Raw genomic sequence first — 48021 nt, 5'->3', positions numbered from 1 at the left:
GCCCCGCTGTGACCCCGAAGGGAGTCCTCGCCATGACGGCGACCACGCACATCCCCCCGCAGTCCGCGGGCCTTCCCCCGCAGCCGTCCCCGGTCCGCCCCACCGGGCCGGCCGGTCCCGGCGACCCGCTGGGACCACCCTGGCCGGCCTCGGCGGCGGCCGCCGAGGGGCCCGGTGAGCTGCTGGTCGGCGGGGTGCCGCTCAGCGCGCTGGCCGAGCGCTTCGGCACCCCGCTCTACGTCCTGGACGAGGACGAGGTCCGCAGGCGCTGCCGCGCCTACCGGCAGGCCCTGCCCGACGCCGAGATCCTCTACGCGGCCAAGGCCTTCCTCAGCACCTCGATGGCGGACTGGGTCGCCGAGGAAGGGCTCGGCCTGGACGTCTGCTCGGGCGGTGAACTGCACCTCGCCGTGCTGGCCGGCTTCCCCGCGGAGCGGATCCTGCTGCACGGCAACGCCAAGACGCCTGAGGAACTGGCGGCGGCGGTACGGCTGGGAGTGGGCCGGATCGTCATCGACAACCTCTCCGAGATCCCCAGGCTCGCGGCGCTCACCTCCTCCCGGGCCCCGCAGGCAGTGATGGTGCGGGTGGTGCCCGGGGTGGCCGCGGGCCACCATCCGGCCGTGCGCACCGGGGTGGACGGCCAGAAGTTCGGCTTCCCGGTCGCCGGCGGTGCCGCGGAGGAGGCCGTGCGGCGGATCCTGGACCAGCCGGGCCTGCGGCTGACCGGACTCCACTGCCACCTGGGGTCGCAGATCTCCTCGGTGGAGCCCTATCTGGAGGCCGTGGACCGGATGACCGAGCTGGCCGCCCGAATCCACGCCCGGTTCGGCGCACCGGTCGACGAACTGGACCTGGGCGGCGGCCATGCGGTGCCGTACCTGGCGGACGAGCCCGGCCTGGACCTGGCCGACTTCGCGGCCCGGGTGCCGGCCCGGCTGGCCCGGCAGTGCCGCCGGCTGGGCCTGCGTCCGCCGCGGCTGCTGCTGGAGCCGGGCCGTGCGGTGGCCGGTCCGTCCGCGGTCGCGCTGTACCGGGTGCTCAGCGTCAAGCGCTCCACCGGCGGACGGATGCATGTCGCGGTCGACGGGGGCATGGGCGACAATCCGCGCCCCTCCCTCTACGGCTCCGCGTACACCGCCCGGCTGGTCGGCCGGTCCTCCTCGGCCGCCCCCCGGCTCGTGGACGTGGTCGGCCGTCACTGCGAGGCGGGCGACATCCTGGTGCACGACGTACCCCTGCCCTCCGACATCCGGGCCGGCGATCTGCTGGCCGTCCCCACGGCGGGCGCCTACCAGCTGTCCATGGCCTCGGGCTACAACCTGGTCGGCCGGCCCGCGCTGGCCGCCGTGCGCGGCGGCCGGGCGAGGCTGCTGATGCGCCGGGAGACGGTGGAGGACTTCCGGCTGCGCGAGGTGGGCCGCTGACCCTCCGGAGCGCCTGCGGTCCCGGCCCCGTGGTGGTCAGCGCACGTCGACGTAGTCGCTGACCACGGGACTGTTGAGGTAGTGCTCGCCGGTCTGCCGGTTGAAGGCCACGGCCCAGGTGCCGTCCCGGGTGGCCTGCTCCCAGTGACTGGTGATGCGCCCGTAACGGTCGGTGGTCAGGTCGCAGACGAAGCGGTACGTGGCCGCGCCCCGGGGGCGGAAGTACAGGGCGGGCGAGCCGTACGACAGGGACTTCCAGGTGGTGCCCGACTTGTACTGCAGGGTGCCGGCCAGATGGAGATAGCCGCCCTTGCGGATCGGCTCCGGGAAGACGTTGAAGCCGATGATCCGGGTGGCGTAACGCCGGAGGTGGACGGCGGGGGTGGTGGCGGAGGCCAGGTCGGGGTTGCCGTTGAAGCGGGCGCGCCAGTAGCCGTCGCTGGGCGCACTGAAGGTGCGGGAGAAGGACTCACCGTAGTTGGGCTTGTTGTAGCGCAGCTTGAAGGGGACGGTGGAGGCGCTCTTCCAGCCGGTCCTGCCGTCCTTGGAGTACTCGATGGTGACGGTGGGGTTCTTGGGCCAGTGGGCACGGGGGTCGGAGTAGTCGACCCAGCCTCCGATGTGGAGCTTTGAGTGTTCGTCGAGACTCGCCCCCATGGTGATGTGCGTGGTCTACGCCACGTGCAGGCTCAGGGGCTGGGAGGAGATCTGCTGGAACGGCCCGTCGCCGACCATGACCTCGCCGACCACGGCGGGGGTGAGGGTGGGGACGTGCATGACGTAGTGGCCCTGGCTGTCCGTGGTGGCTTCGGCGACGCCGAAGTCTCCGTAGGAGGCCCGGCCGAAGTAGATGACGCGTGTCCGTGGCAGCGGCCGCCACCCGGCGCTGGTCTGGATCTCGGCGAGGCCGGTGACGTCGGCACTCGTGCCCTGCCGGAGGTTGAGGGCGTGGGTGCTCACCGACAGCCGGGTGGCCGCCTTCACCGTGGTCACCTGCTGCACCGCGCTGCGCAGCAGGATCGCCGAGGGGAGGGCGGCATAGGGCAGCGGTTGGACGCTGACGAACATGTTCTGCTCGGTGGGGACGACCGCCACGGTGAAGCGGCCGTCGGCCCCGGCACGGACGTTGAGGTAGCTGTGCCAGGTGTTGACGTAGGCGTCCCCGCCCACGGCGGGATCCGGGGTCTCGGGGTGGCGGGGGTCCTCGGCAAGCAGGGTGCCGGTGATGGTGACCTTCTGGTGCAGATAGTCCGGAGCCAGCGGGGTCACGCTCAGGTCGGGGACCGTGAGCACCGTTTGGTAGTACAGGAGGCTGCTGCTGGCCAGTCCCGTGGCGGTGGCCCCGGAGGCGTCCTGGAGGTCGACGGTCACCCGATAGACGCCCAGGTCCGGAAGCTGGACGGGGGCCGACCACGCCCCGTCGGGCAGCTGCCCCGCCTGCGGGGTGAAGGCATCGGTGGAGCCTGCCTCCGGTGTCCCCTCCGGGCTGTCCGAGGGGAAGAAGTGGGCGGTGATGTGGGTGATGGGGCTGCCGGAGCGGGCCTTGACGTACAGCACCCCGGGGTGCCCGGCGTCCCCGGCTGCGGACTCGAGTACCGGGGCAGCGCCGGGAGCGTCATCGGCATGGGCCTGCGCGGGGCCACCGAGTGCGTACGCGGCAAGTGCCGTCACGACCGCAGTGGACACAAAAGTGGTACGTCGCAAGGTGAAGTTCCCCCCAGGGATGCACACGGTGCACGGCGGCGCAGCCTGGCAGCTGCCCAGGACGCCACAGAAACAGGCCAACAGGGGAAAGCCTGCCGCGCCGTGGAGAACTGTAGTGGTCGTAGCTGACGGCCGGACATCCAGTTCTGTCAGGGGAATTGAGGGGCGCAACCGGCGGTGCCGGGATGTGCGCAGGGTGAGGGTCTCGCGCCGGCTGTGACCGGGTGTTGCGGCCCCCTGGGGATCAGAGCCATTCCTTCACCGGACGACCGGACGGTGAGCGAGTGCAGCCGATGCGCGGCGGAAAAACTGTCGAGCCGACAGCTGCCGTTCCGCCGGCCATGGGTGAGCTACGAGCGGCAGGTTCGCAGCCCACCGGCCGGGCCGCACGGCGGCGCCGTGGACCGGCGGATCAGGGAGCGGACAGGGAATGCGGGTCCGGCTCCGCGCCGACCGTGCTCCCCGATTGCCTGGTCGCTGCCACGGGAACGCCGCGACTGCGGGGCGTACCGCCGCACCCGGACTCGCAGAAGCGTCCCCGGTGCCCTTCCGGACCGTTCCGCACACAGCGGCGGACCTCCATGCCGAAGCGCCTCCGCCCTTTCATGTCCGCTGTGCGGTACGGGAGATGGCAACCGCAGGGCGCCGCTCACCGTCCGGTCACCAGGAAAATCCGTCCCGGCCCACCCGAGCCGCTGAGGGGCTGGCAGACTCCTCCCGCAACGGGACTCCGAACACCGCAGAGCCCGGCCGCGCAGCGCCGCACTGAGACCGGATCCCGCATACAGCCCCCGGGATCAGCGCCGCCCCCCGCACATCCGCTCACCCGCACATCCGCTCACCCGCTCACCGGCGGTGCTGAGCACCGCACTGCCCACCCGCGAGAGGACCAGATGCCAATCGCACGGCGAATAGCCGTCCTGCCAGCCGCAGCGCTCCTGGCGCTCGGCGCACCCGTGGCCACCGAGGCCGCGGCCGCGACCACGCCCACCCACACCACCACCGCCCACTGGTACCTGCACTACCAGACCAACGCGGGCGGTTATCTCCAGGCCACCGGAACCGCCACCGGCCCGGCCGGACGGACCGTGGACTTCCAGCGGTACTACTCCGGCGCATGGCACACCATCGCCGCCGGGCGCACCACCTCCACGCACACCTTCTCCGTCCGCACGACCAGCACGTATGCGGGCAAGTTGACGCTGCGCATCTACGTCCCCGCCGCGGGCAGCTACAAGTCCCGTACCGGCGTGACCGCGACCGCCACCACGCACCTCAACAGCACCTCCGCTGCTCTGCGTGTGCCCAGCGGCGTGACCTGGGGACACAGCGCCACGCTCACCTTCACCGGGACGACCTTCGACGGCAAGCGCACGGTCTATCTGCAGAAGTTGAGCGGGACGACCTGGAAGACCGTCACCTCCAAGTCCGTCACCGCCTCGGCGGCCAGGACCTGCGTCAGCGGTTCCACCGCCCGCAACCTGTGCACCACCTTCAGCTGGCCGGCGCCCTCCTGGGGTACCACCAGCCTTCGCGCCGTGGTCGGGGCGACCGCCCTGTCCGCCACCGGAATCTCCTCGTCCCACCCCGTCAAGGTGCAGCTGACCGCACCGGCGCTGTACGCCGGCGAGGCCTTCGAGACCTGCACCGCGCCGGGCACCGACGCCATGAACGCCTGGTGGGGGACCTCGCCCTACCGGACGGTCGGCATCTACATGGGCGGGGCCAACCGCGGGTGCGCACAGCCCAACCTCACGCCCGACTGGGTCAGGAGCGTCTCGCAGACCGGGTGGAAGCTGATCCCGATCTACTTCGGATCGCAGCCCTACTGCACCACGAACGCCAACAAGAAGGTCCGCTACGCCGCGACCGCCGCCACGACCCAGGGCGCAGCGGACGGCGCGGACGCCGTGACCAGTGCCACCGCCCTGGGCCTGCGCCCCGGCAGCCCGCTCTATGTGGACGTCGAGAACTACGACAACCGCGACGCCACCTGCAGCCGGGCGGTCCTCGCCTACGTCCGGGCCTGGAACCAGACCGTGCACGCGCACGGCTACTGGGCCGGGTTCTACAGCAGCGCCGGCTCCGGCGCCGCCGACATGGCGAAGGCCGCGAGCGCCACCCCGGCGACCACTGATCTGCCCGACGTGATGTGGTACGCCGAGTGGAACGGCACCGACGACACCACCACCAGCAACTACCTCTCCCCCACCCTGTGGACCGGCCACCGCCGCGGCCACCAGTACGTGGGCGGAGCCGGCCAGACCTGGAACGGGGTCAGCATGAACATCGACGAGGACGCCTGGGACGCCCCGGTCGCCGTCGTCGGCTGACCTCCGCCACCCGCCCTCCGAGCCCGCGCTCGACGCCCGTGGGGCAGCGCCGCCGCTGGGACGGCGACACGCAGACACCGCAGGGCGGCCGGCCACTCGTGGGCGGCCGCCCTGCGGCACGTCGGGCCCGGCGCGACGGTAGGGCCGTGACCAACGCATGAACCCCCGGCCGGAACCTTGCTGCGCCTCGGACCTGACCCGGCCCTGCATGCCCTCCCGCGATCGGTTCGGCTGCCGCGACTCGCGAACCACATGACCGCGACCGTCCTCGACCGCGCTGTGCACCTCCCGATGTCTGGGAGGCGCACAGCGTCGCTGCCATGTCAGGTCGGCTAGGTCGTCAGACCGGTGCGCCATCGTCGCGCGGCTTCAGGCTGGTCTTCACGCGCATGAGGAGCCGTCTCGATGAGATGCAGGAGAACCCAGCCCACACCGAAGCACTCGTCCTTGCCGAAGCAGTCGGCCAGAGCGTGAGCCTCCTCGTCGGTCACAGGGCGTGCAATGCGATCCAGGAGATCTCCGGCACGTTCGACGGCAGCTTCAAGGGCTTCGTCCGGCTCACCGTCCTCGGACGGGAGTTTGCCCAGAGCAATGAATTCAGCGACCTCCGGACGGATCACGACACTTCCCTCCTGCCATTGGGATAAAAACCGAAACGGATTCTACTACCTTCCCCATTCACCAGTCGCACCCGGAGCCGGCCGGTCGAGCAGGCCGGGATAGTTGGTCCTGTAGAAATTAAGGACACCGGTTATCTGCTCGTTGAAGTAGGAGGGATCATTGTACAACTGCTGGCCGATGGACCGGTAATTCCACAATTTGGCCGCTACCACCTGCCGGAACGTGAGTGGCGCATCAACACGCTTAGTTCGAATTCCTGCGCCCTTGAAGTCCCGCGTGAGGGCATGTTCCGCGTCCGTCAGCATCACTGATGCGTAATCACCGCGATTCGGCAAGCGGTTCGAAGCGGCCTGCGGAATGTGATCCGGAGTCAGGCCGTCGCCGACCCTGGACCGACTGTTGAGATCCTTGAAGGAACCGACCTCCCCAGGCGTGACCGCCAAACGAGTTGGCCCGTTCGTCCCGCAAAGGCAATTGTCCGCGTGATCAGGATCCCCACCACCACAGTTGTGCACCAGCACCGGGGTGCTGCCTGCCTCCACATAGTACGTGTGGAGGCCGTTGATGGTGAGGTCGTAGGTGGTCTGGGTGGCGGTGTAGATGCGGGTGCTGACGATCTCGGTGGTGCCGCCGGAGGCGTTCTGGAGCTTGTCGTGGGCCTTGAGGTTGGCGGCCTGGGTCCAGGAGTTGGTGGTGGCGTCGTAGAACTGGTGGTGCTTGGTGGTGTGGATCGTCTGCGATCCGGTCTTGGTGGCGACGGTGACGTCGACGAAGTCGTGGTCGGTCTTCGTCACGATGACGCGGTCGACGCGGTGTCGCTCCTTCTTCTTGTCGCCCGGTGCGGCGGTCAGAACCAGGTCACCGACCTTGACCTGGCTGATGGGCTTGGAGAGGCCGGCGGCAAGGAGGACGCCGGTGGTGGCGGTGAAGCTGTGCGGGCCTCCGCAGCCTGCGCCCTTCTTCAGGCCCCCCGCGGCACCGAGGACGCCTCCCGCGACGGCGCCGCTCTCAGCCCCGGATGCCACCGCGTGGACAGCGCCTCCGAGGCTGCAGTCGCCACCGGTTGCACAGCCCCCCGCGTAATCCGCCGCACCGCTGGCGGCGCCGCCGGCTGCGCCGGAGACGGCTCCGGTTACGGCGCCGCCGACCACCCGTCCAGCGGTTGCGCTCAGACCACTGACGGCCTCGCTGACCATGGGGGTGACGACCTCGCCGAGTGCCCCGCCGGCGGCAGCGCCGACCGCTCCCGAGACGGCGCCGATTGCGGCGCTGGCGAGGAGGCCTCCGGCGGTGATGTGGCCCTTGTTCGCCATGGCGTAGCCGACCGCGTTGCTTGCGGCGCCCGCGAGTGCGGCGCAGCCGACCATGCCGACGCCGAAGGTGGCGACTCCGGCTGTGGCCGCGCAGCCGGCGAAGACGGCGACTCCGGTGGCCACGGAGGCGATGGTGGCCGCGTGTTTCTTGACGAACTTGGCTGCTGCCTTGGCAGCCTTCTTCACGGTTCTGCCGATGGCCTTGGCGGCGTGCTTGACGGCCTTGACTGCTGAGTGGACGAAGTGTTTTGCCTTCTTGATGGCGTGGTGCACGTAGTGGCGCACGCGGTGGTAGACGTGTTTGACGTAGTGGACGACGTACCGCCGCGCGTCGTTGATCCTGTGGACCACCTTCTTCGCGTAGTGCTTGACCGTGTGGACGACCTTCTTGGCCACCGTTGCGGCGGCGTGGTAGGCCGACCGCATGTAGCTCATCGAGTCGTACCAGGACGACGACGCGTAGCTGCTGGTGTAGTTCCAGGCCGAGGACACCGCGCTGGTGGTCGCGTGCCATGCCGAGGAGACGGCGTGGGTGAAGCTGGACCAGCCCCAGTGGCCGGTGGGGTCGGTGACGGTGAGCGGGTTGTCGTTGGCGTAGGCGAAGCGGTCGGCGTTGACGGAGTCCGGTACGGGGTTCAGCCCGACGGTGTCGCGGCTGTTGAACTGGCCGGTGTTGGGGTTGTACCAGCGGGCGGCCATGTCGACCTGGCTGGTGTTCGGGTCGGTCCACTCGGACTGGTAGCCCAGCTGGCCGAGCATGCCGCTGGTCGCGGTGATCTTGCCGAAGGGATCGTAGGTCGTGGACCCGGTGAGCGCGCTGCCGCCGTCGGTGAACTGCCCGACGACGTCGTCGTGCAGGTCGGTCATGGCGAGCACCTTGGTGCCGCCGGCGTTGATGCCGACCAGTGCGCCGCTCGGGTCGCGGCCGTAGCTGTTCTGGCCGTCGGAGGCCAGGTCGTTACCGGTGCCCGTGTAGGCGAAGGTCTGGTTGCTGACGCCGTCCCCCGCGGTGACCACACGGTCCAGACCGTCGTAGGTGTAGGTCTGCCCGCCGGCGTTGATCACCCGGTTGAAGGCGTCGGCCGCGGTCGCGGTGTTCTTGCCGAGCTCGTCGGTGGTGGAGCGCAGGGTGCCGCGGGCGGTGTAGGCGTAGGTGCTGTGCCCGTCCGAGGTCAGTTCGTTGCGCGCGTCGTAGGTGTAGGTGTCGCCGCCGACCCGGGTCCGGTTGCCGGAGGCGTCATAGCTGTAGGCCACGGCGGTGGTGCCGTTGTTCCACGAGGTGAGGCGGTCGGCCCAGTCGTAGGTGTAGGTGTTGGCGCTTGCGCCGGCCACTCCGGTGGTGGTCTTGGAGGTCTCGTTGTCGTTCAGGTCGTAGCCGTAGGCGATGGAGGCCTCGGTGGACCCGCTGGGATTGGCCAGGACGTCGCTGGTCAGGCGGTGCAACGAGTCGTAGCCCAGCGTGCGGGTCGCCTTGCCCGCGCCGTAGCTGATCTGGGTCGGCAGCGACATGGTGTTGTAGCTGACCGTCGCGGCGGAGCCACTCGCCGCGTCGTTGATCGTCTTCAGGCGGCCCGCGGTGTCGTAGCCGTAGCTCGAGGTGCCCGCCGCGTCCGTACGCGAGGACATCTGGCCGTCCCCGGTGTAGGCGAAGGAGGAGCTGCCCGAGGGTCCGCCCGCTGACAGCAGGTTGCCGCGGTCGTCGTAGCTGAAGGTGTCGTCCGCGCCCGGTGCCGCGGCCGACGTCATACGTCCGGCGGCGTCGTACCCGAAGCTGTGGTCGGCGGTGGCGACCTCGGCCCCGGTGCCGGTCTGCTTGGTGAGGTCGCCGACCTCGTCGTAGCTGTTGGTGATCTGGACGCCGCCGGGGGAGAGCTGCTGCGCGACCTGCCCGTTCGCGTCGTAGACCGCGGTGAAGGTGCGGTCGGCCACGGCCGGGTAGGCCGGGGTGGACGGCTCGATCTGCCGTTCCGGCAGGTTCCAGGGGTTGTACGTGGTGAGGAAGTCATGGCCCGCCACCGGGGCGCCGGAGGCGTCGAACCCGCGGCCGTCGGTGAACCGGGTGCGGTTGCCCGCCATGTCGTACCCGAAGGATGTGGTGATCGACTCCGAGGCGGAGACCGGCTGGACCTCCTTGGTCACCAGGCCGGTCGGATCCACCGTGAAGGTGGTGGTGTGCCCGTTGCCGTCCGTGGCGGAGACCAGGTTCCCGGCCGCGTCGTACTGCGACGAGGTGGTGCGCCGCACCATGCCCGTGGCGTCCAGGTCCGCGGTGCCGGTCTGGTTGCCGAAGGCGTCGTAGGTGGCCGTGGACGCGGTCTGGTCCGGGTTGGTGACCTTGGTCTGGCGGCCGTCCAGGTCGTAGGTGTACGTGGTGGGGTTGCCGGCGCCGTCGACCACCGTGGTCTGCTCGCCGGCCGCGTCGTACTGGATCGAGGTGGTGACACCGGTCGGGGAGACGCTGGACGACAGCCAGCCGCCCGACGCGTCGTAGTGGTTGACCGTGGTGTACGCGGCCTGCGACGGCTTGCGCTCCACCTGTGTCGAGGTGAGCTGGTGGCCCAGGTAGTCGTAGGTCGCCTGGGTGGTCGCGCCCGTCGGGTCCGTCGCCGACAGCTGGTCCCCGTTGGTGTCGAACGTCGTGTGCGTGGTGCGGCCGCCCGGTTCCGTCACATCCACCTGGTCGCCCAGCTGGTCGTAGACGTAGGTCGTCCGGTTGTTCAACGCGTCGATCTCAGCGGTGATCTGACCGGCGCTGTTGTACTCGGTGGAGGTCACCGGGGTGATCGGCACCGACGAGCCCGGCGGCGTGTACGACGGCAGCGTCGTCGAGGTCTGCTGCCCCAGCGGGTCGTATGCGCTGGTGGTCACGTTCCCGTTCGGGTCCTTGCTCTCCGCCACCTCGCCGAAGGTGTTGTACCCGGTGTACGACACCGGGTGGGCCGCCGCCACCGACGATGTGCCCGTACTCGGGTCGACCGTCTCGGCGTTCACCGTCGGCGCGGTCACCACCGCGAGCTGGCCGGCCTCGTCGTAGCCGTACGAGGTGATGTTGCCGTTCTCGTCCGCGGACCAGGTCGCCAGACCCCGCTGGTCCAGGTGCTGGCGAGTGGTGTGCACGGTGCTGCCCGCAACCGGCTGCGTACCCGCGTACACGCTCGACACCTGCGAGGCGCTCAGCGCACTGGAGTAGACCTGGACGTCCGAGATGCCGCCGGGGAAGTAGTCCGTGTATGCACCCGCGTACAGGGCCCGGCCGATCTGCAGCGGTCCGTGCGAACCGATGGTGTAGGTGCGCGGCGTGGTGCCCTGCAGGGCGCCGTTCACATACAGCGCAATGGTGCCTGCCTGCTGGTCGAAGACCGCGGTCAGATGCGTCCACTGGTTCTGGACCGCCGTTGCGGTCGAGTACACACCCTGTGCGCTTGCCGAACCTCCGGAGTAGTCCTTGTCAGGGCTGCGGATCGCCCACTTGTTGGTCGAGTGCTCGTACCCGAGGTAGAAACCGGAGTGCCAGTTGGCGTCCTGAGCGACGGCCGTGTAGTTCTTGGCGGCTGCGCTGACCTTGACCCAGGCGGACACGGAGAAGCTGCCGGTGGTGTCGACCACCGGGCCGTCCGTGCTGACCGCCGCGTCGGTCCCGTTGAACACGGCGCTGCCGCCGTTCTCCGTGGACCAGGTGGCACCGCCCTGCAGGGCGCCGGTGCGGGTGGACCCGGAGGAGTCCGCCGCGGTGGTGCCGGAGGTCTCGTTGAGCTTCCAGCGGCCGACCGGGGCGGTGGTGGTGTCGTGGACGGTGCTGGAGGTCGGGTTGCCCAGGGCGTCATAGGTGCTCGTGGTGGTCTCCGGCGCACCGGAGGCGCCCGTCCGGGTGCTGGTCACCACGTGGTCGTCGGGGTCGTACGACACCGTGGTGGTCCGTGCGAGCCCTGCCGGGTCCAGGGTGGTGGAGGTGGTCCTCGACGCCGCGTCCACGGTGAAGTCGGTCGTGGTCGCGCCGTCGTTGGTGACCTGCTGCACCATGTTGCCGGCAGCGTCGTAGGTGTTCACCTGCTGCACGAAGGACTTCGGGTGCTGCGGATCCGTGACCGCGTCCGTGCGCGTGACCGTGGCCAGCAGGCCGTTGTCCGTGTAGGTGGAGGACGTCGTCCAGCCCATCGAGTCCGTGACCGAGGCCACACGTCCGGCAGGGTCGTACGACCGGGAGTCCAGGGTCAGCGTCCTGGCCGCGGACGGATTGTCCGGGTCGCCGGTGAAGCCCGGCTGGGTGGTCGTCAGCTGCCGGCTGTCGGCGTCGAAGGTGTAGTCGGTCTCGCCTCCGGCGGGATCGACCTCCTTGACCGTGTTCCCGTACACGTCGTAGCCGTAGGTGGTGGTCTGCAGCGTCTTGTCCGAGCCGTCGGCATTGAACGCCGCCACCTGGGACTCGGTTGCGACGCGGTTGGCCGTGTCGTACGTCCACTCCGTGCGGCGCTTGCCGTCCCCGCCGGTGAGGTCGGAGATCGTCTCGGAGGTCGGGTTGCCGTCGACGTCGCGGGCGGTCACCGTCTGCTGGGTGTGGACCGCACCCGTGATCCGGTCGGTGACCGGCGGGTCCGTCTCACTGGTGACCTGGTCGTCCTTGTCGTACGTGTACGAGGTGACCAGCCCTGCGGGGTAGCTGTCGCTGATCGCGGTCCTGGTCAGCAGGCGGCCGATGTTGTCGTAGGTGAGTTTCGCCGTGCCGCCGCTGGGGTCGACCTGCTGTGCCAGGTCTCCGTTGTGGTTGTACGTGTAGGTCTGCCGCGCGCCACCAGGGGTGACGGTGGAGGCCAGCAGATAGGCCGGCGCATAGCCGCTGTCCGCCGCCGGAGTGGTGGCCGTCGTGTAGGTGGTGCTGGTGGTACGCCCGTTGGGGAAGCCAGGCACCGGCGGTGTCGTGACGCCGGTCTGGTTGCCGTAGGCGTCATAGCTGTACGTGGTCAGGTAATGGTTGTCGGTCGGCCCCGAGGACCGGCCGTCGCGCTCGGTGAGCAGCAGGTCGTTGCGCGGGTCGGGTGTGGGCTGCGCGGTCGTGTCGTCCGGGTAGTAGGTGTAGTACTCGGTGGAACACGCGTTGGCGGCCTGGTTCTGGCAGGTGGTCTTGGACACCACGTTGCCGCGCACGTCATGGCCGGTCGTGGTGGTGTTCCCGTCCGGGTCGGTGACCGTGTAAAGGAACCCGGAGGTGTCGTAGCCGTAGGTGGTGCGGTTGCCCAGCGCATCCGTCGACGACAGCACGCGGTCGCCGTTCTGCACGTCATAGCCGTAGGTGACGTACTTGGTGGACCCGTCCTGGGTCGGCACCTGCAGCTTGACCGTGCGCACGGGGGCGATGCCGGAGGAGGACTTGTACGCCGTCCACTGCTGAGCGACCTGGGCGGCGGTCAGGCCCTGGTGGAAGAAGGCCGCCTCGGCGATGGAACCGTTGAACCAGCTGACGTCGCCCGGTGTGTCGTACCAGCCCTTGGCGAAACCGGCTCCGATATAGGTGTGCACATTGCTCTGGTCATTGGGCGCGCCGGTGAAGGCGGCCTGCTGGACGCCGTCGACGTACATGGTCTGGGTGGTGCCCGTGACGGAGAGCACCGCATGGTGCCAGACGTTGTTGTTGACCGCTGCGGTGGAGCTGAAGGCTGTGGAGCCCGAGCCGGAGACGCTGTAGAAGTGGCCGTGCAGCTTGCCGTCCGAACCGACGTACAGCACCGGGGTCCAGCCGCCGCTCGAGGTGGTGGTGCCGGCGATCGGGCTTCCCTGGTCGCCTATCAGCACACCGGGCGATGCCGTCTTGAACCACAACTCCACTGTGCGGTCCGCAGTCGCGTGCATCAGCGAGGAGGGAACCTCGACATAGCTGGAGGTGCCGTTGAAGGTTGCTGCGGTCGCGTCGCCCGCACCGAACGGGCCCGCCGCGCCAAGGGTGACGTTGTTGTAGGTCCCGTATCCGGTGTGAACCTCGTTGACGGCCTGCGCCGCTGCCGTGTCCGCCAGCCGCCAGTATCCCGCCGGTCCCGCACCCATCACGGCGGAGTGGTAGACCTGCGAGGAGCCCGTGACCGTGGGCGGCTGGAGCTTCCACACCCCGCCGTTGTTGTCGGTCTCCTGGGAGATGGTGTCGTCGACCGCGTTGTAAGTGACGCTGTTCTCGGTCTTGCCCGAGGGCAGCGTGATGGTCTTCAGCAGCTGGGCACCCGTGGTGGCGGCCTTGTACTGCTGGTTGATCACCGACAGGGGGAGCGGCTGTGTGAACAGCGACGCCTCGGCTATCTGCCCGTTGAAGTGCCCGAGTGTGTCCGCGGGCATGTCCGGCCAGCCATGGGTGTCCACACCCGCGCCGAAGGTGACGTACGGCTGGTTCCAGTCCAGGATCTCCCCGGACATGCTGCCGACCAGCGCGCCGTCCAGGTACATGCTCTGGGTGTTACCGGCGCCGGTGAGCACCGCCTGGTGCCAGGCTCCGTTGGTGACCGTGCCGGAGGACTGGATGGGTGTGTAGCAGCCGCCCGCCATGGCGAAGCAGCCGTGCAGCTTGCCGTTGCTGCCGATGTAGAGCGCGGGGGTGTTGTACTTGGTGTGGGCGACCGGGTCGGAGTCGGTCAGCGGCTTGTCGCCGTAGTAGAACAGCACCCCGCCGGCCTGGGTGGTCTTGAACCACAGTGAGGCCGTCACATAGGACGGGGTCGCGCCCGCCGAGCTGGGTATCGACACATAGGAACTGGTGCCGTTGAAGGTCGCCGCCTTGCTTCCGGCCAGCGGGCCGGCGGAGCCCAGCGTCACGTTGTGGTACGTGCCGTTCAGCTTGCCCTCGTTCACGTCCACCGCGTCGCCCGCCGCGGTGCCGGAGGCCTCACCGAGACGCCAGTAGGCGAGCGGATCGGCGTCCAGGACCGTGGTGCGGTAGTGCGAACCTGCCTGGTAGACGTAGGTGGTGCAGTGCGTCGCGTCCGCCGGCGGACACACCTTGGTCAGGCTGTCGCCGGTGTAGGCGTACTGCCACGTCTCGACCGTGCTGGAGTCGCCCGTCGTGGCCGGGTCGGTGGCCACCGTCGCCACGTGCGGCGCAGTCGCCCCGGACGGGGTGGACCAGGTCAAGGCGAGCGTCCGGCCCGAAACCGCCGAGACGATCTTTGTGAGCTGGCCGCCGGTGTAGGTGAAGGTCTCCGCGCGGCCCGCGTAGTCGGTGATGCCGGAGACGGCGTAAGCGCCCGTCCGGCCGGTGATCGGCTGCTGGAACAGGTAGGCGGTGTCGTCCTTGTCGACCAGTTTGTAGCCGGCCGGGCTCGTTGTCGCGGTCAGCGTGGCAAAGCGGCCCGGCGGCGGGGCGAAGCTGCCGTCCGCGTTGCGGCCGAAACCGACCTGGGAGCCGTCGGGGTAGGTGATGTTGACGCTGGTGACGGCGCCGGTGGAGTCCTTGACCTCAGCGGCCTCCATGTCCGCCACCGTCGACCAGCCTGCGCCGAAGGCGCCGTCCGTGCGCGGGTCCAGGCTGTTGTACTCCCGGTCGATGCTCAGGGAAGGGCCGACCGTCTGCACATCGGCGTCGGTGTCCGAGGTGGTGTAGTTGCCGACACTCGGGTCGAAGTCATGGCCGTCGGTGTTCTGCGACAGGTTGGAGGTCACCGGCGGCTGCGGCACCGTCGTGGCCAGCGAACTCTGCTCCCATGGGCTGTAGGCCTTGCCGTCATAGGCACGCACCTGCCACACATAGGTGTTCGCCCACGTCAGCTTGCCCGACGGTACCTGCCAGTCACCCTTGGAGATCAGCCCCGAGTCGGACACCACCGCGCTTGTGGTCGCGTTCAGCACCTGGAACTGGTACTTCAGCGCGGTGCCCGGGAAGCCGTCCGCGTCCGAACCGTAGGCAATCAGCTCCGGCTTCAGGGTCGAGGTGTTGTAGTTGTCCGGCGGGTTCTGGGTGTCGATCTGCGGCGGCGTGTTCGCGACGTAGGTCAGGTCCAGGTACGGCCGGTAGCTGGTGCTGGCGACGTTGTAGGAGTCGAACTGCTTCCAGTGCAGGGCATCGGTGGTCGTGGAGTACAGCGACAGGCCGTAGTTGTTCTTGGTGCCCAGCGAGACTCCGTCGAACCACGAGTCGTCCAGTGGCACCGTCATCCACACACCGGTGGTCCGCGACCCACCGCTGTTGGTGCAGGCGGCACCCGGACTCGTCGTCACCGAACCGAGCAGCACGTCATCCCATGCCGGGCCGGGGTACGACGTCACCGCCGAGGCCGTCCACGCGGCGCTGACCGGAGACACATAGAACGGCTCCGCCGTACACGTCGACGCCCAGATGTCGAAGACATGCAGACTCGCAGCCGTCACGTTCTGGCCGCTGATCGTGCTGTCCAGGTTGGTGAAGTGCAGGAAGGAGTTCGCGCTGTTGGTCCCCGAGTTGTAGGAGCCGACCTTCAGCACGTCCTCCGTCGAGTGGTCACCGGAGTTGCCCGTCTCGGCATAGGTGTCCGCCCCGTCGGTGACCGTCGGGTCGACCGTGATCGGCCATACCCGCCTGGAGTCCGCGACCCAGGAGGCACCCGCCTTCATGGTCAGCACCCAGTGGCCGTTCTTCCTGGCCAGCGAGTACTGGACCGCGTGCGAGGTGGCGTGCTCGCCCGACTTCGGGTCCACACTGGCGTCCTGCATGAACGCATGCGGGATCCGCTCGGTCACCTTTCCGCGGGCGTCGGTGAACTCCACCGAGCCGTCGCCGGCGAGCCGGGGAGTCAGGCCCTTGCCCTTCAGGGTGAACGACCACGAGGTCGGAGCGTCGGCCGAGTTGAGGAGCAGCTTCTCCTTGACGCCGTCCGCGAGCGGCACCAGCTCCAGGTCCGTCCCCGGCAGTGCCCCGGCGTAGGTCACGGTGCCGTCCGCGTCCACCGTTGCGGGGACATCGGCTGCTCCGTCGAGGGAGTACGACAGCTGGTGCGAGGCATCCAGCCCGATCGAGGCCAGCGCCGCGTCCCCGGCCCTGGCGGCGAAGTCCACTGCCAGGTCGTTCGCCCGTTCCGTCAGCCGTCCGCTCGGCGCCTTCACCATCGAGGTATCAATCGGCATCCACGATCCGTCAGCGGCGCGGAAGTTGTGGCGGCTGGTGTACAGACGCCTGGTCGTCGTCCCGTCGGCGTTGCGGAACACGTCCTCGGTCGCCGACGACTGGCTGGCGACCCGCTTGCTGGTGGACGCCTTGAAGCCGTCGTGTCCGCGCACGACCGCCGGGCCCGTTGTGAAGGTTCCGCCGCTCCGGACGTGGCGCTTGTACGCCGGCAGCTGCCCCTTGCCCTTGCCCGGCTTACGACCGCGCCCTCCCTCGGCCCGGGTCGACGCCGTAGACGCCGTGTGCGCCAGACCGCTCGCCGACCCGCCCGTCTGGCGCGGGAGGTGCAGCGGCGAGGAGTGCAGCCACGCCAGGAGCCCCGACATCGACGGCAGGCTGAGTGGCGGCAGCGTCGCCCCCTGCGCCATGGCCTCCTCCGCGGTGGGCATGAATGCCAGGAGGAACCCGACCGCGAGCGCAACCGCTCGCGCCACCCAACGGCGGGGGAACAGGCGCGACGGCGCAACAGTGCGACGAGCTCGACGTGAAGACATGGGGGAGCCCTTTACGGAAGCATGACAGACGCAAACGCGCCGATACTCCCGAGTGCCCTCACCAATTGACCAGAAGGCCAGTGATCATTTTTGGAGATCTTTGCCCTGGCTGAACAGTTCGCCCCGGTTCACCCGGATGGCGGCTCGGGCGCGACAAGAACGTCCGCCCTTATGAACCTGACACTGAGTTCACCAGATTGCCCACAATTCGCCCCACCTCTGAGCGCACTCGCGCATCTTCACCGGGCCTGACCATGGAGACATTGCGATCGGACGTACCATCACCCACCACGACAAAGCGGGTCGCGGGCTGATCACCCGCCACCGCTCGCACGGCCTGGTCCTCTGACGCCCCGACAGCCACGATCACCGCGCAGTGCTCCTGCACCAAGCTGTTCAGATACGGGACCGCGTTCTCCTCGGTGTCGGGTCCAAGAGCCTGCAGAAAGCTCACCCTGGCCCTGACCCTGTCCGACGCGTCGCGCATCCCCGCCCACACCGACGCACCCGGTGAGCCCGGTACAACACCCCGGGCGTCCGTCAGCAGGCACACATCCACATCCCGGTACGTCCGGGCCGTGGGCGCCGGCGCACCGGCCTCCGACGACGGCCACAGCCACACCACGGTTCCGGCCACCAGCGCCGCACCGCACAGTCCTGCGATCCCGGCCGTCCACGCCTTCCGACTCGACCCGGGCAGCTGTGGGAACGAGAACATCGTCAGCCTCCTGCACCACCGGGGCCGCACCCGGCCCACGGACTGGCGAGCATAGACAACGGCCCCACTCCCCTGATCACCAGGTGGAATGGGGACCGCCCCGCTTCGCCTGAGGTGCTACGACACCGGCCCTGTTTCAGGACCGGGCCTCGACCCGGGCCACGCCAGCAGACAGTGCACCGCGGCACCCGCCATACTCACCAGTTCCAGCAACGTGTCACCGACGAACTCCAGCCCGTGCGCAGACTCGGGCGTCAACCCCAGGTCAACCACCCAGGCGACCGTCACCGCGGCAAAGAAGCCGCACGCGATTCCATTCGCACGCGAACGGTGCCGTATCGCCATCACCACGGAGGGAACCGCGCACAGCAATCCCAAACTCAGCACCGGCACCAGCGCCATCAGAACCCGAGGCCATATCCTCCGACGGCCCTTCGGCACAGCGGGTACAACGTCGCTCCGGGCATACGCCATGACTGACTCCAGCTCAAGCACCACGGGCACAGGACGCCACACGGTATCCGGCACGTCCATCTCCTCGCCACAGGCACCGATGCGGTCAGCGCACCGTCACCGTCGCCCATGCGGTGATCCACACCGTCCGCGAGCAGGACACGGCTGTCCCCGCCCCGTTGTCGGGGAGGCCGGGGCGGGGAGGCCGGGCACGGCGGTATCCGGTCAGTCGCCGGAGGAGAAGGCCGCGTCGAAGGACTGGGCCGGGGGCTCGATCGCGGTGAGCCGGCGGATGAAGGCCAGGGCGTCCGGCGCACCGTGCAGCCGGTCCATGCCGGCGTCCTCCCACTCCACGGAGATGGGGCCGTCGTAGCCGATGGAGTTCAGCATCCGGAAGCACGCCTCCCAGGGGACGTCCCCGTGACCGGTGGAGACGAAGTCCCACCCGCGGCGCGGGTCGCCCCACGGCAGGTGGGAGCCGAGCCGGCCGTTGCGCCCGTTGAGCTGCTTGACGGACTCCTTGCAGTCGACGTGGTAGATGCGGTCCCGGAAGTCCGACAGGAAACCGACCGGGTCGAGGTCCTGCCAGACGAAGTGGGAGGGATCGAAGTTGAGGCCGAAGGCCTCGCGGTGGCCGATGGCCTCCAGGGTCCGCACCGTCGACCAGTAGTCGTAGGCGATCTCCGAGGGGTGGACCTCGTGGGCGAAGCGCACCCCGACCTCGTCGAAGACGTCGAGGATCGGGTTCCACCGGTCGGCGAAGTCCTGGTATCCGCGTTCGATCATCTCCGGCGGCACCGGCGGGAACATCGCCACCGTGTGCCAGATCGAGGAGCCGGTGAAGCCGACCACGGTCTGCACCCCGAACTTGGCCGCGGCCCGCGCGGTGTCCTTGATCTCCTGTGCGGCGCGCTGCCGCACGCCCTCGGCCTCACCGTCGCCCCAGATCCGGGCCGGGAGGATGCCCCGGTGGCGTTCGTCGATGGGGTGGTCGCAGACGGCCTGGCCGGTGAGGTGGCAGGAGAGCGTCCAGCAGCGCAGGTTGTACTTCTCCAGCAGAGCGCGGCGGCGCGGGACGTAGTCGTCGTCGTTCAATGCCTTGTCGACCTCGAAGTGGTCCCCCCAGCAGGCGATCTCCAGCCCGTCGTACCCCCACTGCGAGGCGAGCCGGCAGACCTCCTCGAAGGGCAGGTCGGCCCATTGGCCGGTGAACAGGGTGACCGGACGCGGCATGGTTTCCTCCATCGGATGTGATCAACGGACTCGGTGGTGATCAGCGGTTGCGGTCGGTGGACCGCGGTCAGTGGGGGTCGGGGGCGAGGCCGGCGAGGCGCAGCAGCAGGTCCTTGACCTCGGTCGCGTCGTAGTGGTCGCGGGCCTGCTCGGGACTGGAGCAGAGCAGTACGGGCCCGTCCGCCGGGTCGTCCGGCAGCCGGCCGTGGCTGCCGCGCACCGGCGACGGGTCCAGCGGGACGACGCTCATCCGGTAGCGCATGCCCAGCTTCTTCCGGGCGAGGGCGGCCGCGGCCCGCAGCTTCACCCCGGGGTCGTCGGGGTCCATGAACAGCTCGGCGGGATCGTAGCCGGGCTTGCGGTGGATCTCCACCAGTCGGGCGAAGTCCGGGGCCCGGTCGTCGTCGAGCCAGTAGTAGTAGGTGAACCAGGCGTCCGGGTCGGCGACGGCGACCAGCTCCCCGGCGCGGGGGTGGTCGATGCCGTGGGCCTTCTTGCCCTCCTCGTCGAGTACCTCGGCCACCCCGTCCAGGCCGGCCAGGAGCTGCCGGACGCGGTCGGTGTCGGCCGGGTCGCGGACGTAGACGTGGGCGACCTGGTGGTCGGCGACGGCGAACGCGCGCGAGGTCCACGGGTCGAGGTACTCCATCCCGTCCTGGGTGTGGACCTCGAGCAGTCCGGCGCGGCGCAGCGCCCGGTTGACGTCGACCGGGCGGGAGACGTTGGTGATGCCGTACTCGGAGAGCGCGACCACGGTGATGCCCCGGGCGGCGGCCTCGTCCAGCAGCGGGCCGAGCGCCAGATCGACCTGGGCGGCCGCGGCGGCGGCCCGCGGGTGGTCGGGGCCGAAGCGCTGCAGGTCGTAGTCGAGGTGGGGGACGTAGACCAGGGTGAGGTCCGGGGCGTGGGTGGCGACCACGTGCCGGGCGGCGTCGGCGATCCACCGGGAGGAGGCGATGGAGGCGGTCGGCCCCCAGTACTGGAACAGCGGGAAGGTGCCGAACTTGCCGGTGAGCTCGTCGTGCAGCTCCGGCGGCCAGGTGTAGCAGTCGGGCTCCTTGCGGCCGTCGGAGTAGTACACCGGCCGCGGGGTGACGGTGAGGTCGACGTCGGCGCCCATGGCGTACCACCAGCAGATGTTGGCGACCCGGTAGCCGGGCTGGGCGCGCCGCGCGGCGTCCCACAGCTTGTCGCCCCGGACGAGCCGGTTGTGCTGCCGCCACAGCAGCACCTCGCCGAGTTCGCGGAAGTACCAGCCGTTGCCGACGATGCCGTGGCCGGCGGCGGGCTGCCCGGTGAGGAAGGTCGACTGGACGGTGCAGGTGACGGCGGGGAACGAAGTGTCCAGCCGGGAGGCGAAGCCCTGCTCCCCCAGCGCCCGCAGGCGCGGCATGTGGGCGAGCAGCCGGGGGGTCATCCCGACCACGTCGAGGACCAGCAGCGGGGCGGCGCTCATACGGCGGGCTCCTTCAGGCCGAGGGAGAGCAGGTGGTCGCGGATCCAGCCGAGTTCGGCGGCGATGCCGTCGGCGAGGGCCTCCGGTCCGTCGGGCCGGCGGTCCGCCGGCAGCACTCCCCAGGTGTAGGTCTCGGCCTCCACATGGGCGGTGCGGGCGGTGTCCCCGCCGAGCAGGGCGGCGAGGGTGGCCTCGAGCTGGGTCCGGGTGGTGGTCAGCGGCGGTTCGGGGTCGGCGTGCAGGGGGACGTGGAAGTGGATCCGCCAGGGGGCGCGGCCGGGCAGTGCGCCGGCCAGGGCGGCGTCCAGGTCGTCGACGGCGGCCGGCCGCGTCCCGGGGCCGCCGTACTCGCGTACCTGGTGGAGGAAGCGCGGCTCGGCGAAGGCGGCCAGTGCCTTCCGGGTGGCGGGATCGGCGGGGTCGTCGGCCTGCAGGGCGCAGGACGCCTGGGTCTTGACGACGGCGAGCCCGGCGGCGTCCAGCCGGTCGAGGGCGGCGGCGGGGTCCTCGAAGCCGGTGGCGAGGTGGCAGGCGTCCAGGCAGACGCCGATGCGGTCGGTGTCGACCGCGGCGAGGTGCCGGGCCGCCTCGGCGGTGGTCTCGACGACGCACCCGGGCTCGGGTTCGAGGGCGACCCGGACCGTACGGCCGGTCCGGGCCTCCAGTTCGGCCAGCTCGCGGGCCAGCGCGTCGAGGGTGCGGGCGGCCGCCTCCTGCTGCTCCCGGTCCCAGGGGTCGCGCCAGCCCAGCGGCACAGTGGAGATGCTGCCGTGGGCGGCGTCGTCGGGCAGCAGCGCGGCCAGGACCCGGGCGAGGTCGAGGGTGTAGTCCAGCCGGTCGTGGGAGGTCCAGTCGGGCCGGTAGACGGCGTGTTTGACCACGGGGGCGTGGAAGCCGCGGTAGGGGAAGCCGTTGAGGGTGACCACCTCCAGGCCGCGGGCGGCCAGCTCGGTGCGGAGCCCGGCGACCGCGCCGGGGTCGGCGGCGAGGGCGGCCGCGGCGTCGCGGGCGAGCCACAGGCCCAGGCCGAGGACGGGTGCGCCGAGCCGCTCGCGGACGGGTTCGGCGTACCGGGCGAGCTGGATGAGGACGCCGTCGAGGTCCTCGGCCGGGTGGACGTTGGTGCAGTAGGCGACGTGGACGGGCGTGCCGTCGGGGTGGAGCAGCCGCACGGCTACACCTCCGCCCGGGCGCCGCGCAGCACGGAGTTGCCCTCGAAGGTGGCGCCGGTGCCGGGCGCCTCGACGTCGTCGAGCTCCAGCCTGCCGCTCTGGCCGTAGAAGGCGACCGGGTTGCGCCAGAGCACCTGGTCGACGTCGTCGGCCGAGAAGCCGGCCGCCAGCATGGCGTCGGCGGTCCTCCGGGTCTTCAGCGGGTCGCTCCGGCCCCAGTCGGCGGCCGAGTTGACCAGGATCCGCTCGGTGCCGTACTCCCGCAGCACGGCGACCATGCGGTGCTCGTCCATCTTGGTGTCGGGGTAGATGGAGAAGCCCATCCAGCAGCCGGAGTCGGCGACCTGCTTGACCGTCACCTCGTTGAGGTGGTCGACGACGACCCGTTCGGGAGCGATGCCCGACTCCCGGACGACGGCCAGGGTGCGGTCGACACCGGCGGCCTTGTCGCGGTGCGGGCTGTGCACCAGTGCCGGCAGTTCGTGGACGACGGCGAGCTGCAGCTGCGCGGCGAAGGCGTGGTCCTCGGCGGGCGTCATCGAGTCGTAGCCGATCTCGCCCACGGCGACCACGCCGTCCTTGGCCAGGTACCGGGGCAGGTGCCGGAGCACCTCGGTGCAGCGCGGGTCGTTGGCCTCCTTGGGGTTGAGTGCGATGGTGCAGTGGTGCCGGATGCCGAACTGCGCGGCGCGGAACGGCTCCCAGCCGATGAGGGCGTCGAAGTAGTCCAGGAAGCTGGCCGCGGAGGTGCGGGGCTGGCCCAGCCAGAACGCCGGCTCGACCAGGGCGCGGACGCCGGCGGCGTGCATCGCCTCGTAGTCGTCGGTGGTGCGCGAGGTCATGTGGATGTGCGGGTCGAAGATGCGCATCACGCCTCCCGGCGGGCGGTCGCGGTGGGGACGGGGATCTCGGGGAAGCGCGCCAGGACCGGCTGGATGTCGGCGGGCACCGGACGGCCGGCCGCGGTCCGCTCGGCGGCGAACGCGGACATCATGCGGGCGAGTTCGGCGTCCGCGCGGTCGGGCAGCCCGGGCAGCGCGGCGAGCGGGATGCCGGTGAAGACGCACTTGAGCACGCCCTGGCGGTAGGCGGCGGCGTCCAGGTGGTGGGTGGCGTAGTCGCCGAGGGCCGCCGCGACCAGCCGGGTGTCGTTGGTGCGCAGCGCGTCGTGGACCAGCGGCAGCGCGTCGTCGCCGACGGGCAGCAGGGGCAGGGCGCGCAGCACGGCGCGGCGTTCGGCCGCGTCGCCGGTGCGGTAGAGCTCGGTGAGCTCGGTGTGCAGTGCGGTGCCGGTGAGCGGCAGTGCGGCCAGCAGCAGGGCCCGGACCGCGTCGTCGACCGTCCAGCCGTACGGCTCGGCGAGGTGCAGCGGGCCGCGGCCGCACCGGCGCCCCGCCGCCGGGAAGAGGGCGCGGACGGCCGCGGGGTCGGCGGCCACCGCGGTGCACGCGGCGTCGAGCCACCGCTCGCCCTCCTCGGTCGTCCGTCCGGCCAGAGCGGTTCTGAGTGCGTCAGGTGTCATACCGTCTCCTCCTCACGACGCTTTGCACGAACTGCGCAGGAAGTCCAGGGAGCGCCGGGCCACTCCGGGCGCGTCATGGCTGTGCCGCGGCAGTTCGACGGCGACCAGCCCGCGGTAGCCGACCTCGTCGAGGGCGGCGAGCACCGGCGGGAAGTCGATCTCGCCGGTGCCGAACTCCAGGTGTTCGTGGGTGCCTCGGCGCATGTCGTCGATCTGCACGTTGACCAGCCGGTCCCCGGCCAGGCGCACGCAGTCGGCTACCGGGTGCGGCTCCAGGCAGCGGCAGTGGCCGATGTCGAGGGTGAGGCCGAACGCCGCCGGGTCGCCGAGCGCGGCGGCGAGCTGCCGGTACCCGTCGAGGTCCTCCACGAGCATGCCGGGCTCGGGTTCGAAGCCGAGGACGACCCCGGACCGCTCGGCGGCCGCGACGGCCTCGGCGCAGCCGTCGACCAGCCGGTCCCAGGCGGTCTGCGGGTCCACCGCGGCGGGCCGTACGCCGGCCCAGAAGGAGACGGCCTGCGCGCCGAGGCCGGCGCCCACGGCCACCGCGCGGCGCAGAAAGTCCAGCCGGCGGTGCCGGCCGTCGTCGGAGAGCAGGGTGGGTTCGTGCTTCTGCCAGGGGTCGAGCAGGTAGCGGGCGCCGGTCTCGACCACCGCGGTCAGGCCCAGCCGCTCCAGTCGGCGGGCGAGGGCGGCGGTCCGGGTGGCGAGGTGGGGCGCGTACGGGTCGAGGTGCGCGTGGTCGAGGGTGAGCGCCACGCCGTCGTAGCCGAGGTCGGCGATGACGGCGAGCGCGTCGTCCAGCCGGTGGTTGGCGAAGCCGTTGGTGCCGAAGCCGAAGCGCAGGTCGGGCACGGCCCCGGTGCCGGCGCCGCCGGTGCGGGGTGGGAGTGCGGTCATGTCGGGGACACCCTCCTGGACAGGGCCCGGGCGAGGGGGAAGGCAGCGGCTACCGGGAGCGCGGCCCGCAGCGCGCCGGCTTGGGCGGTGAGCGCGGCCTGAAGGGGGATCAGGCCGAGGATGCCCGCGCCGACGGCCCGCCGGACGTTGCCCGCCGAGGGGTCGGCAGCGGCCCTGCTCTGGGCGCGGCCCGCCGTGGCGCCGTAGACGGCGAGCCCGCCGAGGGCGGCCAGGCGGGCGGTACCGCACCGGGCCGCGGCGGCGGGCAGGGCGGTGCCCGTCGGGAGCGCGGGGAGCGCCGCCGCCGCGGCGGTGACGGCTGCGGTGGCCGCGAGCGTCGCCCGGGGCAGCCACGGGTCGGCGCCGGTGACCTCGGCCCGGCTGAGCGCGGTGACGGCCAGGGTGTGCCCGGCCACGGTGGCGGCGGCGGGCAGGGCGGGCCGCAGCCGGCCCGCACCCGCCCCCAGCAGCACGTCGAGACCGCGGGCGGCGGCCATCACCGCCGGACCGGCCGGACCGGACTTGGCCCGCAGGTCGTACATCCAGACCGTGGCGGCGAGCGGGACGGCGACCGCCAGCGCCCGGCGGCCCGCGGCGGCCGCCAGTCCGAGTGAGGCGGCGGTCAGGGCCGTGGCGACGCCGAGGGCCACCGGGGCCGGGATCCGGCCGGAGGGGATCGGCCGCTCGGGGCGTTCCACGGCGTCCAGTTCGCGGTCGGCCCAGTCGTTGAGCGCCATCCCGGCCCAGTACAGGCAGACCGAGGAGGTGGCGAGGCACGCCAGGGACGCGTCGGTGGCGCGGCCTGCGGCGGCGGCCCCCGCCAGGACGTCGCCGGGCACGGTCAGCGCGGCCGGGGCCCGAACCAGTTGGGCGAGGGCGCGGAGCCGTCCGGAGCGGGGCGTGCGGCGGCGGGTCACCGCGGCTCCCCCAGCCGGGCCGCGAAGGCGCACAGGGCCTCGTACTGGCGCATCAGGTCGTGTGTTCCGGCGCTCAGCGGGTCCTTGAAGAAGAAGCCCAGTTCGCCCAGCGGCCCGCGCAGGCCCCGCTCCTGGGCGCGGGCCGTGAGCCGGACCAGGTCCAGCACCAGGGGTGCGGCCAGCGCGGAGTCGCAGCCCGCCCAGGTGAACTGGAGGTTCATCCGGACGCCGAGGAAGCCCTCGAAGGCGATGTGGTCCCAGGCGGTCTTCCAGTCCCCGAGGGAGGGCACGTAGTCGATGTGGACCTGGCCCTCCACGGGGCGGCCGAGGGTCTCGGCGAGCACGCGCTGCTTGGACCCGGTCTTGCTGGCCATCGCGGCGGGATCGGCGAGGGTCTCACCGTCGCCGCCGCCCAGCAGGTTGGTGCCGGACCAGGCGCGCACCCGCAGGCCGCGGGTCCTGAACATCGGCGCGAGGGCGGCCTTGAGCAGGGTCTCCCCCGTCTTGCCGTCGTTGCCCGCGTACGGCAGTCCGGCCCGCTCGGCCAGTTCCTCCAGGGCGGGGACGCGCATCCCGGCGGAGGGGGTGAAGTCGACGTGGGCGCAGCCGGCCAGCACGGCGGCGAGGGCGTACGCCGAACTCGCCGGCAGCACCTCCCGGCCCGCGGCGAGCGCCGCGCTCAGGGCCTCGGCGGAGGCGTGCGCGGGGTCGGCGGCCGCGACGGGCTCGGTGGACGCCACGTTGACCACCACGACGCGGGCCAGGTCGTGGCGCTCGCGGAAGGCGGTGATGTCGGCCCGGATCGCCTCGACGGCCGCGGCCTGGGTCAGGTCCGGTCCGGGCAGCGGTGCGGGGCGCAGTTCGGCGTCGGCGGCGGCCAGGTCGTCGTGGACCAGGGCGGGCAGTCCGTGGGGCAGCACACCGGCGGCGGCCAGCTGCTCGGCCCGCTTGGGCAGCGGGGTGCAGGCCGTGTCGTGGCCGCCGAAGACCAGGTCGGCGACGGCGGGCAGGCCTGCGTGGGGGAAGTCCGGCTGCTCGGTGACGCATCCGATGGGCGCGGCCAGTCCGGCCCGGAGCGCGGCCGCGCCGGCGACCACCGTGGTGGCCACCGATCCGCGACCGCCCACCATCCAGATCCCGGTTCGGCTGCTCTGCTCCGACATCTCGTCACCTCCGTGGGCGGGGTTGGTACCGGGTGTTCCTGCTGTGCGTTTCGCCGCGGGTGTCACAGCGCCTCGGCGAGCGGCGCATGGATGTGATGGCGCGTCACCTGGCCTCGCTCCCCTCCGGCTGGTCGTCCGGGCTCAGGGCCTGGCCGTCCGGGGTGACCGCGAGGAAGACGTGCTGGTGGCCCAACCCGGCGTCGAGGCCGGCCACGTCGAGCGCGGTGGCGCCGATGGACCAGGTGTCGACGCCCTGGTCGCGCTGGGCGGCGGCGCTGCCGCGGAGGCTGTGCGCCAGGGAGGCGGGGGCGTCCCGGAGCAGCCGGTAGGTGTCCACAGCGCCGTCGAGGGCGCGGACGGCGGCGGCGAGGTCGGCTCGGGCGATGTTGTAGCCGGTGTCCCCGGACGGGGGATGGGCCAGTTCGGTCACGGCCTGGGAGGTGACCTTCTTCCACCGGGCGGTCTCGGCCGTGTCGGCGGGACGGGGCGTGCCGCCGTCGTGCGGCAGGGCGTGCTCCATCTGCTGCAGGACCGGCCCCAACGTGGCGGCCAGCTTCCTGGCCTGGTCGGTGAGTTCCTTGACCTGCTGCTTGTTGCGGGCGGCGTCCTGCGCGCGGATCCGGTCGGCGAGTTCCTTGGTGCGGTCGGCCGGGTGTGCCGGGTGGAACGCGACGAGCAGGGCCGTCGCCAGCGCGAGGACGAGCACGGCCGCCGCCCCGACCAGCAGGCCCTTGCGGAAGGAGCCACGGGTGACGGTGTCGAGGTCGACGGGTGCGCGCCGAGGGGTGGTGGTGCGGCTGGGGGTGGCCGTCGGTGGCGCCACGGTCCGTCCTTTCGGTGCGCGGTGCGGATGTCCGGTGCGGGGTGGGGGCCGGGGCCGGCCGGTGGCGGGCCCCCGGGGCCGGCGGCGCGGTGGCCCGCCGTGCCCCGGGAGCGGTTGCGGTGACCTGCTGCTAGGCGGTGGACCCCGGGGCCTTGGTGAGGGCGTCGATCAGGTACCGCGCATCACGGACCAGTACCGTGCGGAGCTGCGCGTTCCCGACGACGGCGGGGTCTGCTGCCTCCTTCCTGAAGTTCTCCAGCTGCACGGCCGCGACGTGGTCCAGCTTGCGGTCGGCCGCGTCCGAGGCGCGCTGGAGGCGGTCGTGGAGCTTGCCGGCGGTCTTCGCGTCGATGTCGCCCTGGGAGCGGAACCGGTCGATGACCGTCTGCATGTCCTGGTACGAGGTGGTGACGGTGAAGCCGGACACGGTCCGGGTGGTGTTGCCGGCCTTGTCGGTGGCGACCGCCGCCAGCTCGTGCCGCCCCAGGTCCAGCCCGAGCAGGGGCAGCGCGGTGCCGGCGGCGACCTCCTTGCCGTCCAGCGTCAGGACGGTGCTGCCGATCCCGGAGCCGGCGTCGGCCGCGGCGGCCCCGGGGGTGACGGTGGTGGAGTCGCCGTACGAGGTGCCGTCGGTGACTCCGGTCGGCAGCACGCTCGGCGCCGTGGCGTCGATGCGGACGGTGACCGACCCGGCCTGCTCGACGTTCCCGGCCTTGTCCGTCGACCGGTAGGCGAGGGTGTGCTCCCCGTCGTCGGTGAGGCGCACCGGGCCGGTGTAGCGGGTCCAGTCGGTGGCGTCGTCGATCCGGTACTCGGTGCCGGCGACGCCGGACCCGCCGGTGCCGTCGGTGGCCGCCAGGGTCACCGAGACGGGCGAGGTGTACCAGCCGCCGTCACCGTCGGGCGCGGCCGGGTCGGCGGTGGCCTCGGTGACCGGTGCGGCGGTGTCGGAGGCGTTGCTCCAGTCGGCGTGGAACCAGTCGAACTTCGCGGTGACGGGCTCGGTCTGGTTCACCCCGAAGGCGAACAGACCCGCATGGGCGCCCGCGGCCACCGCCGGGTTGCTCACCGTGGCCGCCGCACCGCCTGCGGCGACCTCGGTCCAGGTCGTGCCGTCGGCGGAGTAGTAGCCGCGGAAGGTGTCGCCCCGCTTGGCCAGGCGCAGGTACCACACGCCCTGGGTCAGGTCGCCGGCCCCCGGCTGCGGGTCGAGCACCGTGCCGCCGGCCTCGCCGCGCAGCTCGATCCGGCGGACCAGGGCCTGGCCGGGCTGGTTGTCGGTGAGGTAGTCGAGCTTGACGTAGTTGTCGTCGTCCTTGTACGCGATCAGGCCGCCCTGGTGGTACTGCTGGTTGAAGGCGCTGCCGTCGACCTTGGTCTCGATCGTCCAGTCGGTGTCGGGTGCCTTCTGCAGCAGGAAGCCGGACGGGTCGCTGTTGGGCGTGCCGTAGATGTCTCCCTTGCCGGTGTCGATCCGCAGACTGCCGTCGGCCACCCGCATATGGGTGAGGTCGGGGCGGACCACCCGGGTCCAGCGGCAGCCGTCCAGCGTGGCGCCGTCGAACTCGTCGCTCGGTCCGGGGGCCGCGGCGGTCGGGTCGGGGGTGAGGTGGAACCAGTCGAAGGCCGCGTCGACCGGCGGCGTGGTGCCGTTGCCGGCGAGCGAGACCAGCCCGATCCGCGGGTTGCCGATCCCGGCGATCGGCTTGGTCTCCGGCATGGTGGTGAAGGTGCTGCCGTCGGCCGAGTAGGCAGCGGTGATGTTGCTGCCGTCGCTGGTGATCCGCAGGTAGACGGTCTGCGGGTAGGCCGCGCCGAGGGCGCCGGTGTTGCTGGCGGAGACCTCGTGCGGGTCGCCGTTCTCCTCACGGATGAACTGGAAGATGTTCTGCCCGGCGTCCGGGCCGTTGGTGGCGCGGCCCTCGTAGACCAGCTTGGCGTAGTTGTCGTCGTCGCCGTAGAGGACCAGACCGGCCTGCTGGTAGCTGCGGTCGGCAGGGAGCGTCAGCTTGGTGGTGGCCTGCCAGGCTCCGGACGGGGCGGGCTGCAGCACGATGTCCGGGGTGTTGCCCCCGGCGCTGTAGATGTCGGTGTCGCTGGTCGGGATCACCAGGTTGCCGCCGGTGACCTTGAGGTTCTGGTCCTGGCGGACCACCGACCACCGGCCGGTGTCCAGCTGGTCGCCGGTGAACTCGTCGGACGCCGTGCCGAGGCACTCCACCGGCGGGGTGTCGGTGCGACCGGTGACGGTGGCCGTCCCTGACGCGCCGTCGGGGTCGGTGGCGGTCACCGTGGCCGTCCAGGTGCCGGGGGCGGTGAAGGTGTGGCTCGGCTTCGCCTCGGTGGAGTCGGTCTTCCCGTCGCCGTCGAAGTCCCAGGCGTACGAGACGGCCTGGCCCTCGGGGTCGGTGGCCGCCGCGGTGAAATCCACCTTCAGCGGGGTGTCGCCGGTCAGCGGGGAGGCGTCGACCTGGACGAACGGCGGGGTGTTGCCCTCCGCGACGCCCTTGCCGCCGAAGTGGATCCAGTTGAGCCGGAGCAGGTTCTTCGCTCCCGCGCTGGAGCCCTTGAAGACCAGGACCAGCGGGTGGGTGCCGCCCGGGTCGGTGACCGGGGCGGTGAGGTAGCGGTAGGAACCGTTCCCCGCCGGCACGGTGACCTTGGCCGCGAGCGGACCGTCGGCGCTGGACTCGTGGGCCTCGACGGTGCCGCCGGCCAGCGCGGCGACCCGGAAGGTCAGCGAGTCGACGCCGGTCAGGTTCACCGGGTCGATGGTCACCGTGGAGCCGTCGTCGATGCCGGTGACGTCCTGGTTGCCGCCGATGGGGTCGGCGGTGTCGGTCCTGGTGACGCCGGCGCTCGCGGAGGTGTAGTACTCGGCCTGCTTGTCCTGCGTCTGGAAGATGATCGACTTGTCGCCGGTCAGCGCCTTGGAACCGCCGGCGCCGCCGTGGTCGGTGTACCGGGCCTCCAGGACGAAGAACAGGTTGGAGAAGGCGCCGTGCCCGGTGTCCACCGGGGTCTGCACCGTGCCCGAGCAGGAGTGGAACTGGTCCAGGGCGTGCGCATGGGTGTCATGGCCCAGCGAGGCCTGGACGGTCACCTGGGAGCAGTCCACCGGCCCGTCCTCCGGGTCGGTGACGGTCACCTTGAAGGGGATCCTGTCGCCCCAGGCGAAGGCGCCGCCCTCGGCGGGGGTGTCGATGGTGATCGTCGGTGTGCTGTTGCCGACGGTGATGTCGAGGGTCGCGCTGGCGCTCTTCCCGGCCTTGTTGGTGACGGTCAGACTCGCCGTGCGGTTGCCCGCGTCCGGGTAGGTGTACGCGGGGTCGGCCTCGGTGGAGTCGACGGTGCCGTCGCTGTCGAAGTCCCACGCGTACGTCAGCGCACCGTCCTTGTTGGGGTCGTCCGAGCCCGCCGAGGAGAAGTGCACGGTCAGCGGCGCCGGCCCGTCGGTGCGGTCGGCCGAGAGCCTGGCAGTCGGCGGGCGGTTGCCCTGGATGTAGTCGACCCGGTAGATGCCGGAGTCCTGGTTGTTGCCGTCGAAGCCCGACCCCCAGTCGATCACGTAGAGGGCGCCGTCCGGGCCGAACTTCATGTCCATCGGCTTCTTGAAGCCCATACCGTCCAGCAGCGGATCGATCTGCAGCACCGAGGTCTGGTCGTCGCTGAGCTGGAAGGTGTACATCCGGCCCGAGTTCCACTCGGCGGCGATCTCCTTGCCGTCGTAGTAGGCCGGCCACTTGGTGCCGGAGTTCAGGTCCGGGTCGTAGCGGTAGACCGGGCCGGCCATGGGAGCGCCGGCGCCGCCGACGGCGGGCCAGGCCGGGTCGGCGGTGTAGTGCGACCAGACCGAGGCGGGAACCGGCTTGGGCAGCTGGGTCAGGCCGGTGTTGTGCGGTGAGTCGTTGACCGGGCCGCCGGCGCAGTCGTACGCGTCGCCGGAGACGCCCGTGGCGTAGTCGTAGTGGACGTACGGCTGGTTGTTGCCGATGCAGAACGGCCAGCCGTAGTTGCCCGGCTTGCTGAGGACGTCCCACTCGACGGTGTTCTCCGGACCGCGCTTGGGATCGGCGGTGGACGCGTCAGGGCCGTACTCGCCGACGATCACCAGGCCGGTCTTGGGGTCGGTACCGAGCCGGAACGGGTTGCGGAAGCCCATGGCGTAGATCTCGGGCCGGGTCTTGGCGGTGCCGTCCGGGAAGAGGTTGCCGTCCGGGACGGTGTAGCTGCCGTCGGCCTGGGGGTGGATCCGCAGCACCTTGCCCGAGAGCGAGTTGGTGTTGCCGGAGGTGCGGGACGAGTCCTGGGTCTCCATGCCGTCGCGGAAGTCCAGCGGGGCGTAGGCGTTGGTGGGACTGCCGAACGGGTTGGTGTTGTCACCGGTGGACAGCCAGAGGTTGCCGTCCTTGTCGAACAGCATCGACCCGCCGTGGTGGCAGCAGGTGTTCCGCTGCACCGGCACTTCCAGCACGACCTTCTCGCTCGCCATGTTCAGCGTGTTGTCGCTGTTCAGGGTGAAGCGGGAGATCTGGTCCACCGACTTGGCCTGCGGGGAGTAGAAGACGTACACCCAGTGGTTGGTGTCGAAGCCCGGGTCCAGGGCGATGCCGAGCGCGCCGCTCTCGTTGGCGGTGAACGGGTTGACGTTGCCTGCGGTGACCACCTGGTTGGAGCCCGGCAGGATGACGTCGACCGCGCCGAGCCGGTCCACGTAGAAGACCCGGCCGTCCGGGGCGACCTGCATCTGCATCGGGTTGCTGGTGTTCTCGTCCAGCGGCACCTTCTGGAAGCCGGCGGAGGCCGACGCCGAGCAGTCGGCCTGTTCGGCCCCGGCCGTGGTCTTGATCCCGCCCAGGACCAGCTGGAGGAAGTTCGGCTCGGTCCAGCTCTCCGACGTGTGGCCGAGGCCGGTGTACCAGGAGCGGCCGCCGTCGTAGTTCTGGCACCAGGTGTCCGGGTGGTCGTAGCCCATGCCGCCGCCGCTGTAGGACTTCTCGTCCAGCGAGGTGAGGACGTGGACGCCGCCGCGCGGGTTGCTCTGGTAGTCGTACCACTCGTCGGTACGGGTCCACCTGGTGGGCAGTCCCCTGGTCGACGGGTGGGCGGGGTCCTCGACGGTCAGCGTGGCCTGCTGGATGGCCGGGTGGGTCTTGAAGTAGGCGCCGACCAGCTTGCCGTACCAGGCCCAGGAGTAGCCGGAGTCGGCCGCGGCGTGGATGCCCACGAAGCCGCCGCCGTGCTCGATGTAGGACTGGAAGGCGTCCTTCTCGGACTGCTGGTCCAGCGGGTCACCGGTGGTGGAGAGGAAGACCACCGTCTGGTACTTCGCCAGGCCGGCTTCGGTGAAGACGGTGGCGTCCTCGGTCGCGTCCACCGCGAAGCCGTTCTCCTCGCCCAGCTTCTGGATGGCCGCGATCCCGTCCGGGATGGAGTCGTGCCGGAAACCGGTGGTCTTGGAGAAGACCAGTACCCGGAACTGCTCGGCCGCGGATCTCGCCGTACCCGCCCACGCGGTGCCGCCGACGGCGCCGATCAAGGGCACGCACAGGACCGCGGTCACGACCGCCGCGAGTATGCGGCGCAGATGACGTGACACTGCTGCTCCTCGTTCACTGAATACACACGGAAGTGCACAGGAGGGCACAGCGGTGGGCTGGACACGGAGCCGGCCGTGCCATCCCACCGGTGCGTGGTGCGTGCTGGTTCCCGATCAGTCGTCGGGGTCGCAGTTGAACGTCGCCGCGCCGGCGGTCATCCTGATGCCGCCGAGGATGTGCAGCAGGAAGTTCGGGTCGGTGTAGCTCTCCTTGGTGTGGCCCATGCCCGTGTACCAGGAGCGGCCGCCGTCGTACGGGTGGCACCAGGAGATGGGGTGGTCCGCCCCCATCGAGCCGCCGTTGTAGCCGACCGGGTTGTAGGTGCTCTCGTCCAGCGTGGCCAGGACGCGCACGTCGGCGCGCGGGTCGGACCGGTAGTTGTACCACTCGTCGGTGCGCACCCACTGCCTGGGCAGGCCCCTGGTCGAGACCGTTCCCTGGTTGGCCACGGTCACGGTGGTCTGCTGGATGGCCGGGTGGTCGTTGAAGTAGGCGCCGACCAGCTTGCCGTACCAGGCCCAGGAGTAGCCGGAGTCGGCCGCGGCGTGGATGCCCACGAAGCCGCCGCCGTGCTCGATGTAGGACTGGAAGGCGTCCTTCTCCGACTGCTGGTCCAGCGGGTCACCGGTGGTGGAGAGGAAGACCACCGTCCGGTACTTCGCCAGCTCGGCCTCGGTGAAGACGGTGGCGTCCTCGGTCGCGTCCACCGCGAAGCCGTTCTCCTCGCCCAGCTTCTGGACGGCCGCGACCCCGTCCGGGATGGAGTCGTGCCGGAAGGCGGTGGTCTTGGAGAAGACCAGCACCCGGTAGGAGGGGGTTCCGGTGTCGGCGCCGGCGGTGGTTGCGGCGGCGAGCGGCAGGGCGAGTGCGGCTGCGGAGAGGACTGCAGCGATACGTCTGCGGGACATGGTCGACCTTTCGCGCGTGGGTGGCTCGGACGGTTGGTGACCGGTCAGCTGAAGGCGCCGGGGAGGTACTGGTCGACGTTCTCCTTGGTGACCGTGGCGGAGAAGAGCGTGAGCGAGGAGGGCAGGTCCGTGCCGACCAGGTCGCCCATGCCCTTGCTCTGGCCGATCAGCCGGGCGACCCTGATCGCCGAGGCGGACATGTTGGACGGGTAGACCACGGTGGCCTTGAGCACCGAGTTGTCGGCCTTGATCTCCTCCATGGCGTGCTTGGAACCGGCGCCGCCGACCATGAAGAACTCGTCGCGGCCGGCCTGCTTGATGGCCGCCTCGACGCCGATGCCCTGGTCGTCGTCGTGGTTCCAGACGGCGTCCAGGTGCGAGCGCGCCTGGAGGACGTTGCTCATCACCTGCTGGCCGGAGTCGGCGGTGAACTGGGCGGCCTGCCGGATGTCCACCTTGAAGCCGTACTTGGCCAGGCCCTTGCGGAACCCGGAGCTGCGCTGCTTGGTGAGGTCCAGGTTGTCGATGCCGGCGATCTCGCCGATGACCGGGTTGGCGACGCCCTTGTCCTTGAGGGTCTTGCCGATGTACAGGCCGGCGTTGAGCCCCATGCCGAAGTTGTCGCCGCCGATCCAGGTCCGGTAGGCGAGCGGCGAGTCGAAGACCCGGTCGAGGTTGACCACCGGGATGCCGGCGTCCATCGCCTGCTGCGACACCGCGGTCAGGGCCTTGCCGTCGAAGGGCAGGATGACCAGCACGTCGACCTTCTTGCCGATCAGCGTCTGGACCTGGCTGATCTGCGCGTTGACGTCGTTGGTGCCCTCGACGGCCTCCAGGTGGACGTCGGAGTAGGCGCCGGCCTGGGCCTCGGCGTTCTTGGTGATCGCCGCCATCCAGCCGTGGTCGGCGGCCGGGGCGGAGAACCCGATCACCACGTGCTTGCCGAGCGCCTCGTTGCCGCTGCCGCTGCCCGAGGCGGCCGCGGTCTTGACGTCGCTCGTCGGGGTGTCCTCCTTGTGGTTGCTGGTGCAGCCGGCCAGGAGGACGCCGCCGCCGATGACGGCGCTGCCGAAGAGCAGCCGCCTGCGGTCGATCCCGGCGGATCTGGAGCTGTCCATGTCTCGTGTCCTTCCGTTGGCGGTGCGGTCGTCCGGTGAGGGGTTCACGCGGTGGAGGGGGTGTTGCCGCGGCGCTGGATCAGCACGGCCGCGAGGATGATCAGGCCCTTGGCGATCTGCTGGATGTCGGTCGTCAGGTTGTTGAGGACGAAGATGTTGGTGATCGTGGTGAAGACCAGGACGCCGAGGATCGAGCCGACGAGCGAGCCGCGGCCGCCGGTGAGCAGCGTGCCGCCGATGATCACGGAGGCGATCGAGTCCAGTTCGTACAGGTCGCCGAGGTTGCTGGCGCCGGAGGTGGTGCGCGCGGTGAGCATCACCGCGGCGATGCCGCAGCACAGGCCGGAGAGGACGTACAGCAGCACCGTGTGGCGGCGTACGTCGAGGCCGGCGAGGCGGGCGGCCTCCTGGTTGCCGCCGATCGCGAAGGTGCGCCGGCCGAAGGTGGTGCGGTTGAGCAGTACCCAGCCGAGGAGTACGGCCGCCGCCAGGATGTACACCAGCACCGGGACGCCGAGCCACCGGGTGGAGGCGATGGAGTTGAAGGAGTCGACGGTGACCACCTGGGACTGCCGGTCGGAGATCCGTTCCGCCAGTCCGCGGGCGGTGGCCATCATGGCGATCGTGGTGATGAAGGCCACCACCCGGCCGTAGGCGATGACCAGGCCGTTGACCAGGCCGACGACCGCGCCGACGACCAGCGCGCAGAAGACCATGCCGCCGAACCCGTAGTCCTGGGTGGCCACCGTGGTGCACCACACCGAGGCCAGGGCGACGATGGCGCCGACGGACAGGTCGATGCCGCCGCCGATGATGACGAAGGTCTGGCCGACCGTGATGACGCCGATGACCGCCGCGCTGGTGAGGATCACCAGGATGTTCTGCCGGGTGGCGAAGTTGTCCGAGCTGACCGCGCCGATCACGCACAGCAGCGTCAGTACGGCGATCAGGCCGAGGTTGCGCACCTTGCCCACCCGGCCCAGGGCCGACCTGCCCGCGGTGGCGCCGCTCCTGCGGGCGGTCCCGGCCTCCGGCACGTCCGTCCCGCCGGCGGCGGTCCCGGGACCGCTCCCGTCCGGGGGTCTGGTCTGCTGGCTCACGTCTCAGCGCTCCCTTCCATCACGAGGTCGAGGACTTGCGATTCGTCGAGGTCCGGGGCGTCGGCCTCACGGACCACCCGTCCTTCGCGCAGCACCAGGACGCGGTCGGCGAGGCCGAGGACCTCGGGCACCTCGCTGGAGACCAGCAGTACGCCGACCCCCGAGTCGGCGAGCCGCCGGATGAGCGTGTACAGCTCTGCGCGTGCCCCCACGTCCACGCCGCGGGTGGGCTCGTCCAGCAGCAGCAGCCGGCAGTCGCTCAGCAGCCAGCGGGCCACCACGGCCTTCTGCTGGTTGCCGCCGGAGAGCGTGCGTACCGGCCGGGTCGGGTCGGGCGGCCGCAGGTCGAGCGAGCGGACCGCCTCGCCGGTCGCGGCCAGTTCGGCGCGGGTGTCCACGAATCCGGCCCGGGAGAACCGCCGCAGGGACGACATCGACACATTGCGCGCGATGGAGGAGAGCATGAACAGCGCCTGGCTCTTGCGCTCCTCCGGGGCGAGCCCGAGGCCGGCCCGGACGGCGGCGGTGACGCTGCCGGGCCGCAGCGGTGAGCCGTCCACCCGGACCTGCCCGGCGGCGGGGCGGCGGGCTCCGTACACCGTCTCCAGGACCTCCGACCGGCCGGAGCCGACCAGGCCCGCCAGGCCGACGATCTCGCCGGCCCGGACGCTGAAGGAGACGTCCTGGAACTCCCCCGGGCGGCTGAGGCCCGCCACCTCCAGCAGCACCGGGCGCTCGTCCGGCCCGGCCCGCTCCGGCCTGGGCGGGAAGACGTACTCCACGGTGCGGCCGGTCATCAGCGCGACCAGGTCCGAGGTGGGGGTGGTCCGGGCCGGGAGCCCGCGGGCGACCGTACGGCCGTCCTTGAGCACGGTGACCCGGTCCCCGATCCGGCGGATCTCCTCCAGCCGGTGGGAGATGTAGACCACCGCCACACCGTCGGCGGTGAGGTCGGCGATGACCCGGAAGAGGTTGTCCACCTCGTCGTGGGCGAGCACCGCGGAGGGCTCGTCCATGATGATCAGCCGTGCCCGGTGCGACAGCGCACGGGCCATGGAGACGATCTGCTTGCCGGCGGCGGACAGGTCGCCCACCTCGCGGGAGACCGGGATCTCCGGGTGCCCGAGGCGTTTGAGCAGCTCACGGGCGGCCGAGTGCATCCGCGAGCGCTGGGTGAAGCCCAGCCGGGCCTGTTCGTGCCCGAGGTAGATGTTCTCGGCCACCGTCAGACCGTCGGCGAGGTCGAGTTCCTGGTAGATGGTGGCGATGCCGTGGCGCATGGCCGCCGTGGGGGTGGGCAGGGTCACTGCCTCGCCCTCCCAGGCGATGTGCCCGGCGTCGGGCTGGTGGGCGCCGGCCAGCACCTTGATCAGGGTGGACTTCCCGGCGCCGTTCTGACCCAGCAGGCAGTGCACCTCTCCGGCGGCCACGTCGAGGTCGACGCCGTCAAGGGCCCGGACGCCGGGGAACTCCTTGACGACACCTTTCATCTCGAGCAGCGGAGCACTCATCGGTCTCCCTCTGTAGGGAATTCAAGGTCGGCGGCAAACCGAGGGAAACGTAGCCCTCGGGGCGTTGCTTGAACAGGGCGCTGGAACCTCTCCGGGCTCTTGTGGCCACATGAGGAAGCAGTCCTTCGACAGGTTTACCCTGCTGGTCGGCACGGTCGGCCGACGGCTTCGGACAATTGTGGAGGCAGCGCAGAAATACGTGCGGAATCAGCGGACCGAACCAGGGCCGCAATGAGTTCCACAGAACTCATGTCAGGAGAATTCGAGACATACGAGAAGTGCGTGTCGGTAAAGAGTGGCCCCTTTCGTCAGGGACGGGCGCGAATCATCGGGGCGCGACCGCGACGCGGTCCCCGTCCGGCTGCGGGACGGGTGTCCAGACGCTGCCGCCGGCAGCGCTGCGCTCCACCGCCGAGAGGACCCGCTGCACCTGCAGCCCGTCCGCGAAGGACGGCTCGGGGTCGCGGCCCTCCGCGACGGCGCAGACCAGGTCGCGGGCCTGGTGGATGAAGGTGTGGTCGTAGCCGAGTCCGTGGCCGGCGGGCCACCAGGCCTCGAGGTAGGGGTGCTCGGGTTCGGTGACCAGGATCCGGCGGAAGCCGGCCGTCCCGGCCGCCTCGGTGTGGTCGTGGAAGTTCAGCTCGTTGAGGCGTTCGAGGTCGAAGACGAGGCTGCCGCGCTCGCCGTTGATCTCGACCCGCAGTGCGTTCTTGCGGCCGGTCGCGAACCTGCTGGCCTCGAAGGAGGCGACGGCTCCCCCGGGGAACCGGCCGGTGAACAGGGCGGCGTCGTCCACGGTGACCGGTCCGCGCGGCGCCGCGCCGTCGGCGACGGCCGCCAGCCCGGACGAGGCCGCGGGCAGCGGCCGCTCCCGGACGAAGGTCTCGGTCACCGCGGAGACCCCGGTCAGCGGCTCCCCGACCAGGTACTGCGCCAGGTCGATGATGTGGGCACCGAGGTCGCCCAGCGCCCCGGAACCGGCGTGCTCCCGCTGGAGCCGCCAGACCAGGGGGAACTCCGGGTCGACGATCCAGTCCTGGAGGTACTGCGCCCTGACGTGCCGCAGGGCACCGAGCCGTCCCTCCGCGATCAGGCGCCGGGCCAGCGCCAGCGCCGGGACGCGGCGGTAGCTGAAGCCGACCATCGAGCGCACGCCGCGCAGCGCGGCCGCGGCGGCGACGGCGGCCATCGCCTCCGCCTCCTCGACCGTGTTCGCCAGCGGCTTCTCGCACAGCACGTGCTTGCCGGCCTCCAGGGCGGCGATGGCGATCTCGGCGTGGCTGTCGCCGGGGGTGCAGATGTCCACCAGCTGCACATCCGGACGGGCGATCAGTGCGCGCCAGTCCGTCTCGGCGGCGGCCCAGCCGTGCCGGTGGGCCGCCGCCTCCACCGCCGCCCGGTCGCGGCCGGCGACCGCCGCCATGACCGGACGTACCGGAAGTTGGAACACCCTGGCGACGGTGCGCCAGGCATAGGAGTGGGCGCGGCCCATGAAGGCGTATCCGACCATGCCCACCCCCAGCGGGGGCGCATCGTGCTGACTGTCCATGAGGACTCCTAGGCAGGGATGCATGAGGTACGGGCCCGGGGCGCCTGGGGCACCCCGGCCGAGCGGAAGGCTCCCGGCCGCGCGGAGGCGCGTCAGGCCGGTGAGAAGAGGTGGTCGCTGATCAACCGGGTGGCACCGACCACGCCGGCGACGGGACCGAGTTCACCGAGGACGATCGGCAGGTTGCCGGTCGCCAGCGGCAGGGACTGGCGGTAGACCTGGGTGCGGATGCTCGCCAGCAGGGTGTGGCCCAGTCCGGTGAGTCCGCCCCCGATCACCACCAGACCGGGGTTGAAGAAGCTGACGAGGCTGGCGATGACCTGCCCCGTGCGGCTGCCGCCCTGGCGGATCAGGTCGAGGGCCACGGGGTCCCCCGCACTCGCGGCGGCGGAGACGTCCTCGGCGGTGAGCCGCCCTGCCGCCTCCAGCCGGGATGCGAGCTCCACCGACCGGCCGGCCTCGGCGAGGGCGACGGCGTCGCGGGCGAGCGCGTTGCCGCCGAAGTGCGCCTCCAGGCAACCGGTGTTGCCGCAGGCGCACGGCGGTCCGGCCGGATCCACCTGGATGTGGCCGATGTCCCCGGCGCTGCCGGTGACACCGCGGTGGACCTCGCCGCTGACGACGATGCCGCAGCCGATACCGGTGCCGATCTTGATGCACAGGAAGTCGCGCACCGACCGGGCGACACCGGCCTGCTGCTCGCCCAGCGCCATCAGGTTGACGTCATTGTCGACCAGGACCGGGCAGCCGAGCTCCTGGCTCAGCGCCTCACGGACGGGGAAGCCGTCCCAGCCCGGCATGATCGGGGGGGCCACCGGCACGCCCTCGGGGAACCGCACGGGGCCGGGTACGCCGATCCCCGCGCCGTCGAAGTGGTCCGCAAGGCCCGCGTCGCGCAGCTTGGCGACCATCGCCAGCACCCGCTCGAAGACCGCGACCGGGCCGACCCGCACATCGAGCGGCTCGGCCAGATGGCCGAGGATCTCCAGCTCGCCGTTGGTGACGGCGACGTCCACCGAGGTCGCACCGATGTCGACGCCGAGGAAGCGCAGCGAGGGCGCGATCCGCACATTGTGCGAGCGGCGACCGCCCCGGGAGGCGGCCAGGCCGTCCTGGACGACCAGGCCGGTCTCCAGCAGGCGGTCGATCTCGACGGCGAGTTTGGAACGCGACAGCTCGACCCGGTCCCCCAAGGCGACCCGGGACTGCGGGCCGAGGTCCCGCAGCAGGCGGAGCAGCCGGGCCTGGTGGACATTGGCCGAACGAGCCGTCATGCGCCTCACTCCGCCCTCCCGTCGCAGCTGGAACATGCGCGCATCCGGCATCCCGGGGCGCGACTTTCAAAAGGACCGTAGCACTGAGCAGCCGAACGCAAAAGAACTTGCGCAGCAATCAGATGGACTTTCATCTTCCACAGGACAAAGCAGAGTTGGAGCATGGCGAAGGGGGTGCGGAGCCGGACGGCTCCGCACCCCCTGGGACCGCTGTCAGTGGTCGTGCTGCGGCCTGCCGACGTCCGACCGGCCGGCGGCCTGGGAGATCCTGCCGCCCTCGCGCTGGTCGATGACGCCCTCGCTGCGCAACTCCTTGACGATCTTCTCCACGTGCGCCACGAAGGAGCCGTGGTTGTCCCACACGCGGTAGTCCTCGATCAGTTCGTTGATCGTGCACCCGTTGGTGGTGACGCGGTCGGGCACCCCGGTGTTGACCGTGCCCACGTACACCGTGGTGCGGTCGTCCTGCTCGGGGCAGTTGGACGGCGGTGCGCCCGCGGTGACCTCCAGGGACACCGACTGCGGGGTCGAGGTGTTGCCGGCCCTGTCGGTCGCCCGGTAGAGCAGGGTGTGCCCGCCCTCGCGGTCGATCACCACCGGTGCGGTGTAGGCCAGATACGGGCCGCCGTCCAGGGCGTACTCCACACTCGCCACCCCGGAGTCCGCGTCCGAGGCCGTCACCGTCACCGTCGCCCTGCCGACGTAGGATCCGGCGGCATCCCTCGTCCCCGACACCGACGCCGAGGTCTCCGGAGCAGTGGTGTCCTGCGCGGGCGGAGCCACCACCGTGAAGTCCACCGACTTCACCGCCGCGACATTCCCCGCCTTGTCCGTCGCCCGGTACGCCACCGTGTGCTGCCCCGGCGCACCCACCTGCACCGGAGCCGAATACGCCCTGAACGCCCCACCGTCCAGCGCATACTCCACACTCGCCACCCCGGACCCGGCATCCGAAGCGGACACCGTCACCGTCGCACTGCCCACATACGCACCCGAGGCATCCCTCGTCCCCGACACCGACGCCGAGGTCTCCGGAGCAGTGGTGTCACCGCCGCCGGGGCCGGCGGTGACGGTCAGCTCGCCCGTCATGATGTGGCCGGGCATGGTGCAGAAGTAGTGGTAGACGCCCGGCGTCAGGGTGACGTCGAGCGTGTGCCGGCCCCCGGCGGCGTCGAAGGGGTTGGCGGTGATGTTGACGTTGACATCGGTGTTGTAGTCCGGGTTGGACGTGTCGAACGTCAGGGTGTGCGGCATCCCCGTGGTGTTGCCGGTGGCCGCGCTGTTCTCGAAGACGATCGTCGTCGGCCCCGCCACCGCGGTGGTGGGGAAGGACAGGTAGTTCATATAGGCGTCGCCGGCGGTCCAGGTGAGCACCTGGGTGTCCGCGGCGGCTGCGGCCCCGGCCCCGTACACGGCCGGCGCTCCCAGTGAGCAGATGGCCAGGAACACGGCCACCAGGGTCGTCAGCACCCGGTGCGGGTGGAGCCGACGGCGCGCCGCCGCGGGGGCGGGCGGATCCGTCGGCGAGTTGAGCAGATGTCTGTACACGGCTGCACCTTTCGCGAATCGCTGGTCTGGTTCCGCGCGGTGGAGGCGGTGGAGGGGAGGCCGCGGGGCCGAGGAGGGGTCGGCGCGTCTCTGCAAGCGCGGCAATGTTCGGAAGCTACTCGCCTTTTGACGGTCCGCCAAGGTCTATGACCACAACTCAGCAGACTTTGACCTGAGTCTGGAAAAACTTCCGGGACGCCGTTACCGTGAGGCCGTCCGGGTGAAGCCTGCCGCCGAGGAGCCGAACGGCCCCGGACCCGCCGCACCAGCCCCGCCGGCCCCCAGGGCCCGGCCCCGGCACACCTGCACGACGCGGGCCCCGACGACGGCCGCGTCCAGCGCGACGTACCACTTCGACGTCACGAACCGCCTGCCGGCAGCCACCTCTGCCGAGGAACGCTGCCGTGGAATGGAGAGCGATGACCGACTCAGGCCCAAACGCGCGGCCGCTTGTCTCCCGACGCTGGTTCGCCACCGGCGCCGCCGCCGTCGCCGCCACCCTGCCCGGGCTGCTCGCCGGCACCCCGGCCACCGCGGATTCCAAACCCACCGCCCAGGGCGGCTCGGGCCAGGAACGCCATATGACCCTCTACATGGAGAAACTCCCCGGCGGGCAGCTCGGCTACGGACTGGAGCCCGGCAAGGCGACGGTCCCCGGCCCGCTGATCGAGCTCACCGAGGGCGACACCCTCTACATCGACGTCGTCAACAACCTGGACACGGCAGCCAGCCTGCACGTCCACGGCGTGGACTACGACACCGCCAGCGACGGCACCGCGATGAACAACAGCGCCATCGAGGCGGGCGGCCGCCGGACCTACGTCTGGCGCACCCACGCCCCGGGCAAGCGCCACGACGGAACCTGGGAGGCCGGGAGCGCCGGCTACTGGCACTACCACGACCACGTCGTGGGCACCGAACACGGCACCGGCGGCATCCGCAAGGGCCTCTTCGGGCCGGTGGTCGTCCGCCGCAAGGGCGACGTGCTGCCGGACAAGCAGTTCACCGTGGTCTTCAACGACATGACGATCAACAACAGGACCGCACCCGACACCCCCACCTTCACCGCGGTGCGCGGCGAGCGGGTGGAGTTCATCGTGATCACCCACGGGGACTTCTTCCACACCTTCCACGTCCACGGCCACCGCTGGGCCGACAACCGCACCGGAATCATCGACGGCCCCCAGGACGTGAGCCGGGTGATCGACACCAAGACCACCGGCCCTGCGGACTCGTTCGGCTTCCAGGTGATCGCCGGCGAGCGAGTGGGCTCGGGCGCCTGGATGTACCACTGCCATGTGCAGAGCCACTCGGACATGGGGATGTCCGGGGTCTTCATGGTGACCGAGGCGGACGGCACGGTCACCGGCGGCACGCCGCCACCCATGGACGGCATGTCCCACATGCCCGGCATGTAGCCGATGTGACGGGCCTGCCCGGCATGTAGCCGATGTGACGGCCCTGCCCGGCATGTAGCCGATGTGACGGGCCTGCCCGCCCTGGTCCCACCTCAGAGCCACGCCCGTCGGGGCCCGCCCTGACGGCCCCGGCGGGCGTGTTCCACCCGCTCATCCAGTGATCCGGATCGAGTCAAGGAGAAACCATGGGTCAGAGAGACCGGTCCACCCGGTCCCGACGGGGCGGGGCGCCTCCGTCGGGTCTGGTGCGGGCCCTCAGAGCACGGCCGCAAGGCCGTGCGACCGTCCTGCTGGCGAGCGCCGCGCTCGTCATGGGACTCGCCACGCTGCCGACCCAGGCGGCCACGGTGACCGATCAGAGCCGGGATGCGGTCGACACCTCCGCCTCCTCGGTGAACGTCCTGGTGTTCCACGGCCCCGCCGCCCAGCAGGACGACCCGGTCACCTCGGCGGCATCGGCGATCGAGCGGCTCGGGCAGCAACACGGCTTCTCGGTCGACGAGTCGGACGATCCGGGCGTCTTCACCGCCGGGAACCTCGCGCGCTACCGCGGCGTGGTCTTCCTCTCCGCCAAGGGGGTGTCGCTCGACTCGGCCCAGGAGTCGGCCTTCCAGGCCTACATCAAGGGCGGCGGCGGCTTCGTGGGTGTCCACGACGCCGCACGGGCCGACTCCTCCTCCGCCTGGTTCACCGGTCTGATCGGCACCCGTCCGGCCGCCAGCCTGCCCGCCGCCGAGAAGGCGGTCGCGGTCACGGCCAGCGGGGACAACCCGCCGAACGAGTCCAAGGACAAGGCCGCCGACGGCAGCAACAGCACCAAGTGGCTGACCTTCCAGTCGTCCGGCTGGATCACCGAGAAGCTGGACAAGCCGGTCGCGATCAGCCAGTACGCCCTCACCTCGGCCAACGACTACCCGGGCCGGGACCCCAAGGACTGGACACTGCAGGGCTCCGCCGACGGGTCCAGCTGGACCACGCTGGACACCCGCAGCGGCCAGAGCTTCCCCGACCGGTTCCAGACCCGGCAGTTCACCTTCGGCAACACCACCGCCTATCCCTTCTACCGGCTGAACATCACCGCCAACTCCGGTGAGTCGGCTACCCAGTTGGCCGAGCTGCGGCTCTTCACGGCCGATCCGGCACCGGCCCCGGAGACCAAGGTGCAGCAGGCCGTGGTCGACCTGGTCGACCGCGGGCACCCGGCCAACAAGGGCCTGCCGCTGAAGTGGACCCGGTCGGACCAGTGGATGAACTGGGACCCCAGCCCGGTCGGCAAGGTGCAGACCGTCGCCCAGGTCGAGGAGAACAGCTACGACCCCGGACTGGCCGGCAACGGCGCCTTCCACCCGGTCTCCTGGTGCCGCGACTACGACGGCGGCCGGTCCTTCTACACCGGGATGGGCCGCACCGAGGACAGCTACACCTCGGACACCAAGTTCCAGAGCCATCTGCTCGGCGCCATCGAGTGGACCACCGGCATGGTCCGCGGCGACTGCCAGGCCACCATCGCGTCCAACTACTCGGTGGAGCGGCTGACCCCCAAGAACCAGACCGGCCAGCTCGACCAGATCGGTGAGCCGCACGGCCTGACCATCGCCCCCGACGGCAAGGTCTTCTACATCGGCAAGGCGGCCTGCCCCAGCGGGCCGATCGCCGACTGGAACGACCCCAAGGTGGGGCTGGGCTGCGGCACCATCCACCAGTGGGACCCGAAGACCAAAAAGGTCAAACTGCTCACCACGCTCGATGTGATGGGCAACCGGGGCAGCGGCGACGAGCTGGTCAAGAACGAGGAGGGTCTGGTCGGCATCACCCTCGATCCCAAGTTCGAGGAGAACGGCTGGATCTACATCTACTGGATGCCCCACGAGTCCATCGACCGGGACAAGCAGACCGGCCAGCGCACCATCTCCCGGCTGACGTACGACTCCGCGAGCCAGTCGATCGACCAGGGCACCCGCAAGGACCTGCTGCACTGGACCGTGCAGATCCACAGCTGCTGCCACGCCGGCGGCGGCATGACCTTCGACAACGACGGCAACCTCTACGTCGGCGTCGGTGACAACAACTCCTCCCTCGGGGCGGGCGCCGGCTACTCCGGCAACAACTGGACCCAGGACTACAAGGGCCTGTCCTTCCAGGACGCCCGCCGTACGGCCGGCAACACCAACGACCTCGACGGCAAGATCCTGCGCATCCACCCGGAGGCGAACGGCACCTACACCATCCCCAAGGGCAACCTCTTCACCGGCCAGGAGGAGGGCGGCGGCAAGACCCGCCCGGAGATCTACGTCATGGGCGTCCGCAACGTCGCGCGGATCGCCTACGACAAGGTCAACGACTGGCTGACCGCCGGCTGGGTCGGACCCGACGCCGGCGCGCCGGACCCGCAGCTGGGGCCGGCCAAGTACGAGACCGCCACCGTCATCACCTCGGCCGGCAACCAGGGCTGGCCGTACTGCATGGGCAACAAGCAGCCCTACCGCGACCGCAGCAACACCGACGCCGGTGTGCTCACCGGCTGGTACGACTGCGACAACCTCAAGAACACCTCGCCGCGCAACACCGGCCTGGTGGACATCCCGCCCGCCCGCAACAACATGATCTGGTACTCGCCGCAGGGCGGCGGCCCGGTCTACCCGACCCGGACCGACGGCAGCGGGCTGCCGACCTACGACCAGAACGACGCCAAGTACACCGAGCCGTACCTCAAGGGCGGCGGCCAGGCCATCATGGACGGCCCGACCTACCACCGCTCCGAGGTCGACACCGACAGCGGGGTGGCGTGGCCCGCGTACTGGGACAACAAGTGGTTCATCGGTGACGAGTCCAACGCCGCCAACCGTGTCGCGGTGACGGTCGACCCGTCCACCGTCGCGTCGGCCGGCGCGCCGGCCTTCGCCGAGGACCTGCGCCAGATCATCCCGGGCGGCAGCGGCGACACCAAGCTGCAGAGCTGGATGGACGCCAAGTTCGGCCCGGACGGCGCGCTGTACATGCTGGACTACGCGGGCGGCTTCTTCAGCCTGGACCCGAACCAGAAGCTGATCCGCATCTCCTACCACGGCGGTCCGGCCACCCCGAACCCGGCCGACGCCGCGGGCCGCGTCGCGGACCAGAGCGCCCCCAGGACGGTCTCCTTCTCGTCCGCCAAGGCGGGTGGCGTCTCCTGGGAGTGGGACTTCGGTGACGGCAGCCAGCCGTCGCACGACGCCGACCCGGTGCACACCTACGCCGAGTACGGCATCCACCACGCCACCCTGAAGGTCACCTACGCCGACGGCACCACGACCACCGCGAAGATCGACGTCACGGCCGGCTGCGCCGCGCCCGACGCCCGCTCCACCGTGTGGCTGCTGGACAGCGACACCGGCGTGGCCAACCACCAGGCCGGCGGCGGCTGCACCGTGGGCGACCTGATCGACGACGAGCGCAGCTGGGACAACCACGGCGACTTCGTCAGCCACGTCACCGACGTGGTCAACGAGCTGCGGAAGTCCGGTGTGCTCGACAACGGGGAGTCGTCCGCGCTCGTCAAGGCGGCGGCACAGTCCCCGATCGGCAAGGTGGCGGGCTACCGCCCGCTCTTCGACGGCTCGGCCGCCAGCCTCGCCGACTGGGCCCAGGCCGGTGCCGGTGACTGGCAGCTGAAGGCCGACGGCACCCTGCACAGCACCGGCGGCATGGGCATGCTCTGGTACACCAAGCAGGCGCTCGGGGACTTCTCGCTCCGGGCCCAGTTCCGGGACGTCGCCCCGGACGGCCACCGGGCCAACAGCGGCATCTTCACCCGGTTCCCGGACCTGAGGACCCCGCTGGACCAGCGGCCGGCCGGCAGCTGCGGCACGGTGGGCTCGGCCCGGAGCGCGCCGGAGTGGATGGCGATCTACTGCGGTCACGAGATCCAGATCTACGACGGTGACACCGACGAGCCCCAGAAGACCGGGTCGGTGTACAACTTCGACCCGGTGACGCTGGACCGGGCCGGGGTCACCCCCAAGGGCCAGTGGAACGACTACGAGGTGCGCGTCGTCGGACAGCACTACACGATCATCCGCAACGGTGTGGTGATCAACGAGTTCGACAACACGCCCGGCAAGTCGTCCTCGCGGGCCGGTGACCCGCCCACGGACCTGCGCCAGTTCCTCAGCGGCTACGTGGGACTGCAGAACCACAGCGACAACGACCTGATCGAGTTCCGCAACATCAGGGTGCGGAACCTGTAAGGCCGACAGCACGGCGCACCAGTGCCCGGTCCGGGGCGGCGAGCCCCGGGCCGGGCCTTGAACACAAACCTTGACCGTGTACGTACCGCCGGTTACGTTGGCGCAGCCTCGTTGTCAGCCGAGGAGGAGAGCGGAGTGTCTACGCTCAGTTATGAGAAGAACCCGGCCCTGTCCGAACATCCAAGGATCGACCGCGACGATCTCCACCTACTGGCCCTGCTCGCCACCGGCCTGCCCGTCGAGTCCGTGGCCCGCAGACTGCACGTCAGCGCCCGTACGGTGCGGCGGCGTTATCGCGGAGTGTGCGACAAACTGGGGCTCAACAGCGTGATCGAGGCCGTCGCCTGGGCGGCCCGCCGCGGACTGATCTGAACCCGGCCCTGAGGCCCCGCCCCTGTCCCTTATACA

The 48021-nt window shown here is 70.8% G+C and carries 26 protein-coding genes and 1 pseudogene; 5 read left to right on the top strand and 22 right to left on the bottom strand.

The genetic code is table 11. The features are described 5' to 3' along the window. Window positions 1–8: 8 nt before the first annotated feature. Window positions 9–1427 (top strand): diaminopimelate decarboxylase, encoded by a 1419-nt coding sequence (lysA, locus tag AOK09_RS04280; protein WP_245687105.1) that lies wholly within the window; start codon window positions 9–11, stop codon window positions 1425–1427. Window positions 1428–1463: 36 nt separating this feature from the next. Here the strand turns inward: lysA and AOK09_RS04275 are convergent, their stop codons facing one another. Then, a complete protein-coding gene (locus AOK09_RS04275) occupies window positions 1464–2084 on the bottom strand; it encodes a hypothetical protein (RefSeq protein ID WP_055585756.1) in 621 nt (206 codons plus the stop codon). Window positions 2085–2099: 15 nt separating this feature from the next. Then, complete coding sequence (locus tag AOK09_RS04270; protein ID WP_157875796.1) at window positions 2100–3098, bottom strand: hypothetical protein; 999 nt, start codon at window positions 3096–3098, stop codon at window positions 2100–2102. A gap of 926 nt (window positions 3099–4024) precedes the next feature. Between AOK09_RS04270 and AOK09_RS37265 the strand changes: the two genes are divergently transcribed. Then, window positions 4025–5464, top strand: a complete 1440-nt coding sequence (locus tag AOK09_RS37265; protein ID WP_157875795.1) for a glycoside hydrolase domain-containing protein — start codon at window positions 4025–4027, stop codon at window positions 5462–5464. Window positions 5465–5796: 332 nt separating this feature from the next. Here AOK09_RS37265 and AOK09_RS39920 read toward each other — a convergent pair whose 3' ends face one another. The 20 genes and pseudogenes from AOK09_RS39920 to AOK09_RS04160 form a co-directional block, all read right to left on the bottom strand. Further along, window positions 5797–6084, bottom strand: coding sequence for a hypothetical protein (locus AOK09_RS39920; RefSeq protein WP_157875794.1), 288 nt, complete (start codon window positions 6082–6084; stop codon window positions 5797–5799). 45 nt (window positions 6085–6129) lie between these two features. Next, entirely contained in the window at window positions 6130–16899 is a 10770-nt protein-coding gene (locus AOK09_RS04255) for a LamG-like jellyroll fold domain-containing protein (RefSeq protein WP_245687103.1), read from the bottom strand. 940 nt (window positions 16900–17839) lie between these two features. Then, a complete protein-coding gene (locus tag AOK09_RS04245) occupies window positions 17840–18124 on the bottom strand; it encodes a hypothetical protein (RefSeq protein ID WP_157875793.1) in 285 nt (94 codons plus the stop codon). 276 nt (window positions 18125–18400) lie between these two features. Next, on the bottom strand, window positions 18401–19408 hold the full coding sequence (locus AOK09_RS04240) for a sugar phosphate isomerase/epimerase family protein (RefSeq protein WP_055585750.1): 1008 nt from the start codon (window positions 19406–19408) through the stop codon (window positions 18401–18403). A 67-nt stretch (window positions 19409–19475) separates the two neighbouring features. Beyond that, window positions 19476–20864, bottom strand: a complete 1389-nt coding sequence (locus AOK09_RS04235) for an alkaline phosphatase family protein (RefSeq protein ID WP_055585749.1) — start codon at window positions 20862–20864, stop codon at window positions 19476–19478. Continuing rightward, a complete protein-coding gene (eboE, locus tag AOK09_RS04230) occupies window positions 20861–22036 on the bottom strand; it encodes a metabolite traffic protein EboE (protein WP_055585748.1) in 1176 nt (391 codons plus the stop codon). The genes AOK09_RS04235 and eboE overlap by 4 nt, the downstream gene beginning before the upstream one ends. Window positions 22037–22038: 2 nt before the next feature. Continuing rightward, window positions 22039–22905 (bottom strand): TatD family hydrolase, encoded by an 867-nt coding sequence (locus AOK09_RS04225; protein WP_055585747.1) that lies wholly within the window; start codon window positions 22903–22905, stop codon window positions 22039–22041. Beyond that, complete coding sequence (locus AOK09_RS04220) at window positions 22905–23558, bottom strand: EboA domain-containing protein (RefSeq protein ID WP_055585746.1); 654 nt, start codon at window positions 23556–23558, stop codon at window positions 22905–22907. Before AOK09_RS04220 ends, AOK09_RS04225 begins: the two co-directional genes overlap by 1 nt. A gap of 12 nt (window positions 23559–23570) precedes the next feature. After that, the gene (locus tag AOK09_RS04215; RefSeq protein ID WP_055585745.1) at window positions 23571–24458 is read right to left on the bottom strand and encodes a sugar phosphate isomerase/epimerase family protein; all 888 of its coding nucleotides are present in this window, start codon (window positions 24456–24458) and stop codon (window positions 23571–23573) included. Next, window positions 24455–25375, bottom strand: a complete 921-nt coding sequence (locus AOK09_RS04210) for an SCO3242 family prenyltransferase (protein WP_055585744.1) — start codon at window positions 25373–25375, stop codon at window positions 24455–24457. Before AOK09_RS04210 ends, AOK09_RS04215 begins: the two co-directional genes overlap by 4 nt. Beyond that, the gene (locus AOK09_RS04205) at window positions 25372–26538 is read right to left on the bottom strand and encodes an inositol-3-phosphate synthase (protein ID WP_055585743.1); all 1167 of its coding nucleotides are present in this window, start codon (window positions 26536–26538) and stop codon (window positions 25372–25374) included. Before AOK09_RS04205 ends, AOK09_RS04210 begins: the two co-directional genes overlap by 4 nt. 103 nt (window positions 26539–26641) lie before the next feature. Further along, window positions 26642–27361 carry a hypothetical protein gene (locus tag AOK09_RS04200; RefSeq protein ID WP_055585742.1) on the bottom strand — a complete coding sequence of 240 codons (720 nt, stop codon included), beginning with the start codon at window positions 27359–27361 and terminating at the stop codon, window positions 26642–26644. A 130-nt stretch (window positions 27362–27491) separates the two neighbouring features. Then, window positions 27492–32960 (bottom strand): ThuA domain-containing protein, encoded by a 5469-nt coding sequence (locus AOK09_RS04195; RefSeq protein ID WP_055585741.1) that lies wholly within the window; start codon window positions 32958–32960, stop codon window positions 27492–27494. 114 nt (window positions 32961–33074) lie between these two features. Then, window positions 33075–33869, bottom strand: a complete 795-nt coding sequence (locus AOK09_RS04190) for a ThuA domain-containing protein (RefSeq protein ID WP_055585740.1) — start codon at window positions 33867–33869, stop codon at window positions 33075–33077. A gap of 44 nt (window positions 33870–33913) precedes the next feature. Continuing rightward, window positions 33914–34987 carry a substrate-binding domain-containing protein gene (locus AOK09_RS04185; protein WP_055585739.1) on the bottom strand — a complete coding sequence of 358 codons (1074 nt, stop codon included), beginning with the start codon at window positions 34985–34987 and terminating at the stop codon, window positions 33914–33916. 44 nt (window positions 34988–35031) lie between these two features. Next, window positions 35032–36087: an ABC transporter permease gene (locus tag AOK09_RS04180; protein WP_407675342.1), complete on the bottom strand. Its 1056-nt coding sequence runs from the start codon at window positions 36085–36087 to the stop codon at window positions 35032–35034. Then, complete coding sequence (locus AOK09_RS04175) at window positions 36084–37598, bottom strand: sugar ABC transporter ATP-binding protein (RefSeq protein WP_055585738.1); 1515 nt, start codon at window positions 37596–37598, stop codon at window positions 36084–36086. Before AOK09_RS04175 ends, AOK09_RS04180 begins: the two co-directional genes overlap by 4 nt. 325 nt (window positions 37599–37923) lie before the next feature. Next, window positions 37924–39147 carry a Gfo/Idh/MocA family protein gene (locus AOK09_RS04170; RefSeq protein WP_055585737.1) on the bottom strand — a complete coding sequence of 408 codons (1224 nt, stop codon included), beginning with the start codon at window positions 39145–39147 and terminating at the stop codon, window positions 37924–37926. A 92-nt stretch (window positions 39148–39239) separates the two neighbouring features. Next, window positions 39240–40421: an ROK family protein gene (locus tag AOK09_RS04165; protein WP_055585736.1), complete on the bottom strand. Its 1182-nt coding sequence runs from the start codon at window positions 40419–40421 to the stop codon at window positions 39240–39242. 228 nt (window positions 40422–40649) lie between these two features. After that, window positions 40650–41876, bottom strand: a pseudogene (locus tag AOK09_RS04160) (OmpL47-type beta-barrel domain-containing protein); the annotation flags it as partial. 512 nt (window positions 41877–42388) lie between these two features. Here AOK09_RS04160 and AOK09_RS04155 point away from each other — a divergent pair. The 3 genes from AOK09_RS04155 to AOK09_RS41035 all read left to right on the top strand — a co-directional run bounded on the left by AOK09_RS04155 (window position 42389) and on the right by AOK09_RS41035 (window position 47985). Further along, entirely contained in the window at window positions 42389–43387 is a 999-nt protein-coding gene (locus tag AOK09_RS04155; protein ID WP_055585734.1) for a multicopper oxidase domain-containing protein, read from the top strand. Between the two features lie 185 nt (window positions 43388–43572). Continuing rightward, the gene (locus tag AOK09_RS43560; protein ID WP_055585733.1) at window positions 43573–47613 is read left to right on the top strand and encodes a ThuA domain-containing protein; all 4041 of its coding nucleotides are present in this window, start codon (window positions 43573–43575) and stop codon (window positions 47611–47613) included. Window positions 47614–47748: 135 nt separating this feature from the next. Then, window positions 47749–47985, top strand: a complete 237-nt coding sequence (locus tag AOK09_RS41035) for a LuxR C-terminal-related transcriptional regulator (RefSeq protein WP_245687102.1) — start codon at window positions 47749–47751, stop codon at window positions 47983–47985. Window positions 47986–48021 lie beyond the last annotated feature (36 nt).

It is taken from the genome of Peterkaempfera griseoplana (assembly GCF_001418575.1).
Lineage (GTDB): Bacteria > Actinomycetota > Actinomycetes > Streptomycetales > Streptomycetaceae > Peterkaempfera > Peterkaempfera griseoplana.
Note: the sequence above shows the minus strand (reverse complement) of the source record. Positions and strands in the feature narration are given on the sequence as shown.

Excerpts from the sequence above, each read along its gene's own strand:
- AOK09_RS04275 (WP_055585756.1), bottom strand. The coding sequence starts at position 2,084 with ATGGGGGCGAGTCTCGACGAACACTCAAAGCTCCACATCGGAGGCTGG.
- AOK09_RS37265 (WP_157875795.1), top strand. The coding sequence starts at position 4,025 with ATGCCAATCGCACGGCGAATAGCCGTCCTGCCAGCCGCAGCGCTCCTG.
- AOK09_RS04255 (WP_245687103.1), bottom strand. The coding sequence starts at position 16,899 with ATGCCCACCGCGGAGGAGGCCATGGCGCAGGGGGCGACGCTGCCGCCA.
- AOK09_RS04245 (WP_157875793.1), bottom strand. The coding sequence starts at position 18,124 with ATGGCGCTGGTGCCGGTGCTGAGTTTGGGATTGCTGTGCGCGGTTCCC.
- AOK09_RS04240 (WP_055585750.1), bottom strand. The coding sequence starts at position 19,408 with ATGCCGCGTCCGGTCACCCTGTTCACCGGCCAATGGGCCGACCTGCCC.
- AOK09_RS04235 (WP_055585749.1), bottom strand. The coding sequence starts at position 20,864 with ATGAGCGCCGCCCCGCTGCTGGTCCTCGACGTGGTCGGGATGACCCCC.
- AOK09_RS04225 (WP_055585747.1), bottom strand. The coding sequence starts at position 22,905 with ATGCGCATCTTCGACCCGCACATCCACATGACCTCGCGCACCACCGAC.
- AOK09_RS04220 (WP_055585746.1), bottom strand. The coding sequence starts at position 23,558 with ATGACACCTGACGCACTCAGAACCGCTCTGGCCGGACGGACGACCGAG.
- AOK09_RS04215 (WP_055585745.1), bottom strand. The coding sequence starts at position 24,458 with ATGACCGCACTCCCACCCCGCACCGGCGGCGCCGGCACCGGGGCCGTG.
- AOK09_RS04205 (WP_055585743.1), bottom strand. The coding sequence starts at position 26,538 with ATGTCGGAGCAGAGCAGCCGAACCGGGATCTGGATGGTGGGCGGTCGC.
- AOK09_RS04190 (WP_055585740.1), bottom strand. The coding sequence starts at position 33,869 with ATGTCCCGCAGACGTATCGCTGCAGTCCTCTCCGCAGCCGCACTCGCC.
- AOK09_RS04185 (WP_055585739.1), bottom strand. The coding sequence starts at position 34,987 with ATGGACAGCTCCAGATCCGCCGGGATCGACCGCAGGCGGCTGCTCTTC.
- AOK09_RS04175 (WP_055585738.1), bottom strand. The coding sequence starts at position 37,598 with ATGAGTGCTCCGCTGCTCGAGATGAAAGGTGTCGTCAAGGAGTTCCCC.
- AOK09_RS04170 (WP_055585737.1), bottom strand. The coding sequence starts at position 39,147 with ATGGACAGTCAGCACGATGCGCCCCCGCTGGGGGTGGGCATGGTCGGA.
- AOK09_RS04165 (WP_055585736.1), bottom strand. The coding sequence starts at position 40,421 with ATGACGGCTCGTTCGGCCAATGTCCACCAGGCCCGGCTGCTCCGCCTG.
- AOK09_RS04155 (WP_055585734.1), top strand. The coding sequence starts at position 42,389 with ATGACCGACTCAGGCCCAAACGCGCGGCCGCTTGTCTCCCGACGCTGG.
- AOK09_RS43560 (WP_055585733.1), top strand. The coding sequence starts at position 43,573 with ATGGGTCAGAGAGACCGGTCCACCCGGTCCCGACGGGGCGGGGCGCCT.